This window comes from Kitasatospora sp. MMS16-BH015, from assembly GCF_002943525.1.
Taxonomy (GTDB): Bacteria; Actinomycetota; Actinomycetes; order Streptomycetales; family Streptomycetaceae; genus Kitasatospora.
In genome coordinates, this window is the sequence record NZ_CP025394.1 from 916,210 (window position 1) to 973,880 (window position 57,671).

Consider the following 57,671-nt stretch of genomic DNA (forward strand, 5'->3'; position numbering starts at 1 on the left):
CGGTCTCCCGGCCCGGCCAGGTGGCCGCACGCGCCGCACGGTCGCTGGGCGAGATGCTGACCGGAATCCGGCCGGTCGCGGAGGCCTTCGTCGAGGGCCTGGGGGGGAATGGCCCACACACCGGACGAGGTGTCCCTCGAATTCGGGCTCTCGATGTCCGCCGAGGCCGACCTCGTGATCTCCAGCACCACCGCGCAAGCCCACTTCAAGGTCTCCCTGACCTGGCATCCCCACCCTGCGGCGGAGGCCGCGGAGTGACCGGGGTCGACGCGGCCGCCTTAGCCGTCCCGGAGGCTCTGGAAGCTGCCCTGGTGCGAATCTACGGCCAGTCCGGTGCTCCGGTCGGCGTGGGCTTCCTGATCTCCGACCGGCTGGTCCTGACCTGCGCGCACGTGGTCAGCACCGCCCTTGGCCTACCGATCGCGCAGGTCCCGCCGCCGGACGCCTGGCTCGCCCTGGACGCGCCGATGGCCGGGGGCCCGGAGTCGCCCGAGCGCGAGCGGGGGAGCGTCCGAGTGTGGGGACCGGCCCAGCCCGTCGGCGCCGACCTGGCCGTCCTAGACCTGGAGCATGCACCGGTCGGTACCCGGCCGGCCTGGCTGGTGGACACCCAGGGGCAGCAGCTATGGGGTCACGAGGCGCGGGTCTTCGGGCTTCCGCAAGGCCGGTCCGCGGGGGTGTGGCACCAAGGCGTTCTACGGGCCCGGCAGGCTGACGGCTGGACCCAGATCGATCTTGCCGGGGAGGGCTACCGGGTTTCGCCGGGCTTCAGCGGCAGCGCCGTCTGGGATCAGGAGCTGGGCGGCGTGGTGGGCTTGATGGCCGCGGCCGAGACGGGGAATCCCCCGGTCAGCTACATGCTGCCCGCTTCACTGCTGTTCTCCTGCTGGCCGGAGCTGCGCTCGCATTCCCTGCCGCCGTCGCCGTTTCGCGGGCTTTCCCCGTTTCTGGAAGGTGACGCGGGGTTGTTCTTCGGCCGGGACGGCGACGCAGACACACTGGCGTCGGTCACGGTTGCCGAACGCTGGACGACTGTGGTCGGACCGTCCGGCTGCGGCAAGTCGTCGCTGGCGATGGCGGGGGTGGGCCCGCGTCGGCGCCGGGCCGGTGATTGCACCGTCGTCGTCCGTTTCGCCTGGTACGACTCGCCTCTGCGCGCACTGGCCGCTGCACTGCTGCCGCTGCTGGGAGCCGAACCCGGCGACGAAGCAGAACGGTTCGACCGGATCACCGACCTCGCTGCGCACCTCGGCGCTCACGGGGTCCGCGAGAGTGTCTTCCGGATCCTGGAACGGCATGGGGCCTCCAGACTGCTGGTGATCGTCGACCAATTGGAGGAGCTCCTCACCCACGACGACGACGGCATCGGGCAGCTCGCCGAGGTGCTGTGCGGACCGGCCACTCCGGCCGAGCTCGCGGTACTGGCCACCCTGCGCGCCGACCTGCTCGACACCGCCCTCACCCATCCCGTGCTAGGGCCGGTTGTCAGCCGCCGCGTCCACGCGCTCGAACCGATGCGCCCCGAGCAGCTGAGCGAGGTTGTCTCCAGACCGGTCGACACCGTACCCGGCGTGTTCTACGAGGAAGCCCTCGCTGAGCGCATCCTGGCCGATGCCGGCGCTGATCCCGGTGTCCTGCCGCTGCTCGGCTTCACCCTCGACCTTCTGTGGCGCCGACGAGACGGCTGGCTGATCACCCACCAGAAGTACGCCCGGCTCGGCGGAGTGGCCGGCGCCCTCGGTCGCTATGCGGATGAAGTCTGGGAAGCCGTGGTGCCCGCTAGGGAGGCCGACGTGGCCGAGCGGTTGCTGACCCGCCTCGTGCGGATGCCGCTCGGCGCGGCAGCTCCCGTGCGCAGGGCCGTCCACCGCTCCGAGGTCGACGCTGCGGAGTGGGCCGTCGCCGAACGCCTTGCCCAGCGGAGGCTCCTGGTGATCCAGGGGCGGGGAGGTACCGAGACCGCCGAGCTGGCTCACGAAGCGCTGATCACCGCCTGGGCCCGGACGCGGGACCTGACCACCGCCGACCGCGCTTTCCTGGCCTGGCGTGAGAGTGCGCAGACCGACCTCGACCGCTGGGAGCACGCGAAGCGCCCGGCCGATCTGCTGCCGACCCGTACAGCCCTCGCCGCCGCCCGTCAGTGGCTCCCCGCCCGCTCGGGCGAACTGAGCGCGGCGCTGCGCGACTTCCTCGACCGTGGCAGGCGACGCAACCGCCGCCGACGCGGCACGCTCACCAGTGTGGTAGCCGCCGTGTGCGCCCTCCTGCTGGCCGCTGCCGCCCTCGGGGTGAGTGCCCAGCGCAATCACCGCGACGCCGCGCATAACGCCGCGATCAACCGGGCAAACACCCTGGCCACCGACGCGGCGGCTCTCGCCTCCTCCGACCCCGGCTTGGCCGCCCAACTCGCGGTCGCGGCGTTTCGCTCCGCGCCCACACAGGCCGCCGTCGACCAGCTCTACGCCTCCATAGCCGGACCGCTTGACCAGGTGCTGGCCAGCACCGGCAGCCCTGTCGTGCAAGTGGTTGCACAGGCGCACGGTCCGCTGGTCGCGGCCTCTAGCGAGAGCGGTTCGGTCCGGGTCTGGGACACAGGCCACCTCGACACCCCCCACCTCGTGTCAACACTGCCTTCCACGAAGGGAGGGGCGATCGCCCTGGCACCGCGCGCTCCTCAGCTCGCGGCCTTGTGCCCGGACCAGGACGGTCTGTGCCTGATCTCCCTCAGTGATCCGCAGCACCCGGCCCGGCTCGGCCAACTGCCTACACCCCACCCGTGGCCCAGCGGCGAACTGACACTCACCTCGCTGGCCTTCAACCCGGACGGAACGCTACTGGCCGGCGCCACCGACGCCGGTTCCAGCCTGCTCTGGTCGACGACCGACCCGACACACCCCAGCCTGCTGTCCACCCTGCCCGGCAAGGGCTCCGGCAAGAAGATCGGGGCCGTGGCCTTCTCTCCCGACGGCCGCACCCTGGCCGCCACCAACCAAGACGGCACCACCCAGCTGTGGAACCTCACCACCCCCGCCAAGCCCGCCCCCGCGGCCGCGATCCCGACCGGATACCAGTCACTGGCCTTCAGCCCGGACGGTGCCTGGCTGGCCGGCGCAGGCGACCTGCGGCTGGACCTCTGGAAGACCAGCGACCCGTCCACACCCATCGAGGCGGACCCTCTGCGCACGGTAGGCGATCTGATGAGCGTGAGCTTCAGTCCCAACGGCGGCCGCATCGCTTGGGGAGGCACGGGCATCAACGACTCGAACAGCGCGATGTGCCTGACCAGCGTCCAGTACATCAGCCCGGATAAGAGCTCCCGTTCTGCGCCAAGACCAGCTTCGACAGCCACACCCTCGCGTACACCTCCGGCGGTGCGATCCTCACCGGCGGAACCGACGGAACCGTACGCCTCTGGCGTGACCCCACGCCCCAGGCGGAGGGCATGTCAATATTTGACAGCCGCGACCAGTGGGACATCGGCCCCGACGGCCACCTGGTGGCAGCCCAGATGTCCATGAAACTACATCCCGGCAGCCCAAGCCGGGTGGGACTCTGGACCATCGACGACACCGCCGGTGCGCGGCCCGTAGGCACGATCGATCTCCCGGACACGCTGCAGCAGGTTACGTTCGTCAACGCGATCACCCTGCTGACCGTCGACCACAGCGGCCGCCCACAGCTGTGGAACATCAGCGATCCGAGCCATCCGATAGCCGGCACCGCGCTCACCACAGCCGATTTCACCACCTACCCCACCGGCTTGGGCGACTTCATCATTTCCACAGCGGTCACCGTCGACAAGGACCTGGCCACCGTGCAGGGCGGTGGGAAGCTCCAACTCTGGCGAGTGAACGGGAGCAGCGCCACCGAAGCCGGTTCACTCCCCGCCCCAGACCCGGCAGACGTGGCCGGCCTGCTCAACAACCATCAGGCCGTCGTCGCCGCCAAGGACGGCTTCACGTGGTGGGATGTCACCGACCCGGACCACCCGGTCCATGTGGCCGACACCCCTCTGGGAGGCGGCAACAAGGGCAACGTCCACGGCTCTGGCAGCGTGGTCGCCGCTGTCCTCGGCTTTCCCGCCGTGAAGAACACGCTCTTTCTCCTCAAATTCCCTGACAGCAAATCAGGTACCGCGGTTCAGCTCACCGACAATGCCGGCGGTGAGGTCGCGCTCAGCGACGACCAGCACTTTCTCGCCTCGGACGGCTCCGGCGCGAACACTGTAAATCTCTGGGACGTCCGCGATCCGGCCCATCCCCGGGCAACGGCAGCTGTCACCACCAAGCCCGGTGTCCAGGGCATGGCCTTCAACGCGGGCGACACACTCATGGCGACGTGGAGTGCGGCGGGCGTTCAACTGTGGAGCCTCCGCGACTCTTCGTCGCCCGCCTTGATCGTGAGCATCCCCACGTCGTACTCAGGAACGCCCATCACCACGTTCACGCCGAACTCGGCTTGGCTCGCCGTCGACACCTCCTCATCCATCAGATTCATCGACACCAACCCAAACGCACTGGCCACCCGACTCTGCTCCTACACGGGCAAGGCAATGACCCCCCAACAATGGGCACACGCAACCCAGGGGCTTCCCTACCAACCCGTATGTAATGCGTAGCTCAGTGGTCATGACCTCTGGGGCCCGTGGTCGGGCGGTCTACCCGCGAGCCCGGCAGGCAGACCCCATCAAGCCGCGCCTCAGCGCAACGACGGCCGCGGCCTGGGCTTCTGCCGTCCTCGCTCCGCCCTTTCTGGCTCCTGGAATCCGGTGACAAGCTCGTCGACCGTGACGGACGCGCGTGAAGGTTCGACGCCCCTTGGTGCTGGACCCCGTTCGACGGCGGCCAGCCGAGCACTCCGTCCTGGCCGCCTGCCCGGCTCCCACAACGGTGAGCCGACGCCTGAGAAAGTGTTGGGTAAGCGGGTGGCTACTCGTTCTTGAGGTCGTCGGCGAGGCGGCGGGCTGCTTCGGTCTCGATGGGGCCGCGTGGTTCGACCTCCTCGCCGGCGAGGCGGGCGGCCATCAGGCGGATCATGGCGACCTTGATCATCGCTTCGGCGTGCGCGGTCTTGCGCTCGTAGTCCCGTGCCAACCGTCTGCACCGCCCCAGCCAGGAGAATGTCCGCTCGACCACCCACCTGCGGGGCAGCACCTGGAAGCCTTTCACATCCGCGTTGCGCGGCACCGCCACCACCGTCAGGTCCTCGTGCGCGGCAGCCCAGCCGACCAGACCGGCATCGATCGCGTTGACGTAGCCGCCGTCGACCCAGACCAGCCCGACCCGCGGGAACAGACCACGGATGCCGGCCAGGACCAGCTTCGCGCCCGCCCGCTCCTGGACGGACGCGGAGTGCACGACCGCCTTCAGGACCAGTCCACAGCTGTCCACCAGCAGGTGCCGCTTGCGGCCCCGGACACGCTTGCCCGCGTCGTAGCCGATCGCCTCGCCGCCCTGGTGACTGCGTACGGACTGGGAGTCCGGCACCGCCGCCGACGGCTGCGGATCCCGACCGTCCGCGACCCTCACCCGGTCACGCAACACGTCGTGGACCCGGTCCCACGTCCCGTCGGCGCTCCACGCACGAAACCACCGGTAGGCCGCGTCCCACGGCGCCAGGTCGTGCGGCACCAGCCGCCAGGCACAACCACTGACCAGGACGTACAGAACCGTGTCGACGACCAGGCGGCGAGGGAACTTCAGCGGCCGGCCGCCCCTGCGCGGATCCCGCCCCGGCAGCAGCGGCTCGATCATCGCCCACTGAGCATCCGTCAACGACGAGTCGTACGAAGGCTTGCACGAACAGACACACATACCGGTGATCCTCGCGGGCTCCTCGACCACGAAGATCACCGGCCGCACATCACACCAAGCAGTCGATCAATTACCCAACACTTTCTGAGGCTGTCGCGGGGGCGACAGCCTCAGGCGGCCACCCCGACGAAGTGAACCGGTGGGTGGGAGTCACCCGCCCGGAGCGGATCACAGCCGCCTGACCTGCCTCGGACGTCGGCACCGCGTGTACCTGGTGTCGGTCAGCGTCCCCATGGGGACTCGTGACCACGAGGGTGGGGAATTGCGCCGAAACGAAACCGCAGTTTGTGGGGAATTGCGTGACCGCCGACGCGCTGTCCACCGCACCTCCGTGGACTATCGCGATCGACCCCACCCGGTCACCGGCTGCGACCGGTACTGCAACCCGAACCGGCCCTTCTGCCGATCAACCGAGCAAGATCTCTTCCGGTCTCCGGTTGAGAACTTCGAGTGGACGGCTGTTAAGCAGGTGCTCGACGCAACCGGAGAGATCGCCCCCGTGATCCTCCAGCGCGATCTCGCGGAGTTCCTTCACCAGGTCCTGCCCGTTGATGAGGACCACGGGGTACTGGTCCTCCACCATCTCGAGCTGAGCCGGTTCCGAGTACGAACCGGTGGTCACGTACACCCCGATCCACCCGCGACGGAGTCTGGCGACGACCCTGGCGATCTGCTCGGCGGAGACCAGACTGTCGGGCTTGATGCACTTCGCCTGCCCGAGGACGACGAGCTTCGTGCCGGCCAGCCCGCTGCCCAGGTCCAGCCGGCCTACGAAGTCCGCCCCACCGTCGCCCGACCGTCGGGTGAGCCACCCCTCGGTGTAGCTGTGTCCGGACGCGCGCATCACCCGGGCTGCAACCGCGGACGCCAGGGCCTCGAACGCGTGCTTGTCCCCGTCGAAGCGCCGATACACCGCCTCGAGATCCGTCTCCGCCGTGCTGCCGCTCGCCGGGCGCTGGTCCCGCACCTTGATCACCCTGCTTCGGGCCACCCGGCGGCGCACCCGCGGTAGCACCGAGTGTCCGCGCTTGACCCACTCCCGCCACGCAGTGGGGGCCAGCTCCAGCACCTCGGCGTCGGACCGACTGGCCACGCGTCGGGCCGTGATCCACTCCCAGTCCAGCTTGTCACCCTCTGCGGCGAGATCGATCACCGCAAGGTCGAAGACGTAGTTGGTGAAGGTGGTGCGGGCCCTTCCCGCCCACTGGACCACCCGCTCCGCCCGCTCGATCAGACCGACACCGCAGAACTCGACGTGGCCCTTGACCTTCCCGTTCCGTGACACCGAGCGGAACAGCAGGAGCGGTGCCGCGGCGGCCCGGCCCGCGGCCGTCGGAGCCTGATGTCCGTCGAACACCTCGAGCAGGGCCGCATTGCCGGTGGTACTTCCGAGCGGCTTCGCAGTGTCGAACTTGTGGTCGCCGAAGTAGCGCACATGCCCGTTGTCGAGATCGAACACGTCGTGCCACGGAGTCTGCTCCGAACCGGCCTTCCATGGACTGGACCTGATCATCACGGCGGGCCGCCGCACCCCGGCCGCGGCCGTGATCTTCGCCATCGGATTGATCCCGGCTTCGAGCAACGCACGCTTCTAGCCTGGACTGTCCGTCACAAAGTAGAAGTTGCTGAAGCCGTCGACGGTGGCCGGCCCGCTGTCCTTCGCACTCGTGTACCGAAGCGTCTCGCCCATACCCAGCACGCGCCCCACGGTTCCCCCTCCAGCAAGCGATCACGGACTATGCCGATCCTGCCACCCGGGTCCGAAAGGTCGCCGCTTCACCGGCAGCGTCCGTAGCCTGCGGGCGGGCAGGCGCATCGAGTGTTCGAGCGGATGAGCCGCGCGCCAGAACGACGATCGACCCTCAGTAGTCGAACTGGAGCTTGAGTGCGGACTCCAGATCCTCGCGCTTGATCCCGAGTGCGGCGGCAAGGACGTGCATACCGAGCCTCGGCGGTACCGCGTTGCCGATCTGCTGAGCGATGACGCTACGCACGCCCGGGGCGTCGACGCCCTCGACATCGTCGCCGTTCCGACGTCGCCACGGATAGTCCCGGCTGAAGGTCTGGAGCATCCCGAGCTCGGGCAGAGAGAAGGTTCCGAGGTGCTGCTCTCCCCAAACCAGCTTGTTACGAGAAGCCTTGCCGGTCACGGTCGCCGACGGCTCGTCGTGCCGTCGTCGCCCCCGCGCCCTGGGGTCGCCCCCCGTGCCGTAGTTCGACACCACCTCGAAACAGTCCGTGCGCCCCAGGGCCTCCTGCATGGTCGCCCAGGGAAGGCGGGACGAATCCCCCTGGTGTCGGTGGATCCCCTTGCGGTAACACCGATGGGACGGCTCGGGGAGCTTCGGATCCGCCTGGAACCGAGCGCCGTCACCCGCCCAACGGGCGATCAGGATCGCACGGCGGCGGGTCTGGGGAACCCCGAACTCCTCGGTGTGGAGGACCTCCGGTTCGGCCACCTTGTAGCCCTTGCTCTCCAGGATCTCGCCGAACGCCCGCCAGACCGGAAGCACCGCGGGAACCTGCTCGAGGACGATCACCTGGTAGGGCTTTCCCCCGGCAAGCGCCTCGAGCGCCCACCTCAGCGGCTCCAAGACCAACCCGGTGCGCTCGTCGCTGAGTTGCCCGAGATCTTCCCGGATCGCGGCGAACTCCTCGGCCTGTCGGTCCAGCTGTACCGCGGCGTAGCGCTTCGCGAACTCGAGAACCTGCTCCAGCGCCGCCCGGCCCTCGCCGTTCCCGGCGACGGTGAAGGTCTGGCAGGGCGGTCCGCCGACAAGCACGTCGGCTTCCGGGAACTGCGACGGATTGTACTTTCGTACGTCTCCGGTCTCCGTCGGCAGGCCGGCCGCTCGACGCGTGGTGCAGGCGTCCTCGTCCCACTCGATGCCCATGACCACGGGAATGTCCAACGCCTTCGCCGCCATGTCCAGCCCCCCGGGGCCGGCGAACAAATCGATGATCTTGAAGGGCGTGGACACGCGGTTCCTTGCAGGATGGTAGGAGGGGGAGCGCCGGGTTCCCTCCGGTCTCCCTCGTCACGAACTGGAGCGGCCCCTATCGTAGCCGGCGAGATGGGGTCCTCGGACCAGGTGGCCGACATGCGCGAGCCGGTCGGGGTCCGCCTCGCCCACGCCGAGGGCGTGGGCGAGTGCTCGGCCTACGGCCTCGGCCAGCGGCGGCGGCAGCGCGTGGCCCACCTGGCGGTATTCAGAGGTCTTGCCGCCGGCCAGGGACCAGTCGTCGGGGATCGCCTGGATCGTGGCCGCCTGCCGCACGGTGAGCTTGGGGTGTGCGGCCACCGGGAAACCGACGCTCGGAGGCTCGTCGGCGAGGCTGTTGCCGTCGACCCCCAGCGCAGCCCATGCTCGCTTGCTCCCGGTCGGCCCCAGGTCCGCCCCGCCCCGGTTCTCGGAGCCACCCACCAGTGCCGGTGCCGGGCGGTCGGCTCGCGCGGACCAGGCTTCGGCACCGTCCCACCCGTTGGCGGCCATGGAGTCTCGGAGTACTTCGCCGACGGTGGGAGCCGGATCGCCGGTCGGTTGCGGCCACGAAAAGGCGAGATCGTAGGCGCCGGGGAGCGCGACGAGGAATCCGCTTCTCCGGTTCTGGGGCACTCCGAAATCGACGGCGTCGAGGACCGCCCAGTGAGACCGATAGCCGGCCCGGGCGAGCTCGGACTCGATCCAGGCTCGGTCGGTGGCGAAATCCCTAACGTCGACGATGTCGGCGAGGTTCTCCAACAGGAGGGCCTTGGGTCGGACAAGGGTGACCAGACGTAGAGCGGCCGTGAGCACCTGCCGTGCTTCGGTGTCATCGGTCCGACGCACCGCACCTGCCGACTTGATCCGGGGCAGCCCCCCGGTGAGCAGGTCCACGTGCAGCGCCCCAGGGTGCTTCAAGGGGTCGAAGTCGACGATGTCGAGGCACCGCACGTCCCAGCCGGGACGGTTGAGGCGAATGGTCGCGCAGGCCTTCGGGTTGCGGTCGATCAGCATGACCGGGTCGAACCCGGCGCGCTCGAGGCCGAGGGCCTGGGCACCGGCTCCCGCGCAGATCTCCAACGAGGTGAACCGCCGCATTCCCTCACGCCGAGCCTCGCTCGCGTCATCGCCGGTGGACGACGCACACGCCGAGGGCTGTAGGACCGCTGGTTCGGACGCCGTGTGCGGCAGGGGCTCCGGCTCGCCGTCCTCCCCGGAGCCCGCCTGCTTCAGTGCGGTCACCGACTCCTCTGCCACGGCTCGAAGCTCGGCGTCGAGCGCCCACTCCTCGATGCCGTCGAACAGGACGAACGGGGCGAGACGGAGGAGCCTCTTGAGGAAGTCACGGAGGGCCTCCCGCTCGTTGAGTTTCGCGAGGTCGAGATCCTTCCAGACCCGGAGAATGGCCCTGACCAGGTGCGGGCTTCCACCGAGGGCGGCACGGCGTGCGTAGATCTGGTCGAAGGCGGCCTCGCCGAGGATCTTGAGCGCACCGTACGGTTCCGGGTCGTCGGAGGAGCGTACGAGTTGGGCCCGCCACCACAGTCGGCCGAAGACGTGTCGGGTGAGGTCCGTGCCGAGGACACGGTCCTTGGGCGGCTGGGGGTAGCGCCAGAAGGCGACGTCCGGGAGCACTACGAGTGCGAGGAACGCCCAGACGTCCCGGGAGGCGGCCTCGGCGGGCACCATGCCCGTCTCGGCGTGCAGCAGCGCGGCGAGTCGGAGGTCGAACTCGGCGTTTCGTGCCCGGTCGGATTCGTCGGGGAAGCCGGCGTTCTTGGCGAGGTCAACGACACCGGCACGAAGTTCCCGGAGTCGGTCGGCGGGGACCCGGTCACCGCCGGTCGCCACGTAGACCGCCGACTCGTGGGAAAAGGCGGCAGCGCCGGTCAGCTCGGCGATCGTCAGGCGCCGATATTCCTCGAACAACGGTGCGGCCTGCTCGGCGAGCAGCCGCGGGTAGAGGAAGCTCATCGTCACACCTCGAAGATCTTGACGGCCGCCTGCAGGTCGGAGGCGAACAGTGCGGGCGACTGCCGTTGGCGCAGACGGACGTCGGTGATCGACTGGTCCGGGAACAGCCGGTCGAACAGGCTCTGCAGCGTGGCGCCCAGAGAGCCGTCGGGGAAGTCGGCGTCCTCGGTGAAGTCGTCGTTGCCGAGCGCGTGCTCGATCATGATCCGTGCGGCGTCGGCGTAGACCGCCGAGAGCACGACCCGATCGACCTGACGCGGCTTGCCCGCGTTCTCGAACGCCGCGGTGGTGACCGTGTTCCGCTCGTTGACGAGCAGGAGGAGGGAACCCATGGTGGCGCTCTCCAGACCTCCGCTGATCCGAAGGTGCCAGGCCGCCTCGTCCGGGAAGGAGGTCCGGGAGAAGTCGATCACGGCCATGGGGAACTGCGGCGCGTCGCCCTGGAGGCGGAGCGACTCCCGGTCGCTCCACAGTACGGAGCCGGCCCGGCGGGGTGAGGAGGGACGACCATCGGTCCGGCGCTCGGCCAGGACGAGAGCGGTGTCGAGGAGTAGCAGGCCCCCCAGGTCGGCACCGCGGAGAAAGACGTCGATTTCCGCCGTGATCGTGCCGCCGTCGGCCAGACGCAGGCGACTCGCGGGCCCGCTGAGGTTGGAGCCGGTGGCCGTCCACACGGCGGCGAGGGTGAGGGCCGCGTCGGCCGGAAGGCCCGACTGCGACCGCGCTCGGGCCAGGTCGATCCGAACCGTCCTACGCAGGTGCAGGTCCATGTGATAGTCCCAGTCCGGCAGTGCCTCGGGCATGGGGACCTCGCCGTCCTCGGTCACCAGCGACCACGGCTCGACGGTGACGACGTCCTCGGACGGTATGCGATAGGGGAGGACGCGCCGAGTCACCGGGCCTTCACCGCCTCGACCTTGACGTCGATCTCGGTCATCGTGTCCGGGGCCGGGCGCACGAGGGCGCGCCAGACGGACTCGCCGCCCTCGACCACGCACGCATCGCCGGTGTGCAGGCGGCCGTCGCCGTCCTCCCAGCCCAGGAGCACGGGCATGCTCGCACCGACAGGCGGATCCGTCTCGCGGCCCCCGCTGCCGGGGAGTGTCACGGCCAGATCGATCCGTACCCGCTGCGGTCCGGGCACGGGCAGGCGGAACTCCTGGACGAGCACCGAGTCGTCACCTCGGTCGTCGTAGTACGGATCGCCGACGTACTGCACGCGCGGCCTACGGCGCATCGCGGCTCCCGCACCGTACGGCTGGGCATCGGCAAGCGCCTGTTGCCCGGGTCGGGGGTCTCCCGGCGTTCCCACTCCGTAGGGGCCCGGCGTGGCCGTGTCGGAGGGTGCCTCGTGAGGAACGGATCCCGGGTCGAATCCACTCCTCTCCTCCCCGTCCACCTTCCGTTTGAAGGCACGCACCGCCGTGCTGCCCGGTTTGGAGAAGGCGGTGGCGCCACCAATGCCCCAGGCACCCCCCACCAGCCCGGAGAACCGGGAGCTGGCCGCGCCCAGCGCGACATGGCTGGCACCGGGGCGGGTGACGCCTCCGAGGGAGAGCAGGCCTTCCAACGATTCGTTGATGCGCCGGAAGGTCGTCTGTACGAAGGTGCTCTCGGGTCTGTCGAGCGACTGCGGGTTCCACGCATCGTGCGTCGGCGGCTCGGCCTTTGCGTAGACCTCGTCCATGGCCTCGTCGGCCCGGAAGACGCCGGCGTAGCCCTGATTCGCGCTCGGCGGCTTGGGCCCGCGTCGATAGGTGACCACGAGTTCCGCGGGTCGCATCAGACACACGTGGTGCACGAGGTCCTCGATGTCGAGCATGCGTGAGGCGCGGGTCGGCTCCACGGGCGGCATGATCCTCTTGACCAGCCCCAGGCGCCCGAGATGCCGCTTGGGGCTCTTGCACTCCAGGTCGGTGCCGTCCGGGCCGATCATCGCCTCGTAGGCGGCGACGAACATGTTGAGCGGACGGGTCTCCCTCGGATCCGGTACGGGGAACTCGACGCCGTCGCAGGTGACGGAGAACCGCATCGCCGCAGGCCTGCCGGGGGTGGAGATCATCTTGGGCCAGAGGTGCCACGCGATGGTGTCGGCCAGGTACTCGGCCGCGGCGGCGGGCTCGAGCCCGTCCAGGTTCGGGTCAATGACGACGATGGTCGTCCCGGTCTCCTCCGGCCCGAACGGCCTGAGCCCCAGGCGCTGGGCGGTGGCTTCCGCAACCGGTCCCACCAGCGGCTCTACGACGTCTCCCGAGGTGTCGCCCCACCAGTGCCGACCGGTGTACTCGCGGCCCTCGGACCCGGCGGCCACGTAGCTCTTCCACAGGGTGCAGCCGATGAGCCGGGTCTCGTACCCGCCCTTCGGGGTGCGGCAGCGGGAGTGCACGAGGATCGTTCCGGCCCTGGACACCAGGTAGAAGATGCCCTTGCCGAACCCGTACGTGCCCCCGCCCAGCGCGGTGTCCCGCGGCGCACCTACGTTGCGGATGAACGAGACGAAATCCCGGTCGGGCCCTACGGGATCGTCGGCGCGAGTGGGTCCCCCGAGTCCTCGGGTGCCTCGATCGGAGACGACCAGGACGCGGGCCGCCCCTCGCCTCAGCGTATCTCGCAGCGGGAAGTCCTCCGCTCCGGCGGGCGCACCGTCGAGCAGGAGCTCTCGCCACGCGCCGGAGTGCGCCGGGCCGACCGTCCACATGTCGATCCGATAGTCGACCGGCGCGGGCGAAGGGATGAGGCGAGCGTCCCAACTGTTCTGGGCGGACTCACGCACCAGGATGGTGAGCAGATCGAGTTCCGGCCGTCCGAGTTGGTTGCGGATGCCTTCGGCCGCGGGCCCGCCCAACGGCGGATAGGGCTGGGAGAACCACCGGGGCGCCGTCACTCGGACTCCTGGATCATGTGGTCGATCGTCAGGGCGATCTGGTCGGCCGTCAGGGGGTTCGGAACTTCGCCGGACAGGTCGATGGTGTACTCGACGTCCAGAACCGAGACCGGTACGCCGGCCGCGATGAGTGTCCGGCCTGTCAGCGCGGGGAAACCGCCGTCGACGCCGTACCACCTCTCCTCGGCCACCGCGAAGGTCACGTCGCGGTAGCGCTCCGCGTCGGGCCGGTGGTAACCGGCTCTTGCAAGCAGGTCGAGCAGTGCGGTCTCGTCGTCACAGAGTCGAAGTGCCTCTTCCACCACCTCTGTGAACGCGGTGCCGACACCGTTCGCGCCGGTGCGCTGCAGCCGGAACCAGGCAAGACGGAGCGAGCCGTTCTCCGGCGGTTCGAGCTGGTCGAGCCCGTGGATCCGCGGCCTTCGTCCCTCACTGCTCGTACTCGCCTTCACCTCGACGGCCGTGCTCCCGCCAAGGAAGTCGTGGCAGTGGCCCTCGGGGCCGCGCCAAAGGCGATGTGCGCTCGGGTCCTTGGTCAGCAGCCGGTTGAGCACCGTCAATTCGCCGAAGAGGCCCGCCAACTCCTCCGGCCCCAGCGGAGCCGACTGTGTGAGGAAGAGAGCCTTCCACCGGTCGATTACACGGTAGAGCGCCTTTACGGGGTTCTCGGGCGACTCCCGCACCGCGTCGAGCACGTCGACACACAGTTCCGTGAACAGGTCGTCGAGGTCGTCGCGCAGGCAGGCGAGATCGACATACGTCTGGTAGGTCTCCGCGTCTTCCAGCGGTAGCTTGCGCAGCCGAAGGACGGGCCCGTCCAGACCCGAACGGACCTTGCGGTGCGTGTGTATCGGCACAAGGACGTGGCGGTGCCCGTCATGGTCGACGGCCACCGCCAACGGCCCGCTCTCGACCACGACGGGCAGCTCGGCGACCCGCAGCCGACGGTCCCCCGTCGGCTGCTCGGCCTCCAGCTCCGACCACAACCGCTCGACGAGACCGTGGAGCTCGTCGTCGCTCATGCGTCCTCGTCGTCGAGGACGCTGTAGTCCTCGTCCTCGATCCGAACATTGGACAGGTTCGCGGATACGTAGCTCTCGACCGTGCTGTCACCATGACGCGGCTCGGGGAAGACCAGGCCGACACCGATGACGTGGTCCTCCGCGTTCAGAGGCACACGCAGCCTCTTGGCCGGGAGCGGCTCCGACACCTTGTCGATCGGGTACAGGACGAGCAGACCGGTGTCGGGAAGCTGCCTCCGGCGCTCCTCCATGATGCCCTTCTCGGTCAGTTTCCCGGTGTCGCCGGCCAGGTCCACCGCGGCGTCCCGACGGCTCATCAGCGTCTTGATGTCGGCGAAGTCCGGTACGGGGTTAGGGAGATCGAGACGGGCACGGTTGTTGCGCCCGACGCTCACGCCGGGGGCGAACGCGAAGTCCTCCCCCTTGGGATTACCGACGATCGCAACGTTCCACCGGCCCAACGATCCGGCCTTGGAGACTCGCTTCCGGATGTAGTCGATGATCAGATCGGCGTCGTTCTCCGGGGACTTCTCGTGGAACCGGTAGGTCGACAGGAAGTCGATCACGAGGTCGTGCGGCACGTCACGGAAGACGTACCGGCCCTCTGCCGGGCGCTCTTCCGCCCTGACCGCGTTCGCGACCGAGGCCTTGATCAGAGCGCGCGCGGCGTCCGCGTTCCGACCCAGCCAGCCGGCGTTGGTGTGGAAGTAATGGGTCTGCACCCGCTTCCCGCCGTAGGAGGAAGCCGCCGTGACCGCGTCGCGCATCTTGGCGGCCGCGGTCACCCGCAGGGCCGGGTGCGTGCGCAGGCGGACGGCGAAGGTGAGCGGGGTCTCGTCCTCGGTCATGTAGATGTCGATGTCCCGGCGCATCTCGGTCTCGACGGTGGCCAGGTGTCGGAACCACTCGGCCAACTCATCGGTCATCCAGATCCGCGGCAGGTCAGCGTATCCCTTCCGGAAGCCGAACCAACGGCCCATCTGCAGCAGCGTGTCGTACGCCGACACGGAACGGACGAAGTAGCTGACTGACAGACCGTAAAGCGTCAATCCCCGCGAGAGGGTGTTGCCGCCCACCGCGATCGCCACGACCGGGCCGTTCTCGTAGTCGAGGCGGTCCTCGCTGCTGGAGTTGTCCATGATGACGCGGCAACTCTCGAGAACTCCCGACAGTTCGGGCAGCAGCCGCTCGAACGGCACCTTCGTCTCGCCGAAGTCCTCGGCCGGCACACGCTCGGTCTCCGACTCCCACAGATCACTCAGCCGCGCGAGGAAGTCGGCGTCGCCCGCGGACAGGGAGCGCTCGAACCGGTCACGCAGATGCTCCAACGGCCTCTTGAAGCTGTTGTGAACCGCGGTGTTGACGCTGGTGTGGATCAGCATCGTGTTGTGTGGATCGCCGGTACCACGAACGCGTCGGGCGGCGGTGACCAGCCAGAAGTACTCGACCGCCCGACGAAGGGTGTCGGTGATGAAGGGCTCGAAGCCCTCCACGTCGGCCCGGGTCTCCGGACGCACGGCCGCCACGTCGTCATCGGGGACCGAGCGGATCATGTCGTAGCCGTCGTCGACCTGCTCCGGGTCCTCGCCGTCGAGGGCGTATCGGCCGAAGAGGACCTCGGTGCCGAAGTGCCCCTCCGGCTTGGGGAGGTTGACGACGAAGTCCTTCGGATAGAGGTCCGCCGCACTCGGGTCGATCAGCAGGTTCGCGAACGGCGATGCCGTGTACCCGACGTAGGCGGACCTCGGCAGGGAACTCATGATCCCCAGGATCAGAGGGTTGATCGACTTCGTGGCCACGGTGGCCTGGTCGGCCTCGTCGTCGATGATCAGCGCGGGGCAGTCCTCGAGGTAGTCCGACGCCTTCTCGAGCCACGCGGCCAACTTGCGCAGCACCGTCGCATTCTTCTTCACGACGCACAGCACGTGCGTCCTGTTGTTCCGCCCGAAGTACGACGCAGGGTTCTCCCCCGGCGTGAAGTCCTTGTCGAGCCCGGTCAGCTGGGACCACAGCGAGGGGTTCGGCTCCACCAACTGCTGCACGAGTCGAGCCTGGGTCTGACGCCGGAGCCCGTTGTGGATTCCCGCCAACACGATGAACAGCTTGTAGCCGCGATCGGCCGCCTTGGCGACGACCGATGTGAAGTTGGTGGTCTTGCCGGACTGCACGTAGCCGACGACGAGACCCCGTGTGGAGAAGGCCTTCTGCTTCGGGTGGTTCAACAACGAGACGACGCGGGTGGAGGAGTCGTCGAGACTCCGGATCGCGGGCTCCGGAGGCCAATCGTCCTTGCGAAGCAGGTCCGTGATCGCCGGCCAGCACTTGTCCTTGGGCTGCGGACCCGTGTACCACGTGTCGCGGTTGCCCAGGATCACCGCGTGGGGTTCCTCGAGCTCCCTGATGCGGACCGTCTGCTGCTCATGCCGCTCCCGGATCCGCTCCACGATGTCCGGGCTGATACCGAGGCGCTCCAGTCGCTTGACAGCCTCCGAAGGGGGGAACGAGTCCAGAAGCGCCTTGAACGTGTCGTACATCTCGTCGAATTCATCGGTCATCAGGTTCGACCGCTCTCCGTTCCCGTTCGATCCAGCCAGCTCTGCAGCCGCGCGTCGAGGCCTCGCGACACACGTCTCGTGGAGACTACGCACCCCTCCAGGCGCATCCTCGCCACATCGCAGGTACACGTTAGTGGTCGCACAGAGGTCCGGGTCGTGATTAGCGAGGTTTCGTCAGTGCCGCTCACCGCCGGGTATGTGCGCGCATCTACAGCGAGAAGGAGACCAGCACTTGGGAGACCCGCCCACTCACCGACACGGCATGACCCCGCCAATAACGTCGGTGAGACCGGATGGCAGTGGAGATCGCCTACGAGACGCACTCCACCACCGCCGACAACGAGGCTGGCATCGCCACCGGCCGGCTCGCAGATGAGCTCTCGGAACTGGGCCGCCGCCAGGCTCGGGAACTCGGCGCCCGCCGACCAGGCCACGGCTTCGCGGCCGCTTTCGTCTCTGACCCGCACCGCGCCGTCCAGACGGCCCGGATCGCGTTCCGCGACGGCCCACCCCTCTCGATCAGGACAAGCGGCTGCACGACTGCAACCACGGTGATCCCAACGGAAGCCCACTCCCCCACGTCTCCGCTCAACCAGCCCGGCACATCGACGAACGGTTCCCCGGCGGCCAGGGTTACCGCCAGGTCGTCGGGGCCACCAACGCCTTCCGCCACGACCTCGTTTCCGGGTGGGAGGGCAGCAGAATCCTGGCAATCGCCCGCTCGGCCTTCCGGTGGCACCCTTCCCCCCGGACGGCCGTCGAACGACATGCTCGACACACCGCCCGCCTGGCGCCCGGACTGGCCGGATACGCTGCTGGCCGACTGGACCGACTCAGCCGGTTGCACCTGGACGGAGCCGCTCCAAGACTGGATCGTGCCGGCCGCGCTTTCCTCCCGTTCCGGCAGCGGCCCCGTGATGGGCTGCTGCAACGACCCCGAGGCCCGTATCGTCGGTGCCGGAACGCATTCTCGGCAGTGGGGACAGGCGAGTGGCAGTGAAGCGCGAGGGCGGGCCGTCGAATAGATCCGTCCCCGATCGTTCGTGGCGTCGCAAGCCCGGGCTTGACAGGGCACAGCAGTCTCGGGAGCAGAACCGGGCCGCCGGCGGTGCGGAGCGCAGGCTGGTGGATGCTGGCGAAGGGCTTCTCCAGCCAGCGACCGTAGTGCTGAACGCATCCCCCCGAACCGGACGGGTCAGGGCCGTTCTTCGCTGGTATGTCGACGGCCGATCGACCACGGCGGTGCTGGGCGACGTCGACCGCCCCACCCGAGCGGGAAACCTACGCGAAGGGTGGCGGCTGGCCGAAGAGGCCGGCTTGCTCTCGAGCGCGCCGGTCCCGGAGAGCTCATGGGCGTCGTCTCCCGCGACGCGGAAGTCGATGCGCGCGAACAGGGCCAAAGACACCAAGCCCGAGCTGCGACTTCGGTCGCTACTGCACCGCGACGGGCTCCGGTACCGCGTCTCGGTACGCCCGGTACCAACCCTCCGTCGCACAGCGGACGTGGTGTTCACGAAGGCGAAGGTGGCGGTCTTCGTGGACGGCTGCTACTGGCACGGCTGCCCGGAACACGGAAGCCTACCGGCAACCAACCGCGGCTTCTGGACGGAGAAGATCAAGGGCAACAAGGCCAGAGACGCGGAGACGGTCCGTCTACTGGAACAGGCCGGTTGGAAGGTCCTTCGAATCTGGGAACACGTCCCTCCGGAGGAGGGGGCTCGCCTCGTAGCCGAGACGGTGTCCGCGGCCCGCCAGGAGGCCCGCGCGGCGCGGGGATCAGAGAAGGCGGCCGTTGAGTAGGTCGTCAAGGGCGTCGGCCTCTCGACGCAGAACGATTCTGCCGTCACCGTCACTGTAGGCAAGTAGCTGTGCACCGATCGAAATCCCGGCTTCGGCGAGGACGCTCAGGGGGAGTTCAATCAGACCACCCTCTCGAACAACGACTTCAGCAGGTTCCCGAATCATGACGCCCAGTCTGTCACGGTCATAAAGCCCGACAGCCGCTACGACGTCGGCAAGCTCGGTGGTTGCCGTCTACCGCGGCATCAGTCGACCGCCGCCCGAAGCCGGAAGGACCCGCCCACCTGCGCGGCCTGGCCGTGGACGGTGATGACGCTCCCTGAAACTGGCTCTGACCGGAGTTCCGGATGCTGTTGGTGATCTTCATGAGTGACGGGTTCGAGTCCCGCCACTCAGTTGTTGGCACAGTTGCTGGAGGCGGGTGGTCGAACCTGTTCGATGGCCCGCCGCTCCACCATCGTCACGGTGCTGGCTGAGAAAGTGTTGGGTAATTGATCGACTGCTTGGTGTGATGTGCGGCCGGTGATCTTCGTGGTCGAGGAGCCCGCGAGGATCACCGGTATGTGTGTCTGTTCGTGCAAGCCTTCGTACGACTCGTCGTTGACGGATGCTCAGTGGGCGATGATCGAGCCGCTGCTGCCGGGGCGGGATCCGCGCAGGGGCGGCCGGCCGCTGAAGTTCCCTCGCCGCCTGGTCGTCGACACGGTTCTGTACGTCCTGGTCAGTGGTTGTGCCTGGCGGCTGGTGCCGCACGACCTGGCGCCGTGGGACGCGGCCTACCGGTGGTTTCGTGCGTGGAGCGCCGACGGGACGTGGGACCGGGTCCACGACGTGTTGCGTGACCGGGTGAGGGTCGCGGACGGTCGGGATCCGCAGCCGTCGGCGGCGGTGCCGGACTCCCAGTCCGTACGCAGTCACCAGGGCGGCGAGGCGATCGGCTACGACGCGGGCAAGCGTGTCCGGGGCCGCAAGCGGCACCTGCTGGTGGACAGCTGTGGACTGGTCCTGAAGGCGGTCGTGCACTCCGCGTCCGTCCAGGAGCGGGCGGGCGCGAAGCTGGTCCTGGCCGGCATCCGTGGTCTGTTCCCGCGGGTCGGGCTGGTCTGGGTCGACGGCGGCTACGTCAACGCGATCGATGCCGGTCTGGTCGGCTGGGCTGCCGCGCACGAGGACCTGACGGTGGTGGCGGTGCCGCGCAACGCGGATGTGAAAGGCTTCCAGGTGCTGCCCCGCAGGTGGGTGGTCGAGCGGACATTCTCCTGGCTGGGGCGGTGCAGACGGTTGGCACGGGACTACGAGCGCAAGACCGCGCACGCCGAAGCGATGATCAAGGTCGCCATGATCCGCCTGATGGCCGCCCGCCTCGCCGGCGAGGAGGTCGAACCACGCGGCCCCATCGAGACCGAAGCAGCCCGCCGCCTCGCCGATGACCTCAAGAACGAGTAGTCACCCGCTTACCCAACACTTTCTGAGGCGGATGATGTTGGTCCCGGCCGCGGTGAGGACATGCTGGACGTGGGTCTTCGCGGCGCCGCGGTAACGGCAGTTGCGCAGGCCGTTGGCGTGGACGGTCTCGGAGACGGTGGCTTCGCAGCCTGCCCGCATCGCGGGTCCCCTGCTCTTTCCTGACACGGTTCTGGATCTCCTGCAGGGGCTGCGGCAGCAGCAGGAGGTGGCGACCCTTGCCGTCGACGTTCCCGGTGCACCTGGGGCGGTCGTCGCAGGCCCGGCAGACGGCCCGGGGGAAGAGCACGGACAGGCGCGGCTGGCCGTCGGCGAGTGTCGCCTTCCAAGGTGGGCTGGTAGCGCCGTTGGGGCAAGTGAGCGTCCGTTCTTCCCAGTTGGGGAGGAAGTCTTCCTTGTTGAAGCCCGGCAGGGCTCGTGTCCTGGGCGGGAGCCGGACCGGGCCGACCAGGTCGATCCCGTACTCGGTCCTGGCCCGGTGGATGGTGGCCGGGCTGGTGTAGCCGCCGTCGACCAGGTGCTCGGCAGGCGCCAAGTCGCGTGCGGCGAGGTCGGAGTGGATCTGTTCCAGGGTGTCGATGTCCTGCTCGGGTGCCGGGGTGGTGGCGACGTGCACGATCACGTTCGGCAGGCCGGTGTCGCAGGTCTCGGCCTGGTGGTCCTTGTAGCCGACCCACTCGGCCTTGCCGGGTTTGTGGCTGAAGCGGGCCTGCGGGTCGTGGGGAGAAACGATCTCCACCGACGACCACGGAACCCGGGCCGAGGCGGGGTCGGGCCGCCCGTCGGAGGCTTCTGCGGCCATCGACCGCCGAGGACTGTGGCGCCGGCTCAACCGGTCGCGGGTCTGCTTGGGCCCGCGCCAGCCCAATCGTCCTTCCTCGTCGTACCAGTACTGCTGGACCCAGACCTGCCGCAGGACCTCCATCTGCGGCAATGCCCGCAGCCGGGCCGGGGCACCTGCCCGAGGACGGCTCGCAGCAGCCGCATTCCGTCCTCGCCGACCGTCAGGGCGTACCGCTCCCGCTCCTTACTGGGCGTTTCGTCTCCAAGTGCACTGATTGATACCGGTATGCGATGTGCCTGACTGGCTGTTCCGCCGGTACGCCATGTGCTGCTGTTCTGGGAGTGCTGCCTGCATACGAATGCCCGCCGGAACTGCGCAGTACGTCCTGTCTCATCCCAAAAAGCCGGGCTGGAGCACGTTCGTCCCGCGGTTCCGACGGCCTCTGGCCAGAAGCGAGGTTCCGCAGTATGCCGTCATCATGACGGATCGTCGACCGTATCCCAGCGACCTGTCCGACGCCCGCTGGGCCTTGGTCGAACCCACCCTCTCCGCCTGGCGCCGCGCCAGGACCGAACGTGCCCTGGCGTTCGGCCGGCCACCCGAGCACGAACTGCGGGATCTACTGGACGCGATCCTCTACGTCGACCGCACCGGCATCCCCTGGCGCTACCTCCCGCACGACTACCCGCCCTGGGAGACCGTCTACGCCTACTTCGCCCGGTGGCAGAAGGAAGGCGTGTTCGAGCAGCTCAACGGCCTTCTCCGACGTCTGGTCCGCGCCGCCGAAGGCCGTGATCCGGAGCCGACGGCGTGCATCATCGACTCCCAGAGCGTGAAGACCTCCACGAACGTTCCCGCCGCCACGCAGGGCATCGACGTCGGGAAGAAGATCGCGGGCAGGAAGCGCAACATCGTCACCGACACGATCGGCCTGCTGCTGATGGTGCTGGTCACCGCCGCGAGCGTGCAGGACGGTACTGCCGGCCGGCAACTGCTGACCGTGGTCGCCACCAACCACCCCACAGTCCACAAGGCCTGGGCCGATATGGGCTACAAGAACGCCGTCGTCGAGCACGGAGCAACCTTGGGCATCGACGTCGAGATCGTCCGCCGTGACCCCGCCACCAGGGGATTCGTCGTCCAGCCCCGACGCTGGGTCGTCGAACGCACCCTGGGCTGGCTCATGAACCACCGCCGCCTGGCCCGCGATTACGAAGCCCTCCCCGCTCGCTCCGAAGCCATGATCCACGTCGCAATGATCAACCTCATGACCCGCCGACTCACCGGCGAGAGCACCCCGACCTGGCGAGGAACGTGAGCCTCGGAACCAGGGACAAAACGCTCAGTTACTGGGCGTTTCGTCTCCAAGTGCACTGATTGATACCGGTATGCGATGTGCCTGACTGGCTGTTCCGCCGGTACGCCATGTGCTGCTGTTCTGGGAGTGCTGCCTGCATACGAATGCCCGCCGGAACTGCGCAGTACGTCCTGTCTCATCCCAAAAAGCCGGGCTGGAGCACGTTCGTCCCGCGGTTCCGACGGCCTCTGGCCAGAAGCGAGGTTCCGCAGTATGCCGTCATCATGACGGATCGTCGACCGTATCCCAGCGACCTGTCCGACGCCCGCTGGGCCTTGGTCGAACCCACCCTCTCCGCCTGGCGCCGCGCCAGGACCGAACGTGCCCTGGCGTTCGGCCGGCCACCCGAGCACGAACTGCGGGATCTACTGGACGCGATCCTCTACGTCGACCGCACCGGCATCCCCTGGCGCTACCTCCCGCACGACTACCCGCCCTGGGAGACCGTCTACGCCTACTTCGCCCGGTGGCAGAAGGAAGGCGTGTTCGAGCAGCTCAACGGCCTTCTCCGACGTCTGGTCCGCGCCGCCGAAGGCCGTGATCCGGAGCCGACGGCGTGCATCATCGACTCCCAGAGCGTGAAGACCTCCACGAACGTTCCCGCCGCCACGCAGGGCATCGACGTCGGGAAGAAGATCGCGGGCAGGAAGCGCAACATCGTCACCGACACGATCGGCCTGCTGCTGATGGTGCTGGTCACCGCCGCGAGCGTGCAGGACGGTACTGCCGGCCGGCAACTGCTGACCGTGGTCGCCACCAACCACCCCACAGTCCACAAGGCCTGGGCCGATATGGGCTACAAGAACGCCGTCGTCGAGCACGGAGCAACCTTGGGCATCGACGTCGAGATCGTCCGCCGTGACCCCGCCACCAGGGGATTCGTCGTCCAGCCCCGACGCTGGGTCGTCGAACGCACCCTGGGCTGGCTCATGAACCACCGCCGCCTGGCCCGCGATTACGAAGCCCTCCCCGCTCGCTCCGAAGCCATGATCCACGTCGCAATGATCAACCTCATGACCCGCCGACTCACCGGCGAGAGCACCCCGACCTGGCGAGGAACGTGAGCCTCGGAACCAGGGACAAAACGCTCAGTTAGTCTCCCTGGGCAGCCGGTCATAGCGCACCGGCCGCCCGTAACGGCGGGCCCACTCGTCCGCGAGCAGGATGGACAGCCATTCCCCGTCAGCGCGTGCCAGCTCTTCGAGGGCAGCGCGCAGGCTCTCGCCGACCAGCTCGATGCGGTCCAGGCTCCGCACCGCCGCCAGGACGTGGGTGGAGTCGGTGCGCTGACGCCCGCGGCGCTTGACCAGGCCCGCGTCGACCAGCCGGTCCACCATCACCGTCAGCAGCCGGTCCGCTCGGTCGCCCTCGGCCATCCGGTCGCGGAACTCACTGAGCACCGAGAAATCGAACCCGGGATCGTCCAACTCCAGCCCCAAGCAGTAACTTCCAGTCCAGACGGCACCGGACCGCTTCTGCGGCCTGCCGGTCCGTCAGGTTCTCGGCGTACTGCAGTACGGACACCAACGCGAGCCGCGCCGGCGACAGCCCAGGCCGCCCGTCGACCGGGTACCACTCGGCAAAGTCCTCATCGACGAACAGCCCGTCCAGGCGGTCCCGCACCCACATCGCCGCAGTCCCCCGAGGATTGCTCGCCCGCGCCATCCGCACGGTCAACGGCGGAATCTCTCGCCCCGGCCACGAGCCCGTCGCCACCGTAACCAGCCCCCTTCAACCTGCTCGGACCTCCCGTTCAGGACAGCAGGTGGACAAGGCCAGTGACGGGCAAAGCCCTCAGCCTCACTCTCGCCAGTGAAGATCACCAACAGCATCCGCAAACGCGGTCAGAGCCAAATCGCGGATTCTCATCAACGGCAAGAGCCTGCGCGGCGCGGCCAGGGCGAAGAGCCGCAGGATCCACCTGCTCGCCGCGGTGGAACACACCACCGGCCTGGTCCTGGCCCAGCTGGACGTCGCCGAGAAGACGAACGAGATCACCTGCTTCCAGCCGCTGCTGGACACGATCGCCGACCTCGCCGGGACCGTGGTCACCAGCGACGCGCTGCACACCCAGCGAGAGCACGCCGCCGACCTCCTGGGCCAAGGCGCCCACTACATCGTGATCGTCTAGGGCAACCAGAAGCACCTGCGCAAGCAGCTCAAGTCGCTCCCCTGGAAGCAGATCCCGCTCCAGGGCCGCACCGGGAGCAAGGGCCACGGCCGCTCCGAGATCCGCCGGATCAAGGCAGCCGCTTTGAACAGTCTGCTGTTCCCCGGCGCCCGGCAGGCCATCCAGATCAAACGCCACCGCACCTGCCGCAAGACCGGCAGGACCACCGTCAAGACGATCCACGCCGTCACCAGCCTGACCACCGAGCAGGCCACGCCTGCCGGGCTCGCCCGGCTGGTCCGCGACCACTGGGGCATCGCGGCCCTGCACCACATCCGCGACACCACCTTCGCCGAGGACGCTTCCCAACTGCGGACCGGCAACGCACCCTGTGCGATGGCCACCTGGCGCAACCTCGCCGTCGGTTCCATGAAGCTGACCGGTATCACCAACATCGCCGCAGGACTGCGGCGCAACGCTCGCGACCCCCGACGACCACTCGCCCTCCTCGGCCTCGTGTGATCAAACCGGACGTCATCCGACTACGCCGAAGCCCTGCTGGCCTACCCGGTTCAGCGTGACGACGACGTGGCCCTCAAAGAGGTGAAGGCTGCGCTAGCCAGACACTAAGGTAGGAGGCTCCGTAGCTTGCAAGGACAGCATGAGACACGAGGTGTGAGCTGGTGGCTAACTTTCGCACGTCCGCGCGCACCGTCGACATGCTTGGCAGGCAACAGATCGCGGGGATCCCGACCGCAATCAATGAGCTCTTCAAGAACTCTTATGATGCGTATGCCACCACAGTGGTCGTGGATTGGCTGAGGGACCGTGAATTTTTGGTGGTTCGGGACGATGGCATCGGGATGAGTCATCGAGATTTCTTGGAACGCTGGCTGACCATCGGCACTGACAGCAAGACAGCTGGCGGGAGACTTGAGGCCCTCCCGATCCCGCCGGATGCCCGTCGACGACCAGTGATGGGGGAAAAGGGAATCGGTCGCCTGGCGATTGCAGCGCTAGGAGCCCAGACCCTCGTTCTCTCTCGGCGCCGTGAGGATCCTGGCCAGACCAGTGGCGAGGCCCCTGTGGTTGCGGCACTGATTCCATGGAAACTGTTTGAGATGCCCGGGATCACCCTGGATGACATCGAAATCCCAGTACTCAAAGTGGCGCCCCCAGACGCGCTCTCGAACGAGACGATCAATCGCCTAACTTCAGCCCTGGGTGACACGCTTCATCGTCTGCACGGCATGGCTGATCAAGAATTCCTGGATGTCATCCAAGCCGATCTCACGCGTCTTCGCGAGTTCGACTTGAGCTCACTGCGTCGACTTCCCGGTCCACAGATTGGCGCTCCGGGCAGCCATGGAACAGTCTTCATCGTGAGCCCAACCGATGAATCTCTCCCCATTGAAGTTGATGGAGATAGAGGTCGACCACCGGGAGAGCAGGCCAGCCAGCTGGTCAAATTGCTCACAGGCTTTTCGGACACGATGTCCCGAGGACACCGAGAGCCTGAGATGCGCACATCCTTCGTCGTGCGTCGAGATTCGGGTGAGGCAATTGACCTGATCGACGGTGACGAGTTCTTCACGGATCGCGACTTCCGAGAATCTGACCATGAGTTCGTGGGAGAGTTCGATGAGTATGGAACTTTCCGCGGCGAAGTCTCGATCTATCAGCAGAACCCAGTCGAGCATGTAGTGCCATGGCCGGCTGGCAAAGGATCACAGACGCAGTGCGGCCCGTTCAAGATCCGCTTCGGTTATGTCCATGCCGAACTTCGCCACTCCAGCCTTTCTCCCGACGTGCACGCGCAGATTAACCGAAAGCTGAACAAGGTGGCAGGCCTCTACGTCTATCGCGATGGGGTTCGAATTCTGCCCTATGGCAGCAGTGACATTGACTACCTTGGCATCGAAGAGCGCAGAAGCCGGAATGCCGGATACTACTTCTTCTCGTATCGTCGAATGTTTGGCGCGATTGAAATTTCGGCCACCGCCAACGCCAGGCTGCAGGAAAAAGCTGGGCGCGAAGGGTTTCGCGAGAACGTAGCCTACCGTCAATTCCAAGCGATCTTGATCAACTTTATTACGCAGCTTGCTGCGGACTTTTTCAGGTCAAGCTCAGATATGGGGCAAGAATTTCTTTCCAAGAGGGACGTGCTGGAGCGCACTGAGCAGATTCGGCGTAAGCGCGACAAGGTGGCCGGATCAGAGCGCGAAGCGTTTCGCCATGCGCTGCAGAAGGTGTTGGGTGAGTTCGCCGAAAACGAGCCTCAAAATCGGGCGCTTGACATCGTTCGTTCCGTAGGGCTCCAACTGTCGGATCTTGATCCATCGAGCCCGTCGACGCTGGATGAGGCCCTGGCTATTGAAAAGTCCGCCGAGTTGGAATTTCGAAAGATCGGCGAACGCTACACCGTCGAACGCCCGCGAGGTATTGGGTTGGATCGGGAAACCAGTAGGGACTGGTCCACCTATGAGCGCGAGCTTCAGTTTTTTGAGCGTGGTTTCCTGGCGTCGGCCGCTTCGGATGTCCGTGGAAAAGTTGCCGCAACGACGAGCGCAGCGGTCCCCTTGAATGTGCTGAACCAACGGGTCCGTCAGCAAGGCCAGAGGATGCTCGACGGCAACTTGAACGTGTGGATCCAGGGCGTGCAGGAGCTTCCACGGGACGCCGATGCTGTCGCACTCCAAGTGTTGGAAAGAGTTCGAGCGGCTGTAAATTCGGCGTCACGTCGGGCCAAGGATCTGGCAGACGAAATGAGCGCAGTCGCAGACAGCTTGGATCAGGTTGAGATCTTCGAGTTGCGTCAGCGAATGCTCGATGAACTGGATGCTGAACTTGATCGCCAGCAAAAGTCTCTCGCCCCAATTCGCGCGTACCTTAGCAGCTTCGAGGCATTGCTCAGCGGAAACGATGAGTTGGGCGATCAAATGGAAGCTGTAGAGGAAGAGGTGCTCGCGCTTCGAAATCAGGTCGACACGGACCTGGAGTTGACGCAGCTGGGTCGAGCCATCGAGCTAATCAATCACGAGTTCGCTTCGAGCATCAAGGCGGTCCGCCGCAACCTTCGGGCGCTGAGGCCGTGGGGAAATCGCAACCCTAAGCTTGGAGAGATCGAACGGGAGCTGGCTGCTGCATTCGAGCATCTTGACAACTACTTGGCCCTCTTCACTCCGCTACAGAGAAGGCTGTATCGGAAGCCGACACAAATCAGAGGCGCGCAGATTGAGCAGTTCTTGATGGATCTGTTTGGTGAGCGCCTCCGCCGGCATGACGTTGTCCTCACTGCGACAGATGCCTTCTCTCGGTTTGCGTTCTCCGGATATCCATCAACGTTTTATCCAGTTTTTGTCAACTTGGTGGATAATGCCATCTTCTGGCTATCGGACAGGCCGCAGCCACGGATCATCGAATTGGACGAGACCGCCGGAACATTGAAGGTCTCAGATAATGGTCCGGGTATCTCCATGCGTGACCGCGAAGCTGTCTTCGAGCACGGCTTCTCTCGCAAGCCCGGCGGGCGGGGCCTTGGTCTCAAGATCAGCAAGGATGTATTGCAGCGTTCGGGGTGGTCTTTGCGCGTTGATCCCACAGGGGGGCTCCCGTGGCCGCCTAGTGGCCTGCATGACGCGGTTGGGCCGGGTGGGGGGAGAGGTGCAGAATTCCTGATCATTCCTCCCGGCGACGAAGAAGATTAGTGGGCGACGTTAAGGTGGGGACACCAATGACTTTCAGTAAGGAATCCGAGCAAGTAGCACTGCAGTACCTGCAAACGGTCGTGGTGATCGACGATGGCCTCCTGCTCGGCGTTGAGGACGCATCTGGCGAAGCGGAGGTTGTGGATCCCGTCGACCCTCTGGAAGTTGATCCCGCGGAGGGCGAGGGAGAGACGAAGACTCAAGGGTCGGCCGGCCAGGACCTTGATGGCGCTCCCGACGATTTGCTGCGGGGTGAACAGCTAATTCGCGGCTTTGCGGAGAAGGGTCTGGTTTGCGGCCTCCTGAAGCCGTCCAGTGGTCAAGAGTTGGAAGATATCAAGTCCGGGCAGTACCAGCGCCTTTTTGCTCGTGCGGACGTCATGGTCTTGGACTGGTCTCTTGCTAGAGATGAAGGTGCCACAACCCGCAAGTTGATCTTGGACTTGGTGGGGAAGTCAGAAGAAAGAGTCAAGCGCCTGCGCTTGATCTGCATCTATACAAATAGTCCGAACTTGGCGAGCATCCAGGAAAGTATTGCCTTGGATCTCAGGGCGGATGGGATCAATAGCTTCGTCGGCGGCGAAATGGAGCGCGACTGGTTTGTGCAGGGCGGCGACTTTCGAATTGCAATCCTTGGCAAGACTGGAGTCAGTCGACTGCCGCATTTTTCGGAGGCCGAGGTCCCGGAGGGAGAACTGCCGAGCAGAATCGTTACTGAATTCACTCGGCTCGCCCATGGACTTATGCCAGCCCTGGCGCTGAACAGCTTGGCCATCTTGCGCGACAACGCACCTATGCTCCTACAGCGCTTTAACGGCAATTTGGATCCGGCCTTTGTAAGCCACGAGCTGCTCACAGGGCAAGGTAGGCGCTTTGCGGTTCAGCTTATTTCCCGGGAGATTCAGTCGATCCTCGAAGCTGCCGATGCGGGTTCCGTTCTTTCTCACCAAAACGTCAAGGCATGGGCGGCCACCAAACTTGAAGCGGTATCGTCCGACGAACTTGAAGTGAAGATGGGCAATAGTCGGCGAAAGTTCAAGAAACTGGATGTATTGACAGCGATTTCGCAAGAGGAATTTTCTCTTCAAACTTTTCGTGAACTTAAGACCACGGATGGACTCAAGCTTGGCGCGGCGAAGCTCGCCTCGCTCAGCTCGCTCTTTTCGCCGGATCCGGATGCTCTTGACTCAGACGAGCAGTTGGGGCTTCTCTCTTGTTTGAGTCGTGATCTTCACGGCAGGTACGACGGCACTCGGATGCCGACGCTTCAGCTTGGTTCCATCGTTGCGCAGCGTGAGCAGGATTCTTCGGGCGAAGTTCGGTATTGGCTTTGCTTGCAGGCGCTTTGTGATTCAGAGCGCGTGACCGGACCCAGAGGGTTTCCTCTGATTCCACTTCGTCCGGCTAGCAATGGAGCCGAATTTGACTTCCTGATTATGGACCATAGTGGCGTCAGGGTGCAGCTTTCCGGCTCATCGCGCCCATTTGAGATGAAGGTAGTCGAGTTCTCCCCGGAGCAGGGTGATGATGTTATTCGGGCTACGCGGCGAGATGGCGAACTTGTCTTCCAGGACTGCGGGCATGGAAGCTGGTACTGGGTCGCAGAGCTGAGGCCCGAGCATGCGCTTCGAGTTTCTCATCAGATGGCGAGCCAGATCAGCCGAATTGGCCTTGATGAATCCGAATGGCTCCGACTGAGCGGAAATAATAAGAAGAGCTGATCGGCTAATCTTTCCCATGGGGCCTGAATATCCCTCAGCTGGCAAGAATTGGCGACGTTGTCGGCAATGCTTTGCGAGCATCTGCCTCGGTGCGGCCGTAGAGGGCTGCTCTGGGGGACATGCGGATTTCGGGTAATCGACGGAAGCGCCCAGCCCGTGCGAGTAATCCATGTCAGGCACGGGCCAGGGCTTCGACAAAGTCGCCTGGCGTCTGGTTCGTGACGGTCCGTCGGTGATCCGAGTGGAAGACCGTGCCTGCCTGCGCATCATCGCCGATATCGCCCGCTCTTGACCAGCTTCGCGGGGCGCCGTTGCTGCCCTGCGAGGCGCCGCGCCTGCTGGAACGTCTCACCGAGGTGCCGGACCCGCGTGATCCGCGCGGAGTGAGCCACCCGCTGGCCGTCGTCCTCGCCCTAGCCGCATGCGCGGTCCTGGTCGGGGCTGCCTCCCAGGTCGGCGTCCGCCCCGATCCGATACTCCCTGCCCGGCAACGGCCCTCCGCAGCCAACTGCGACGGTTCTGCGACCAGGGCTGGAGATTCGCTGAAGGAGCGGTCACGTTCACGGGCGCATCCAGCATCACGATCGTTCGCTACCGATACCGCGGAGCACGCATCCCGGCTCCGTCCCTGGACCATCGAATCGGTAGCCCTCACAGGCTGACCGGCGGGCTAGACACGTGGAGAGCCGGATGCGGTGAAGTCGCATGTCCGGTTCGGACGGGCGGCTCAGGGAAACGGATCAGCGGTTACGCTGCCACCGCGCCCTGTGCCGACCGCACAGGGTCACGACAGGTCGCCAGCCGCGCTGCGCTGGCGTCCAGTGCAGCGCCGGTGCCTGACGGCCCGTCGGCCAGTAACCATGGCCGTCTGTGACGGGCGCAAATGCCTCCCCCAACATCCCGCACGCTCTGGCTGCAGGGGCTGCGGCTCGTTGGGCTTCCCGCAGGCGACCTGGAAACCGGACCGTGCGATGTCAATGCCAGCTGGAGCGACTGTTCTCGGGCCCGTAGGGGCTCCAACCGTTGAGGAAGGGCTTGAGTTCTTGCAGTTCGACCTTGCCGGGCCTGGGCATCGTGGGCAGGGTGTCGAGCGGGTCGATGGTGCGTACGTACTCGCGGGCCCAGGCGAGCCAGGTCCTTGCGGAGGCTCGGTCAGCCGCATCGTCGACGGCTTGGGAGGAGGCGAGCCGTTCCTCCAGGGCGTCGCAGTAGGTGCGCAGTTCAGTGCTCTCGCGCCACTGGTGTGCCTGCTGGCGCAACTGCTTGGCGTACTGCTCCTGGAGGGCTTGCTCCTTGGCCGCCGCCATCGCGGTCTCCCAGCCGACTCGGCGCTCCGCTTTCGCACGCTCCTCGTCGATGGCGCCCTGTCGGTCGTCAACGGCGCGCTGCTGGAGCTCTTCGAGGATAGTCGGCAGGAGCTCCTCCAGGCTCCAGCTCTTGCGGTCGTGCCAGGTGCACTGCCGCGTCGCCCGGTAGTGAGGGAGCTCGAGGGAGAGGCGCTCGGCTTTCTCCGGGTCGGTGGCCTGGGGAGCTTCCTGCTGGATGGTGACCGTGTAGGCGAAGCCGTCGATCACGATGTCGAGTTCGCCCTCGCGGCGAGAGTAACTCGATGGATGGCTGCGGCCGTTGTAGTAGTACGCGCGGCTGCGATGGCGTTCGGCCACGGGCTTCTCGCGCACCTGGTGGCCGCGCCGAACGGCTTCTGCTGCAAGGGCCTCGAACAGCAGTAGCGCCACGGCCCGGCCCCGGATCGCCGAGGAACTCGGCATCACGCCGAAGGAACTGGCGGGCATGCACCGCAGGTTCGAGGTCATCCCGGGCGCCCAGGCCCAGGTGGACTGGGGTGACGAGGGAAAGATCCTCGACCATATGGGCATCCCGAAGGTCTATTCCTTCCACATGACGCTGTCGTACTCGCGTGACCCGTTCTGCTGCTTCACCACCAGCCAGGACCTGCAGACGTTCTTCGACTGCCACCGCCGGGCCTTCGCCCACTTCGGCGGGGCGCCGATGACGATCGTCTACGACCGCACCAAGACCGTCGTCCGCCGGCACGTCGCCCCCGGCGAAGCAGTACCGCTGCATCCGGAGGCGGTCGGCTTCGCCGGCCACTACGACTTCGACATCGACGTGCTGGCCGCCTACCGGCCCCAGGGCAAGGGCAGGGTCGAGCGGCAGGTGCTGATCGTCCGTGACCACGTCCTGTCCGGCCGCTCCTTCTCCTCCGTCGAGGAGATCGACGCCGCGTTCGCCGCCTGGGTGCCGCAACGACGCGCCCAGATCCACAAGACGCACCGGGAGGTCATCGCCGAGCGGGCGGCCCGCGACCACGCGGCCCTCAAAGCCCTGCCGCCGACCCCCTACCTGGTGGCCGAACGACAGCTGCGGCACGTCGGCAAGGACTGCCTGGTCGCCTTCGACGGCAACCTCTACTCGGTGCCCGCCCGCCGGGTCAGCCCCCGGCAGCTGGTCGAGATCCGGGCTACGAAGTCCCAGGTCATGCTTCACTCCACCTCCGCGGACAGCGACGGCGGCACGCTGCTGGCCGCGCACTCCCGGGCGGTCGGCCGTGGTGCCCGCATCGTCGACGAGAGGCACTGGGACGGGCTCCCCACCGGGCAGGGACGCCGGACCACAACCGGCGACCTCCCCCTCCAGCCCCGCCATGAACGGCCCCTCGGCCAGGAAGCCGGCCCGTTGCAGGCCCTGCTGCACCGGGCCGCAGCGACGCGGGTCGAGGTCGGCCGCCGTCCGCTGTCGGTCTATGACGAACTGACCGGTACCCGCCCCTTCACCACGAACCGAGCGACGAAGGAATCCTCTTGAGCGAGCTGACCGGCAACCGCATCCGCACCACGGCCGGCAAGCTCGGCCTGTCCCATCTGGCAGAGACCATCAACGAGTTCACCCGCCGAGCGGACGAGGCGAAGATGGGGTACGTGGACTTCCTCGACCTGGTGCTGTCCGAGGAACTGGCCGTCCGCGACGACCGCCGCTTCCGCCAGGGCCTTCGGCTGTCCCGGCTGCCGCACCACAAGACGCTGGACGAGTACGACTTCTCGTTCCAGCCCGACCTCGACCCGCGCAAGGTCAAGGACCTGGTCACCCTGTCCTTCGTCGAGACCAAGGCGAACGCCGCCCTGCTGGGGCCGCCCGGGGTCGGCAAGACGCATATCGCCGTCGCTCTCGCGGTCGCGGCCTGCCGGGCCGGCTACTCGATCTACTTCACCAGCCTCGACGACATGGTCCGCAACCTCAAGGCCGCCGAGGCGGCAGGACGGCTGACCAACAAGCTCGGCACCTACCTGCGGCCGAGCGTTCTCGTGGTCGACGAGGTGGGCTACCAGCCGCTGGAACGAGCGGAGGCGAACCTGGTGTTCCAGGTCATCTCCAAGCGTTACGAGAAGGGCTCGATCATCCTGACCTCCAACAAGACCTTCAGTGAGTGGGGCCAGGTCTTCGGCGACGAAGTTCTCGCCACCGCCATCCTCGACCGGCTCCTCCACCACTGCGAAGTGATCGCCATCAACGGTCCCAGCTACCGGCTCAAGAACCGCCTCAAGGCCATCGCACGAGAGACCGAAGTGGCCTAGCTAGTGCTGCTCCGCGGAAGTTCGTGGAGGGTGTTGATCAGGCGGCTTTGAGCGGGGTGCCTTCGTAGGTCCACCGGTAGGGCCTTGCGGTGTCGTTGTGCCCGATTACGTAGGCCTGCAGCTTATCGATCAGGTCGTCGCGGCTGGAGAAATCGCCGTGCCGCACGACCCGGCGGGTCAGGGCGGAGAAGAACAGTTCGACCTGGTTGAGCCACGAGGCGTGCGGCGGGGTCCACCGGACGTGCCAGCGCGGGCGGGCCGCCAGCCACGCTCTGGTGTGTCTGGCCGTGTGAGAGGAACCGTTGTCGAGCACGACGTGGATCTCCTTGCCTGGGGCGATCGCCCGGTCGAGTTGCTCCAGGAACGCGGTGAAGGTCACCGCGTCGTTACGGGTGATCACCTCGGTGAGCACCTCACCGGTGCAAACATCGAGCGCGGCCACGAGGGAAGCCGTGCCGTGGCGCCGGTACTCGAACTCCTGCCTGACCGGCTCGCCGGGCCGCGCGGGACGCCCAGGACAGCGGCGCGAGCGGGCGGCGATCGCGGTCTTCTCGTCGATCGAGAGCACCACCGCTCCCTCGGGCGGATCCAGGTAGAGGGCGCACACCTCGGCGGCCCGCTGCCAGAAGTCCGGGGTGTCCCGCCGGGTGAGCCAGCCTCGCACCTTGTGCGGCTTCAGGTCTAGGCCGGCCAGGATCCGGCCGACCTGGGAGGCGGAAACCGGCGCGAAGCACGTGCCGGCCACCCGCCGGGCGATGGCCCGGTGCGACCAGGTCGACTCCGGATACGGCGGCGCGCTGGTCGCGGTGGCCACGATCGCCACGCGGACCTCGGGCCCGTACGATCGCGGCCGGCCCGAGCGTTCGGCGTCCCGCAGGCCGCCCAGACCCAGGGCTGCGAACCGCCCCCGCCACTTGCGCACCGTGTTCACGCTGACGTCCAGCTCCCGGGCGATCGCGCCGTTGGCGAGTCCGTCCGCCGCCGCGAGTACGATCCGGGCCCGCAGCACCACCCGCACCTCGGACTTCGCCGAAGCCACCGTCCTCACCAGCCGCTCACGGGCCTTGGCCTCCAGCACCACCGCAACCGCCGTCCCCGCCCGTCGCCCACCATGCACGGCCAACGATCATGGCGGGCCGCCGCCGCACCCGGCAGGATGGGCCCGTGCCGAAGAATCCGCCGGAATCTATGCAGCACCACCTACGCCAGCGCCTGAACCGCCACGCCCGCGAACGCTGGCCGCACGTGGACGCCATCGGGGTCCGCTTTCGCGCCGGATTCGCCTACCTGGCAGCCGAGTTGCCCGGTGGACAGAGCCTGCCGCTGTGTCGCCTGCGCTTCACCGGCGTGCTGCACACCTGGGGCTTCGCCCTCTACCTGGCCAGCAGCGACAGCTACAAGGACAACATCCTGCCCAGCGAACTACCGGCCGGCTCCCCCGAGGAAGCCCTCGACTGCGCGGGCGACCTCTACCTCAGCGGACTGGCTATCTGATCAACACCCCTCCACGAACTTCCGCGGAGCAGCACTAGAGCTGGTGTTGCGGCGGTTGAGCCACGACATCTCCAACTCCGACAGCGGAGGGTCAGGCGTAGGGCCGACATTGTTGTAGACGGCCACGGGATCGTCGGGCGCCGACCACGAGCCGACCGCCCACAGTCGATACACGTGCTCACCGCCCCCCTCCAGCGGCACGGTGATGCTCGCGGGCGCCGGAGGGCCGGGAACGCACCGGCCGACGTCATCTCCGTAAGGCCCGCCCCCGAAGACGGCATGCATCCAGCCGTGCGGTGGCGCCCCGCTCAGATCGAACACGTCGTCCATCGCCCACCACCTCCCAGTCGCGAAGATCGTAGTGCAGACGGTGAAGACCACCGCGATCGCCCGGACAGTGCCGCATCAGATGGGGACGTTCAACCGTACGCAGCTGAGGAGCTAGGGCACGTATTCGGTTGTGATCACGGGGCGGTTTTGGTGAGGTCTTTGATCCAGATCATCGCGCCGCGGAGGTGGAGGCCGGCGAGGTAGCTGCCGGGGGTCTTGTCGTATCGCGTGGCGATGCCTCGCCAGGCCTTCAGCTTGTTGATCAGGCGCTCGACGGTGTTCCGCTCCCTGTAGAGGTCGGTGTCGTGGCTGACGGGCCGGCCGCCCTTGCTGCCTTTCTTCTTCCGGTTGGCGGCCTGGTCCTTCTTCTCGGGGATGACCGCCTTGATACGGCGACCGCGCAGGTGGGCGCGGTTGGCGCGGGAGGAGTAGGCCTTGTCCCCGGCGACCGCGTCGGGCCGGGTGCGGGGGCGGCCGACGGGCCCGCGGACCCGCACCTTCTCCAGGACGGGGATGAACTGCGGGCTGTCGGCGGCCTGCCCCTCGGTCAGAATGAACGCCAGCGGGCGGCACCTGCGCTCGCCGGCGACGTGGACCTTGCTGGTCTGTCCGCCTCTGGAGCGTCCGAGCAGGGCGGCCTTCAGGCGGAGCCTTCGCCTGCGTCGGACGCGTCGGAGCTCGTCCCGTTCCGGGTCGTGTGCGGTGTCCTGTCCGTCTTGTCCCTGCGGGCCGCCCCTTTTTGCCGGGCCTTCTCCGCCTCCTCGGCGGCCTTCTCCAGGTCGGCGAGCGTGTCGGGGTCAAGGTGCATCCCGGCGGCGTCGTGGTGGGCCCGGATGGTGGTGGAATCCACGCTGACCAGCGAGAGGTCCACCTCGCCCCGTCTGGCGGCTTCCGTGATCGCGCCCTCCAGCAGGGCCTCGAACACCCTGGCGTCCCTCCACTGCCGGAAGCGGTTGTGGACGGTCGACCAGGCGCCGAACTCGCTCGGCATCTCCCGCCACTGGCCGCCCGTCCGAAACCGCCAGATCACGCCCTCGAACTGGCGGCGCAGCCGCTCGGGGTACGGGCCGTACTCGCCGATCGGCAGGTACGGCTCGATGAACTCCCACTCGGCATCGGTCAGTTGCACACGCGTCACACAACACGATCTACCGGATCAGGCACGAGCGCGAGGGCGAAACCCACAAAGTGATCACAACCCGATACGTGCCCTAAGGCCGTACGCCGACAGACGTAGACGAAATCGCGGTCGGACAGGTCCCGGTCCTGGAAGGCGGCGTGGTCCTCGCTCCACTGCTTTGTCAGCCGGGTGACGGTGGCCGGGGAGAGGCCGGCCGTACCGCCGAGGAACTGCTCCAGCGCCGGAACGAAGTCGCCGGATGACAGGCCATGCAGGTAGAGCAGCGGCAGCACCTCGGAGATCTTCGGGAACTTGCGGCACCACGGCGCCAGGATCTTCGAGGAGAACCGCTTGCGCTCGCCGGTCTCGTGGTCGACGCGCCGGTCGTTCACCCGCGGGGCCCTCACCTCGACCGGTCCGGCGGCGGTGACCACTGTCCGGGGCCGGTGGTGGCCGTTGCGGACCACCAGGCGGTGCCCGCGCCCGTCGGTCTCGGCCGCCAACTCGGCTATGTACTGGTTGACTTCCGCCTCCAGCGCGGCGGCCAGCATCCGCCGAGCTCCCTCCCGGACGATCTCGTCGATCAGGGAGCCGGACTGCGTGGAGCCGTCGTCGGTGACTACGCTGAGCACGGGCGTGCCTTCCCGACCCGCGCTGCAACGCGGGCCTACTCGGAGACCATCAAAGGATCATTCGGGAAGGTACGCCTTCCGCGTGCCTGTCGGCACTGATCCACAGGTCTCCAGCATTGCTCGTGTCATCGCGAAGGGCAGCGACCACTCGGTTCGGTGCGCGGAGCTGACTGGGAACCGGCACCGGGGCGAGGTCGGGCTGGGGCCCCTGGCGACGGCTTTCCGTGGCACCGTCAACGAGGCGGATCTCGAAGTCCCTGCCAGCGTTCCAGTGCCGTTGCGTCTCGATCCGCTTCCCTACGGGGAGGAGTTGGTGCCGCTTGGCGTACTCGATGAGGCGGCGCCAGGTTGCTATCGCCTCGTCCGACGGTGCGGTGACGATGACCTTGTTCTCGGCGACGAGGCGTGCCACCAGCTCGGTCGCTTCCGCCTTTCGGCGGGCGGGCAGCCGGATCTGGGAGGGGCCACTGCGCGCCGGGTTCTTGGGCTTCACTGTTGGCGGCTTGGGTGCAGCGGCTGCAGCGCCCTGGGTCGCGGAACCGGACGCTTTTTGCGGGGCTGCGGGGTGGGAGTCCGCCAGCCGGGCGGGGTGGTCCGGGTGCTGGCCGTGTTCGAGGTAGTAGCGGCCAGCGTCGGTGATCTGGGCTACCCAGCGACCGCCTCGGCGGTCGATGGCGACCAGTCCGAGGTTGCGCAGCGCGTAGCCGGTGGTGCGCGACTTCGAGTCGCTGGGCGAGTCGAGTGCGTCTCCGGACGCGATCCGTTGGAGCAGAGCGAGCTGGCCGGGGTTCAGCGGGTCCCAACGATGCATGACAGCTGCTTACACTCCTCCTGCACGGCTGTGCAACGCACGGCCCGGCGGCGCCCAGGGGCTCGATAGTTCAACGCCGCGCCTTTCTCAGCGGCGGCCGGTTCTGGTCCTGCCGGCGCTGGGGCGGTAGGCGTCCTTGACGATCTGCTCGAGGTCTTCTTCGCTGAACATGCGGTGACTGCCGATCTGCCGGTACGGGACGCGGCCCCGGACGGACTCCGTTCGCAGCCAGGATGCCGCGACGCCGAGGCGCTCGGCCGCCTCCGCCATGGAGTAGAGCAGAGGTCCTGCCCGCTTGCCGGTCGCAGCGGGGCTGGCGCTTTTGTCAGGTTTCGTCACGGGGAGGCCGAGCACGGCCGCGTCGGCCGCGGCGAGCAGCACGCCGAGGCCGCGCAGTCGGGCGACGTCTCCGACGCCGTCGTTGGGTCCGGGGAGACCCAGGGCACGGCGCCCTTGGGTCGCCGGATCGGGCGAGGGGAGCAGCAGGGCGGCGAGGCGGTAGTCCTCCTCGGTGAGCGTGGCCCCCGCGTCGAGTTCACGGCTCAGGCGCAGCCGCTCGCTCTGCAGGGCACGCTTGTCCATCGTCCAGAACCGTTCGCGCAGTTCTTCCCAGCTCGGGTGGGCCTGCACTACGGCCAGGGCGTCGGCTGCCGCGTCCGACCCAGGGTGCCCGCCGGCCTTGCGGTGGAGGGCGCACAGCGTCCCGCCCACCTCAATGGGGAGTTTGCAGGGAAAGCCGAAGAACGACGTCACCGGTGCCGGGCAGCGCGGCCTGTCCAGGGCAAAGGTAGCGTGCGACCCGTTACGGATCCGCTCGATCTGATCGGCCGCGTTCCGGATCATGTGCTTGGGGACGCCCCACTCTTTGGCCGCGTCACGAGGGGTGAGATGGTCGAGTGCCCGGATCCGTTCCATAGGCGTGCCCTTGCCATCCACCGCGCGCTCCCCTCGTCTGCAGTCGCCGAGAAAGTATCTTGGTGGCACTCGGCACAGGACAGTGTCATCTGACCGAGCTTGACGGAGAACTGTGATGATATTGACCGCTATCGATTGAATCTGACCGGCTGTCGGCGCCGGGCGCCCCGTCTCACTGCGTCCACAGTCAGCCGCCAAGGAGGCTACGGTCGACCGCTATCGCTCAGATCGGCAGTCGCAGGTCACGTCCCACGAAGTTCCAGCACCGCAGACCCCCACTCCAGGTTGGCCAGTGGTTCAAGTCCCCCCTCCGTATTGAACCCCTACACTCGCCTGGCCCGCTGTCAGCCAGACCTGCCCTCTTGCGGCACCGTTGAGAGTCTCCTCTCACAGTCGGGTCAGGGCACTGTCGCACCGCCGGCGGCGGAACACCCCGCAGGGCCTTCGACTCTGAGCCCGCGCGAACGCCGCGTTCAGCAGACGCCTTCCGCGTACGCGATTGCGGCCAGCGCGTCCTCCGCAGGTGCGGACGGCCCGAACTGGGCACGCGAGTTGATGGGCGTGTTCTTCGCCTTGGTAGGAGCGGGGTCAACCCACAGTGCAAGCCCGTACTCGATCATCAGGGCGCCCCGCCGTTCGTCCGAGAGACCGGACCACACCTCGGCAAGAGATCGTCCGGTGCGGTGCTCCTCCCAGTGGGGCTCGACCTGAGGGACCGTCTGAAGAACCTTCCGGCGCTCTACCAGGCGGGCCATCCGTTCCCGATAGTCGTCCTCGTCGTCGTCGAAGAGGCCTATGTCCCGGTCGTCACGTAGGCGCCTGATCGCAGCCCGAACCTCCGACAGCTCGCGGGAGGTATCACTTCCGGGGACCCATCGCCGTTCCACCTCCGGCAAGATGCCGTAGACGACGGGGAACTGCTCTCGCACCCAGTCCGCTACCAGGTCCGCCGGAACATAGACCGACGGGCTGTGCGCTGCAGTCTCCCGGCCTCTGCACGTGAACGCCCGCAATCCCGTCCCCGAGACCCATTGCTTGAGATTTCCGCCGCACACCGAGCACTTCAGGCAACCGGACAGCCAGTGCGAGGCGGCCGGTGCCTTGCGTGGGCCCTGCTCGAGTTCGGCCAGACATGTTTGCAGAGCGTCCCACTCATCACGGCTGAAGACTGGGTCCCAGACGAGCACGGGAAGCCCGTCGCCATTCGTCTGAACTTTGCCACCGGGAAGCAGGCGACAGCCGAGCATCGTGGGTGAAGCGAGAATCCGCTTCAGCGAGACTCCTCGCCACTGTGCGGCCTCAGCCTTCGCCAACCCCTTGAGTACGGCGCCACGCTGTCGGCTCGTCGGTTCTTTACGGTCGTTCAGCCGCCGGGCACACTCCGCCATGGTCGCTCCTTCGAGAACCCAGAGCAGCACCTCCCGAAGTACCCCGACCGCGTGAGTGTCCCGCACCAGCACCCGACCCTTGCCGCTCGGGTGGTCGGCCACAGTGAGGCCGTAAGGGATACGCCCGCCGTGGAAGCGGTTCTCCTCCTTCGCCTTCCGCATCGAGTCTGCGACCCGCGCCTTGATCATCTCGCGTTCCAACTCAGCGAAGACTGCGATCATCTGAGCCATCGCTCGACCGGTCGGGCCCGTCATGTCGATGGGCTCGGTCGCCGACACCAAGGCGACTCCGTGCTTGTCCAACTCCTTGACGATCTCGGCGAAGCCCAGGAAGGACCGGGCGATCCGGTCGATCTTCCAGACCATCACCGCGTCCATCCCTGAGAGTTGCTGGAGCAGCTCCTTCATCGCGGGGCGGTCCATCGGCGGGAGTGCCCCGGAGACACCCTCGTCGACGAAGGCGCCAACCACTCGCCCGCCGCGGCGCTTCACTTCCGCCCGGGCGGCTTCGTCCCGACGCTCGATCGACGTGCTCGCCTCGGTGGCTCGCGAGAGCCGCTCGTACAACCCGTACCTGTCCAACGTTCGAACCCCCAGCCTCACGTGACTGTCAATTAGAATTCTACGTCAGGTCGTACGCGGGCTTGAGGTCGTTCAGGAAGCGCATGAAAAGGGCTCTCTGGCTGGGAGAGAGGTACACCTCGGGCGCGGTTGCGGCGGTGCCGCGGGGCGCTCTCGGGCGCCCCGCACCCAACCGTCAATCCTTACGGATACCCGGGTCGAAAGCCAGTTCACGCCCCAAGCTTGAAGATCCACACAACGGCCCCGCGATCACCGCCGTTCAGTCCTGTAGGAATATCCAAACGACCGGCGCCTCTGGTCGATTCCCGGTCGATTCCCGGTCTTCCGTCCTCGACCGACGGCTCGCTCCGGATGATGGGAGGACCACGGCGATCTGGGGGCGGCCATGAGTGAGGACGGCAGCGGGGGAGTCCGCGCACTGCGGATGTGGGCGCGGGACGCCATCGAGCGCGCCGACCGGGTGATCCCGTTCACCGAGGTCGAATGGTTCAGCAGGATGCAGGCCTTCGCCGAGCCCGGCTTCATCGACCGAACGATCGAGGAGTTGACCCACCTCGAACCGCTGCTGCCGGCCCCGGACGACCCGCGCAACGCCGTGCTGACCCGCCTGGGTGTGCTGCTCGCCCTGCGCTACGCCGGCCCGGAGGGCGGCTCGGCCGAAGACCGCACGCGCGGGCTGGCCTACCTCGGGCAGGTGCGGTCGGCCGAGCCCCGAGCCACCGACTGGGAGCGGCAGGGGGCCGCCTTCGGCCTGCTGGCGCTGCGCAACCCCCGCCCCGAGCTGGGCCGGCGCGACGGCCGGCCGGCCGATCACGCGGCGCTGATGGACTGGTACATCAAGGACGGCGGTGCCTTCCAGGCCGACGACCTCCCGGAACTCTTCGCCGACGCGAGGGCCCTCCCGTTGCCCACCGAGCTCCGGCAGCAGCTCGACCAGGCTGGCGCCGGGGCGGCCCTGCTGTCGCACCTGCTGCGTCCGGGCGGCCCGACCGCGACCGCCGAGGAGGTCATCGATGCCTTCCCGGCCGACTTCCCCCTCCTCTCCGAGCTGCGCGCGATGCTGAACCTGCGAGACCGGCTGAACCACAGGGAGCCGGCCACGGAGACGTCCACGACGCCGGAGCCGACCACGGAGCCGGACGCCGGCCCGGCCCGGGGCCGGGCCCGCGTCCTGTCCCACCTGGAGTCCGTCCTGCCCGGCGCGCTCAGCGCGGACCTGCTCCGCGAGATGCAGGAGGAACTCGCCCGGGGTGCGGCCGATCCCGCGCTCGATCCGGAGGACCGGGCGACGGATGCCGTCGTCGCCCTCCTGCCCGATGCGATGAACGCCCTGCGCGGGAACGACCCGGCGCTGCTCCACTCGGTCCTCGGTCGGCTGGCCGAGGTCGCCGACATACTGCCGGAAGGGCACCGGCTGGCCCCTGTGCTGACCTTCCTACGGGCGGCCTACCTCGGCGTCGCGGACCGGATCGGCGGGAACCGCCAGGACGCCGAACTCGGCGCACGCCTGCTCGAAGCCGTCGAGGAGAGGTTCACGGAGGGCGGCGTCTCGCCCGTCCTCACCCCCATCGTCCGCTTGCTGTCCCTCGAATCCCGGTTCAGCCGGGCGGAGCAGGCAGCGGATCCGGCCGCGCTGGACGGGGTCATCGACGAGCTGCTGAGCTTGCGGGAGAGCGTGGCGACGGACCCGGACCTCCACTACCTGACCGTCGTGGAGCTGGCCCTCGCCCAGCTGGCGCGCGGCGACCTGCTGGGCGACGCCGAGGAACGACACCGGGCGCTGGCGCTCCTCGAGGAGGCCGAGCGGCAGGCCGGCAACCTGCACCCGGTCCTGCAGGAGGCGGCGGCGCAGCTGGCCGGCGTCCGGAAGCTCGGCCGGGGGCCGGACGAAGACCCCGCGCTGATCGACGAGGTGCTGTCCGTCCCGCGCCCCAGGGCGACCGGCGCCGGTGATTGGGAGCTCCAGCAGGCCACCGCCCGGCTCGCCCGGCACACCCGCACCGGCGACCGCGCCGACCTCGACGCCGCCATCGCCGCGCTCGAAGGGCTCCGCGAACGCACCCGGGAGGGCCGGGGCACCACCATCGCGGTGGAGACCTACTGGCGCCTCGCGGAGGCCTACGCCGACCGCGCCGACCTCACGGAGGACCCGGAGGACCAGCGGGCCGCCGTCGCCAGCGCCGTGGAGTCGCTGCGCGCGCACAGCGCCGACGTCCTCCTGGAGGCCGGCGCCGAGGACGGCCTGCTCGCCGCCCGCCGGGCCAGCGAGCGGGGTCTGCTGGTCGCCCGCTGGGCGGCGGTGTCCGATCTCCTGCCGGAGGCGGTCGAGGCCCTGGAGCTCGGCCGGGCGATGGTGCTCCAGGCCGCCGCGGACACTGCCGACCTGCCCGAGCGGCTCGCGGCCCGCGGCGCCCAGGAGCTCGCGGAGGCCTGGCGGGCGGCCGCCGCCGGGGCTCCGGCCGGAGCCGGGCTCCCCAGCGACCTGCGCCGCCGCGCGCTGGAGGCCCTGGGCTACCGCCAGGGGGTGTCCGGCACCCCGACCCTCGACGAGCTCTGCGCCGCGCTCGACACCGCCGACACCGACCTGCTGGTCTACCTGGTGCCCGGCGACGGGGAGCAGCCGGGGCTGGGGATCGTGCTCGGGCCGGCCTTCGGTGTGCAGGCGTTCCTGGCCCCCGCCCTGTCCGATGCGCAGAGCGGCCCGCTGCACGCGTACCTGGACGCGGCGGCGGCCCGCTCCGGGCAGCAGGACGCCGAAGCCGACCGCGCCTGGCAGGAGGCCCTCGCCGGCCTGTGCGACTGGGCCTGGCTCGGGGTGATGGGCCCGCTCCACGAGCTGGGCACGACGCTCCGGGCGGCCGACCCCGCCGACCCCGCCCCGCCCCGGGTCGTGCTGGTGCCGTGCGGCAGGCTGGGCGTGGTGCCCTGGCACGCCGCCCGGGTGTACGAGGGGGGCAGGTACCGCTACGCGTGCGAGCGGCTCCTGCTGAGCTACGCCGCCTCCGGGCGCCAGCTGCTCCGCGCGGTGGAGCGCCGCCCGATCCCGGTCGAATCCGCCCCGGTACTGCTCGCCGACCCCCGGCTCGACCTGCTCCACGCGGAGCGCGAGGTGGCCGCCCTGCACGCCGACTGCTACCCGAACGCCCGGCTGTTCGGCGAGTACTACGACCCGCCGGCCCCACCCAGCGCTGCCGGTACTCCGGCCGAAGTCCTGGCGCTGCTGACGACCGGCCAGAAGGCGGTCTCCCTCCTGCACGTGGCCTCGCACGGGTCGGCCGGGCCGCGCCCGACCGAGTCGGCACTCGTCCTGGCGCGCCCGGTCGGCACCGCCCCGGGACCGACCGTGGCCTCCGCACCGGACGCCGGGCTGCTGACGGTGGCGCAGCTCCTCGACGGCGAGGGCCTCACGGCCCGGCCCGCCGGGCCGCTCGTGGTGCTGAGCGCCTGCGAGACCGACCTGAGCACCCGTGACCACGACGAGGCACTGACCCTGACCACGGCCTTCCTGGCCCGGGGCGCCCGGAACGTGGTGGGGTCGCGGTGGACCACCGCCGACGGCGCCTCGGCGGTGATGATGGCGGTCTTCCACCACCACCTGACGGTGGCCCGGCTCGATCCGGCCCATGCCCTCCAGGCGACCCAGCGCTGGATGCTGGACCCGAAGCGCCGGCTGCCCACCGAGGTGCGCGGCCTGCCCGCGTCCTACGGGCAACTGCCGGGCCTGCACCGGCCGGAGGTCTGGGCCGCCTTCATCCACCAGGGCCACCCGGGCCCGGCGCCGGTCAGTCTCCTGTCACCCCCAGACTGAACCGCAGCTTGGGCTTCGCCACCGCCCCGAGCCGCTCGTAGAACCGCACCGCCCCCTCGTTCCACTCCGGCGTCTGCCACTGCACCTCACCGAAGCCGAGCGCCCGGGCCTCGGCCACCACCGCCTCGACCAGCCGCGCCCCGACACCCCCGCCGCGCACGCCCGCGCGGACGTACAGGCAGTCCAGGTGCAGGTACTCCCGCCCCTCCCAGGTGGAGAGCTCCGGCGCGCAGCTCGCGTACCCGACCAGCCCGCCGTCCAGCTCGGCCACCAGCACCCGCAGCCGGGCCGGCCCCGGCCCGAACAGCAGCCCGTGCAGCCGCTCCGCGAGGTCTGCGGCGGGCGCGCCGGCCCGCTCGTACGCCGCGTGCTCGGCCGCCAGCACGGCCACCGCCGCCAACTCCTCGGGCCGCACCGGCCGTACCGACACCGCCCCACCGTCCTGAATGATCATCACCCCATCATGCCGCGCCGCCGCTCTGCGCTGTGATCGCCCCTGTGATCCGCCTCTCACCGAACCGGACCCCCCCCCACCAGCGGGTTCCGGCTAGCGTCGGGGCATGCCTGCCAAGATCACCGTTGCCGAGCGCGAGCGCCTCCGGGCGGCCTTCGCGGACCCGGGCGAATTCGCCACCTCGCCGCTCTACCGGGCGCTCTGCCAGGTGGTGGCCACGGACGACGCGCTGCTGGAGCTGGCCGGCCGGGGGCGCCCGGGCCAGTACCCGACCTTCCTCTTCCTCGGCGCCGTGCACCAGCTGCTGCTGGAGGGCACCGAGCACCCGCTCGCCGGCTACTTCCCCTCGGTCACCACGGACCCGGCGCCGGCCGCCGAGGCCGGGCCGGCCCTCCGGGACTTCTGCGCCGTGCACGAGGGCCGCCTCGCCGAGCTGATCTCCACCCGGCTCGTGCAGACCAACCAGGTGCAGCGCGCGCTGGGCCTGCGGATCGGCCTGGCCACCGTCGCGGAGCGCACCGCGCAGCCGGTGCACCTGATCGAGGTCGGCACCAGCGCCGGGCTCAACCTGCGCTTCGACCGCTACGGCTACCACCTGGGCGGCCGCAGCTACGGCGACCCGGGCTCGCCCGTCCAGCTCCGCGCCGAGCTGCACGGCACCGGCAAGCTCCCCGACCTGGACGCCCTCCCGGCACTGGCGAGCGTGCTCGGCGTGGACCTGGCCCCCGTCGACCTGACCGACCCGGCGGCCCGGGCCTGGCTGCGGGCGCTGATCTGGCCCGAGCACCACGACCAGCGGGCGCTGCTCACCGCCTCCCTCGACCTGGTGGCCGCCGACCCGCCGGCGGTGCTGGCCGGCGACGCGATCGACCTGCTGCCCGGGCTGGCCCGCACCCTGCCGCCGGGCGAGCCCCGGGTGGTCTACCACTCGGCCACCCGGATGCACGTGCCGGAGGCGCGGCTGGCCGCCTTCGACGCCGCGATCGCCGCGCTCGGCGAGACCGGCCCGCTCTGGTGGCTCCAGGTGGAGGACGCCCCCGACCCGGACCCGCGCCCTGCGCCGGTCCTGCGCCACGGCGCCGCCCTCCGCCTGCGCACCCCCGAGGGCACGGCCGAGACCCTCGCCGTGGTCGAGGGCCACCTCCGCTGGGTCGAGACAATCAGCTGACGCCCCCGCGCGCCCGCACCGCCGGGCGCGCCCCGCACCACCGCGAAGGAGCACGACCATGCAGGACACCCGGGTGGACGAGTACCTGGCCCGGATCGGCGCCGCCCGCCCGGCCCGCCCCGACCTCGACGGGCTGCGCCGGCTCCAGGAGGCGCACCTGCTGGCCGTCCCGTTCGAGAACCTGAGCATCCACCTGGGCGAGCCCGTCTCCCTGGACGAGGACGCGCTGCTCGCCAAGATCGTCGACCGCCGCCGGGGCGGGTTCTGCTACGAGCTCAACGGCGCCTTCGCCGCCCTGCTCACCGCCCTCGGCTACCGGGTCGACCTGCTCAGCGCCCGGGTGTTCGGCGCGGCCGGGCTCACCACGCCCTTCGACCACCTCGCCCTGCGGGTCCAGCTCGACGGGCCCTGGCTGGTCGACGTCGGCTTCGGCCGCTTCGCCCGGCAGCCGCTGCGCCTGGACACCCGCGAACCCCAGCCCGACCCGGCCGGCACCTTCACCGTCGAGGCGACCCCCGAGGGCGACCTGGACGTGACCATGGCCGGCGAGGCCCAGTACCGGCTCGACCAACGCCCTTACGCCCTCACCGACTTCGCCCCCACCTGCTGGTACCAGACCACCTCGCCGGCCTCGCACTTCACCGTCTCCTCCACCTGCTCCCGCCCCACCCCCGCCGGCGGCCGCGTCACCCTGGCCGGCACCCGCCTGATCACCACCACCCCGGACGGCACCCGCACCGAAGCCGACCTCACTCCCGCCGAGGCCCTCACCGCCTACCGCGACCACTTCGGCATCACCCTCGACCGCCTGCCCGGCCTGCCCGGCCGGCCCTGAGCGCCTCCCCGCTCAGCCGAGCTGGCCGGCGGGGCGCACCACGAGGTGGCTGAGGTCCACGCCCTCGGGCTGGTTGACGGCGTAGAGGATCGTCGCGGCGACCTGCTCGGGGGTCAGGGTCTGGGCCGGGTCGGGGCAGCCGCCGCGCTCGTCCCAGAACGGGGTGTCCACCACGCCCGGGGCGACCAGGGTCACGCCGATGCCGTCCTTGGCCACCAGCAGGCGGACGTTCTCGACCAGGGCGTGCGCGGCCCACTTGGTGACCGAGTACATGTTGCCGGGCGTGTTCCTGATGCCCGCGATCGAACCGACCACCACGATCCGGCCCTTGGACCGGCGCAGGTGCGGCAGCGTCTGCTGCACCAGCAGGGCCGGGCCGAGCACGTTGGTGAGCACCATGGCGCGCATGGCCTCGGCCTCGTGGTCCTCCAGGGTGCCGGGCAGGGAGAACCCGGCGTTGGCGATCACCGTGTCCAACCGGCCCCAGGAGTCGACGACCCGGCCCACGGCGGCGGCGACGTGGTGCTCGTCGGCGGCGTCCCCGCCGATGGTCAGCAGCCGCTCCCCCGCACCGGCGGAGGCCGCGAAGGCGGCCAGCCGGTCGGCGTCGCGGCCGGTGACCGCCACCCGGTGCCCCTGCTCGAGCAGGCCGCGGGCGGTGGCCGCCCCGATGCCGCTCGAACCGCCGGTGATCAATGTGACAGGTCCCATGGGATGCCCCTCCGCACCGATGGCGGCACCGGCGCCCCGCCGGACCTCCGGCCCCGGTGACCGTGCGCCGCCAGTGATCAACTTCTGTCGCGGGCCGAGATGCTACTCCCCCGACGGACGCGTGCGGTCCACGGCTCACCGTGCCGGACCGGCCCGGCAGGGTCCGGAGGCGACCGATGGGGTGTGCGCGATGCCGCTCGAAGGCGAGTACCAGCCGAGTCCGATGCAGTGGATCCGCGAGCAGGTCGAGCTGTACGAGAGCTCGGGCGGCACACAGGGCACCACGCTCCGGGACACCGGGCTGCCGGTGGTGATGGTCACCGTGCGCGGCGCGCGCAGCGGCCGGCTGCACAAGGTCCCGCTGATGCGGGTAGAGCACGGGGGCTGCTACGCGGCGGTGGCCTCGAAGGGCGGCTTCCCGCGCCACCCGGACTGGTACTTCAACCTCCGGGCCCACCCGGAGGTGGACCTCCAGGACGGCCCCGCGCTCCGGGCCATGACCGCCCGCGAGCTGGCCGGCGAGGAGCGGGCCCGGTGGTGGGAGCGGGCGGTGGCCGCCTACCCGCCGTACGCCGAGTACCAGGCGAAGACGGCCCGGGTGATCCCGGTCTTCCTGCTGGAACCCGAGCGCTGAGTACTCCGGATCCCCGAGGGCTTGGAACTTCTCACAGAATGATCGAGGACGCTGCCGGGTGGAGGACTTGGGGTCAGAAGAGGTCCGCCAGCCGCTTGCCGATGTCCCATGCCTCGTCGACGGTGCAGGCAGCCAGATCAGTGGCTTGTTCCGCGGCGGCTTCGGCGAGCTGGGTTGTGGCGTAGAAGTTGACGCGGTTGCAGAAGACCTCGCGGATGTCGGCGCCGGTAGCCGGGGCGATGGTGACGGCGGCGGTGGCGGGAGCCGGGCCGCGGACGCCGTCCGGCGTGACGGTGAGGGTGCCAGGCCGAGGAAGGCTTCGTGGATGTCGTCGCGGATCTCCCAGCGGATACGCAGGCGGCGGAACCAGTGCAGATGGGCAAAGGCTCGCTCGACAACCCAACGTTGAGTGCCCAGTCCAGAGCCGTGCTTCGTGCCGCGTCTGGCGATCACTGGCTTCACGCCGAGGGCACGGACGAGGCGTCGGTACTTGTCGTGGCCGTAGCCACGGTCACCGAGCACCACGTCGGGCCGGTGCCGGGGCCGCCCTCGCTCGCCTCGCACCGGCGGAACCCCGTCAAGCAGCGGGATGAGCTGGGTGACATCGCTACGGTTGCCGCCGGTCAGCGTGACCGCGAGCGGGATACCGGTGGCATCAGTGATCAAATGATGCTTACTGCCTGCCCTGCCCCGGTCCACAGGGCTTCGTCCCGCTTTGGAGCCCCCTTTAACGCCCGGATGCGGGAGCCGTCGACCGCCACCCGGGGGAAGTCCGGCGCACCCGCACTGCGGAGCCTGGCCAGCAGGACCGCGTGGAGCCGGGGGCCACACACCGGCCTCGCTCCATTCGGCCAGGCGACGCCAGCACGTCATCCCGGAGCCGAAGCCGAGCTCCTGCAGCAGCGGCTCGACCACCGCTCACGGGCGTTCGTCCCAGTGGCGAGTCGCCCATGCCTGCCGGATCAGACTACGCACAGTGATGATTATGTCGGCGCGGTCGGAGAATGCCTCGATGACGGCGGCGTGCCGCTCGTAGCGGCGAGCGAGAAGACTGCTCCGGCAACCAGGATTACGAGGTGTGCTCGTAATCCTGAAGAAGAGAATCCTCGGTGGACGATGTCCGCAGCTGATCCGGCAGATGCTCAAGGCCGAGTATGCGGAGGACCGGCGGGCGAACGCCACGCTCAGCGGTGCACCACAGGGAGGCCTGGCCTCTATCTGGCCCACCGCGCTCACTGCTTCCTGACGGACCGCCCTCCCGCCCTGCCCGTCCTCAGTTGACCTCCCGCACTCTCGCAGCAGTCCGCTCGGCGAGCTCGCGGATGCCGTTCGCGGCGTTCTCCGAGAGCTCGCCGAGTATGGCGTCGGCGGCCGTGAGGAGGACACGAGCTTCCTCGGGGCGGCCCGCGGCGGCCAAGGCGAGGGTGAGCCGGTAATGCTCCTCGGCGATGAAGCGGCCGAGGTTGACCTGCTGCCAGCAGCGCAGTGAGCCGTCGCCCGGGGCGGCCAGGGCGTCACGCACGGCGGCCAGGCTGTCCGCCGCCTGCGACAACCGGCCCGCCTCCCGCTCCAGGCGGGCCAAGGTGCGCCGAGCCGAGGCCTGGTCCCATGCCGTCTCCTGGAGGGCTGCGTACAGGTGCTGGGCACGCAGCGCCTGGGGAAGATCGCCGAGCTCCTCGAAGTCCCGGGCGAGCCCGCTCAGCGGAGCCGTCGTCAGGGTGCGGGGCGCCTCGGGGCGGCGGAGTCTGCTCTGGTCCAGGAAGATGTCGTCGAGTTCGCGGATCAGCGCCACCCGCGCGAGGTCCGTCATCCCCTGATCCCGCGCCAGGTCGGTCCATGTGGAGACCGGCTCGCCCATCGGGTCCGTCCCGAACATCGACTCGTCGAGCGCCCGCGCCCACTGTTTCAAGTCGTCCGCGCTCGCACCCGGTTCCGGTATACCGCCCAGGCCGCACGCCGTATCGAAGTCCGTCTCCCGGACCTCAAGCAGCAGCGGCAGATCTGCGGTGTCCCCGCGCAGCCCCACCAGCACGGCCGCGAGCCGCAGTTCGTCCGTCATCGATGACCGTGTCTCGTGCCGCAGCAGATGCCGAAGCAGCTCCAGATCTCCCTCAGCGCGGTCGAACTGCGCGGCCCGCAGGGTGATCCGGCGCCGCACCGGGTCCTCGGCGACTTCACGCCATGCCGTGCGGTCGCCCTCCCGCAGCCGGGCGAGATCGGCGCGGCCCGCCGCGAGCACTGGCTCCCACAGCGGGGGACCGGCCGGGCCTATCCGGTCGTACGCGCACCCCTCATCCGCGTTGAGCAGTACGAATTCAGGCTCGGTGCGCAGCAGCGCGGCACGCAGCCTGCCCACCAGCTCGACCGGGGAGCGTTTCGGGAAGCCCAGCGCCGCACGGAGCTCGGCACGCTCCTCGTCGATTCCGTAGTACTCACGGATCTCGTCCTCGGTCTCCGCGACGCACGCCAGGATCTTCTCCTCACCGTCGTCTGGCGACAGACGTGTGTAGCCGCGCCAGCCGGGCAAGCCGATCACGAGCTCCAGGGCCTCGTCGACGCTCGAGCCGATGATCCCCGCAGCACCCTCGGAGTCGGCGTAGAGCACCGAGCCGTCCGCGCACACGAAGTACGTACCGCCGGTATCGTCCCCGGCTACCGTCTCCAGCGACCCGCCCGAGGCGAGGCGGACCTCCTCGACATGGCCGTGGGCGGCACGGTCCAGGTCGAAGTCGAAGGGGAAGGCGGCCAGTTCGGCCAGGCGGCGGTCCTGCCGCAGCAGCCATAGCGCGTGATCGGTCATGTCACAGAACGTAACACCGTCCACCGACAGTGATAGTCGTAACCGGGTCTCCGGTGGTTGTGGCTCTGCCACTGACTGATGCCCTGCTGGGCTGTCCTCCGGTTGTTCTGTCCAGCTGCCGGGCCCCGCTTTTCAACGGCCCTGGCCGGGTGGAGCATGACCTCACAGCGGCGGTCGCCTTCGTCACCGCCCACGGCACCGTGGCCGCGATCGGGGTGGAAGGCACCTCCTCCTACGGCTCGGGCTTCACCCGCACCGCCCGCCAAGCCGGACTGGCGGTGGTCGAGGTAGACCGACCGGACTGGGCCGAACGCCGTCGGGGCGGCAAGTCCGACCCCATCGACGCCTACGCCGCCGCCCGGGCCGCCCTTTCCGGCCGGGCCTCCAGCGCCCAAGGACGACACGATCACCGGCATCCGGGCCCTCGGCGCCCCCGAGGACATCCGCGCGAAGCACAGCACTCTGCGGGGCGACAAACGCACTGAGGCCCTCGCCCGCCTGGGCCCCGCCCGCAATGGCGTCCGCATCGCGGTGCTGACCGCGCTCAAGACCCTCGCCAAACGCGTCCAGGCCCTCACCGCCGCACCGCCGCCCTTGACTCCCTGGTCACAGAGCTCAACCCCGGCCTGCGCGCCGCCTACGGCGTCGGCCTCGACTCCGCCGCCCAGCTGCTGATCACCGCGGGCGGTAACCCCGACAGGCTTAGAACCGAGGCGTCCTTCGCGGCCCTGTGCGGCGTCGCCCCCGTCCCCGCCTCCAGCGGCAGGACCAACCCGCCACCGCCTGTCCCGCGGCGGCGACCGCGCCGCCAACGCCGCCCTCTACCGGATAGCCCTGTGCCGGATGTCCAGCGACCCGCGCACCCGCGACTACGTCGCCCGCCAGACCGCGGCCGGCCGAACGAAGAAGGAGATCATCCGCCTCCTCAAGCGCGCCCTCGTCCGGGAGATCTTCCGCTGCCCCACCACGACCGTCGCGGTCCCCGAGACCGCCGACCTCCGCCCGGCACGCCAGGCCAAGAACATCCCCCTCGCCGCCGTCGCCCACCACTTCGGCGTCTGGCCCGCCGTCATCTCCACATCGAACGCGGCACCCGCCGCGACGACTTCCTCGCAGCCGCCTACTGCGACTGGCTCACCGCCGATCAACGACCGGCCTCGACATAACCGGGATGCCTCACCGGCGGAGATTGAGGAACACTCTGCGGGTGATCGTGATGCAGCCCGTCCTCGAGATTTACGCCCCTGACGACTTCGCACTCTGGCCCATCGCCGCGTGGAAGCAGTTCGAGTACCTGACACTCAACGGTGGACTCGACCCCGCCGAGGTCGGGATCGCGATCATGCGCATCGCCGAGTGCAACGACCTTGACCCCGATCCCGAGAACGGCGATGACCGGCCGCCCCGGCCGGCTGACCCGACCGAGTCTTTCCTCCACGGACTGCTGACCTTCGACAGCCTTCACGTCACCGGTGGCCTGCGAGTTACCGACACCTCCACCGGGATCACCTTCGTGCCCGGCTGCTGCGGCGGGCTGGAAGACTGGCGCGACTGGTCCTCGGTCACCGACGGCACCGGCGCTGCCATGTTCGGCCACGACCCCGTCGCTCTTGCCGAGCGCGACGGCGACACCGTTCGGCTGACCGTCGACCGCGAGCAGAGCGACAGCCCCGTGATCGAGTTGCCCGTCACCGACCTCCGCCACCTGCTGGCCGGCGCAGAACGCGACCTCACCGACTTCCACCAACTCGCAGCCAACTGGATCGCCCAACACCTCCCCGATCAGGCCATCCGCGTCACCGCCGCCGTCGCCGACGCTCTTGATCTGCTCCAACCGAACGCGGCGCCATAGAAACCACCCAAGCAACGGCCCACATCAACGCTTACACGCCCTGTCGCCCATGCCTGTCGAATCGGGCTACGTACGGTGATGATCGTGTCGGCGGGGTCGAAGAAGGCGTCGATGACGGTGGTACGCCACTCGTAGCAGCGGGCGGGCCGGTAGAAGGCGTTCTGACAGGCGCGGGTGCGTTCGACATGCCAACGCTGACTGGCCTGGACGGGCGCATTCTCCCCCTTGTGCGCGACGCGTCCGCGCAGGCAGCGTTCGCTGAGTAGCGCGCGGGTCTTGTCCGACTCGTAGCCGGCGTCCAGGTGCACGGTGATGTCGTCGGGCACCGGCCCCAGGTCCTCCAGACGGTCCAGGGTCGGAGCGAGCAACGGGGAGTCGTGGCGGTTTGCACCGGCCAGGACACGGCCCAGTGGAATGCCGTACCCGTCCGTCGTGCCCGAGCGTTTGCGCCCTGTCTGCCGCGGTCGACCGGTGGGCGGCCGGCGACCTCGCCGCGTCCGGGCGCCTTGGTGATGGAGCCGTCCACGGCGATCTGATCGAGGACCAGGCCGACGGTCCGGTCGTAGGAGTCCAGTGCGATCTGCTTGAGCCGGGCGAACACGCCGAGTCGGATCCACTCGTCGCGGCGGCTGCGGATCGTGGCAGCCGAGTGGGTCATGGCGGCGATCGCCTCGCAGCAGGACCACGAATTGATCCCAGAGCGGTTCGATGAGCCACGATGGAAGCGCGGGCACAGGCCTCCCAGGCGATCGCCTATCAGCGCGACCTTCTTAGGTAGGGCTTATCCCGGCGGGGTAGGTGGCAGGGTGGAGGTGAGTGACCATGAGGCACTTCCACCAGTTCGGCCCCCACCACGGCGGGTGGGTCTGGGTGCTGTCGGGCATCACGATGATCCTGCTCTGCCTGGTGCTGATCGCGGTGCTGGTCACCCTGGTGCGGTTCTGGTCGCACCGGTCCGGCCCCGGCGCCCAGCGCCACTACGGCGGCCCCAAGGGCCCCGGCTGGCAGCAGCACGGCGGCGCACCCGGCTGGCAGCCGCCCGCCCCGCCGCAGGACCCGGCCAAGCTGCTCGCGGACCGGCTCGCCCGGGGCGAGATCGACCCGGAGGACTACCGTCAGCGGCTCGCCGCGCTCCAGCAACCGCCGCCGGGCGCACCGGGTCTGTAAGGGATCTCTCACCGTCACCCGACCGAGGGAGGTTTGGCCCGCCGCCCGGCACTCCGTACAGTTCGTCTTTGGACCAGGCACGGTGCCGGGCCGGGCGGACGAGGAAGCAGCGGCGAGCATGACGGAGCAGGACACCCCGGAGGAGCAGATCGAGTATGGCCCGGGCATCGCGCCCGAGCGGCTGGAGCTCTTCCTCGCCGTGCTCGCCGAGCTGGACGAGCTGGAGGTCGACCACCCGGACGCGATCAAGGTCCGGATGGCCGTGGGCGGCATCTTCCGCACGCTCAAGCAGCGCCGCCGCCAGGAGACCCGGGCCCGCAAGACGGCCAACGACCGCGCCGTCACGGCGGCCACGGCCACCGGCGCCCCCGGCCGGATCGACGACGAGACCGCCGGGGCCTTCGGCCTGACCACCGCCACCACCACCGAGATCGCCGGGATCCTGGAGCGGCCCCGCTCCTGCTACACCTGCAAGACCCGGTACGTGCAGGTGGACGCGTTCTACCACCAGCTCTGCCCGCCCTGCGCCAAGGACAACCGCAGCCGCCGGGACGCCTCCGTCGACCTCAGCGGACGCCGCGCGCTGCTCACCGGCGGCCGGGCCAAGATCGGGATGTACATCGCGCTGCGGCTGCTGCGCGACGGCGCCCACACCACCATCACCACCCGCTTCCCCAAGGACGCGATCCGCCGCTTCAAGGCGATGCCGGACAGCGCCGAGTGGCTGCACCGCCTGAAGATCGTCGGCATCGACCTGCGCGACCCGGCCCAGGTGGTCGCGCTCGCCGACTCGGTGGCCGCCGAGGGCCCGCTGGACATCCTGATCAACAACGCCGCGCAGACCGTGCGCCGCTCGCCGCAGGCGTACAGCGAGCTGGTCGCGGGCGAGCAGGCCCCGCTGCCCGCCGGCGAGCTGCCCGTCTCCGAGGTGTTCGGCAGCTTCGGCAGCGGCAGCGTCGAGCGCCCGATGCTGCCCGGCCAGCCCTCCGGCACCCACGAGGCGCTGACCGCCGACGACGTGGCCGCGCTCGCCCTGGTCACCGGCTCGGCCTCGCCGGCCCGGATCGAGGCCGGCACCGCGATCGACGCCGGCGGCCTGGTGCCCGACCTGCACGACACCAACACCTGGGTGCAGACCGTCGGCGAGGTCGACCCGGTCGAGCTGCTGGAGGTGCAGCTCTGCAACGTCACCGCGCCGTTCGTGCTGGTCAGCCGCCTGCGCCCGGCGATGGCGGCCTCCACGGCCCGCCGCAAGTACGTGGTGAACGTCTCCGCGATGGAGGGCCAGTTCAGCCGCGCGTACAAGGGCGCCGGCCACCCGCACACCAACATGGCCAAGGCCGCGCTCAACATGCTCACCCGCACCTCCGCCAAGGAGATGCTGGAGACCGACGGCATCCTGATGACCGCCGTGGACACCGGCTGGATCACCGACGAGCGCCCGCACCCGGACAAGATGCGCCTCGCCGAGGAGGGCTTCCACGCCCCGCTCGACCTGGTCGACGGCGCGGCCCGGGTCTACGACCCGATCGTCCAGGGCGAGTTGGGCCAGGACCTCTACGGCTGCTTCCTCAAGGACTTCAAGCCCTCCGCCTGGTAGCACCCCCGCTGGTAGCCTCCGGTGACAACTGCTCACCGGAGGCCACCACCATGCCCACTCCCCCGCTGCTCGGTGCCGGCGTGATCGTCCCGAGCACCGACGGCCGCCACGTCCTGATCGGCCGTCGCACCACCCCCGGCGAGCCACCCACCTGGAGCCTGCCCGGCGGCAAGGTCGACCAGCCCGGCGAGTCCTTCGAGCAGGCCGCCGCCCGCGAGCTGGCCGAGGAGACCGGCCTCCAGCTGCCCGCCGCGGAGATGCGGGTGCTCGCCATGCTGCTCGACCACGCCACCGGCCGGGCCCGGCTCACCGCCGCCGTGCTGGCCCCGCCCTCCGACGCCCCGGCGCGGAATCTGGAGCCGCACAACTGCGCGGGGTGGGAGCGCGTCCCGGTCGGCGCGCTGCCCACCCCGATGTTCCTGCCCTCCGGCCTGGTGCTGGCCTCCTGGCTCCCGTCCGCGCCCTTCCCGCTGGACGGCGCCTTCCGCTACCCGGTCGGCTGAGCCCGACCCGCCGACCCCCCGGCCGAGCCCGACCAGCCGACCCCGCCCGGCCGAGCCCGACCCGCTGCCGTTGCCCGGCCGAGCCCGGTCACTCCACCCGCGCCGCGCTCCGCCCCGCCGCGAACCGGCCCGCCGCCGTGATGCTCGCCGCAGCCGCCGCCCCGGCCTGCTCGTCCGGCTGCTCCCCCTCCGCGCCCCGGCGGTGGCGCAGCGTCAGTTCACGGCTGCCGTCGGGCCGGGCGGTGAGCCGGTAGTCCCAGCCCTGTGCGGCCCCGGGCGGGCTGGCCAGCCGGACGGAGACCTCGCTCGGCCGGGTGCCCGGCTTCAGGTAGGTGGACTGCTCGATGCTGCGGATCTGCTCCACCGGATCGCCGCTCAGCTCGAACTCCTGCCGCAGCGGCAGGTCCGGGCCCTCGCCGGAGACGGTCAAGTGGAGCCGCCCGACCGTGGGCAGCCCGCTCTGGAGCAGTGGGCGGGCCGCGTCCGAGGCAGTGGCCATCGCGGCGGTGACCAGCTCGTTGGCCGGGCCGTGGTCCGTCCACGCCTCGCGGTGCACCTGGTACGGATCCTGCTCGGGCCAGCCGTCCTGCGCCCCGGCGACCAGGTCGTCCAGGGTGACCGGCCCCTCGGCCTGCTTGCGCTCCACGTAGTCGAGCACCTGGCGCACCTCCTCGCCCTTGAGCGGGGTGCCCGCCGGCTTGCCGAGCAGGTCGCCCAGCAGGGCGGAGGTGGCGGTCGAGGAGCCGCCGGAGAGTTCGACCAGTCGGTGCGCCGCCTGGATGTGGGCCTCACCGGCCGCCGTCCCGGCGGTGAACCCGCTGCCGTAGGCCGCCCGGCCGACCCGGGCGGTGCCCATCAGCTGCTCGCGCTCGGCGGGCGTGGCGGTGGCCTGGTCGAACGGGTGGCCGCCCCCGCTCACCACCTGGTGGACGTCCTCCAGTAGCCCGGCCCCCTCGCCGGAGCGCAGCTCACCGCTGTGGTGGTCCTCGGTGAAGGCCAGGTAGTGGTCACCCGGCAGGTCCACCGCAGTGGTCTCGGACAGCGGGATGTCCACCGTGAAGGGCACCACGCCCTTCTCCTTGACCGGGTTGCGGTTGCC

The 57,671-nt window shown here is 68.9% G+C and carries 45 protein-coding genes and 7 pseudogenes (1 of these 52 running past the window's edge); 26 read left to right on the top strand and 26 right to left on the bottom strand.

Annotation, left to right across the window (positions count from 1 at the left end; all coding sequences use genetic code 11):
* The first annotated feature begins 129 nt into the window (after window positions 1–129).
* From CFP65_RS40480 to CFP65_RS04025, 3 genes are read left to right on the top strand one after another with little or no spacing between them, the layout of a single operon-like run.
* Entirely contained in the window at window positions 130–258 is a 129-nt protein-coding gene (locus CFP65_RS40480; RefSeq protein ID WP_254552214.1) for a CU044_2847 family protein, read from the top strand.
* A complete protein-coding gene (locus tag CFP65_RS04020) occupies window positions 255–3,518 on the top strand; it encodes a trypsin-like peptidase domain-containing protein (protein ID WP_158702014.1) in 3,264 nt (1,087 codons plus the stop codon). Before CFP65_RS40480 ends, CFP65_RS04020 begins: the two co-directional genes overlap by 4 nt.
* On the top strand, window positions 3,443–4,618 hold the full coding sequence (locus tag CFP65_RS04025) for a WD40 repeat domain-containing protein (protein WP_158702015.1): 1,176 nt from the start codon (window positions 3,443–3,445) through the stop codon (window positions 4,616–4,618). Before CFP65_RS04020 ends, CFP65_RS04025 begins: the two co-directional genes overlap by 76 nt.
* A 310-nt stretch (window positions 4,619–4,928) precedes the next feature.
* Here the strand turns inward: CFP65_RS04025 and CFP65_RS04030 are convergent, their stop codons facing one another.
* The 8 genes from CFP65_RS04030 to CFP65_RS04065 form a co-directional block, all read right to left on the bottom strand.
* Complete coding sequence (locus tag CFP65_RS04030) at window positions 4,929–5,813, bottom strand: IS5 family transposase (RefSeq protein WP_104820641.1); 885 nt, start codon at window positions 5,811–5,813, stop codon at window positions 4,929–4,931.
* A 406-nt stretch (window positions 5,814–6,219) separates the two neighbouring features.
* Window positions 6,220–7,395, bottom strand: a complete 1,176-nt coding sequence (locus CFP65_RS04035) for a restriction endonuclease (RefSeq protein WP_371682358.1) — start codon at window positions 7,393–7,395, stop codon at window positions 6,220–6,222.
* A 280-nt stretch (window positions 7,396–7,675) separates the two neighbouring features.
* Window positions 7,676–8,794 (bottom strand): DNA cytosine methyltransferase, encoded by a 1,119-nt coding sequence (locus CFP65_RS04040; RefSeq protein WP_254552215.1) that lies wholly within the window; start codon window positions 8,792–8,794, stop codon window positions 7,676–7,678.
* A gap of 57 nt (window positions 8,795–8,851) precedes the next feature.
* On the bottom strand, window positions 8,852–10,771 hold the full coding sequence (locus CFP65_RS42380) for a DUF6339 family protein (protein WP_371682359.1): 1,920 nt from the start codon (window positions 10,769–10,771) through the stop codon (window positions 8,852–8,854).
* 2 nt (window positions 10,772–10,773) lie between these two features.
* Complete coding sequence (locus CFP65_RS40100; protein ID WP_217368135.1) at window positions 10,774–11,667, bottom strand: hypothetical protein; 894 nt, start codon at window positions 11,665–11,667, stop codon at window positions 10,774–10,776.
* Entirely contained in the window at window positions 11,664–13,655 is a 1,992-nt protein-coding gene (locus CFP65_RS04055) for a hypothetical protein (protein WP_104814781.1), read from the bottom strand. The genes CFP65_RS40100 and CFP65_RS04055 overlap by 4 nt, the downstream gene beginning before the upstream one ends.
* Window positions 13,652–14,677, bottom strand: a complete 1,026-nt coding sequence (locus tag CFP65_RS04060) for a PD-(D/E)XK motif protein (protein ID WP_104814782.1) — start codon at window positions 14,675–14,677, stop codon at window positions 13,652–13,654. The genes CFP65_RS04055 and CFP65_RS04060 overlap by 4 nt, the downstream gene beginning before the upstream one ends.
* Window positions 14,674–17,232, bottom strand: coding sequence for a Z1 domain-containing protein (locus CFP65_RS04065; RefSeq protein ID WP_104814783.1), 2,559 nt, complete (start codon window positions 17,230–17,232; stop codon window positions 14,674–14,676). The genes CFP65_RS04060 and CFP65_RS04065 overlap by 4 nt, the downstream gene beginning before the upstream one ends.
* A gap of 293 nt (window positions 17,233–17,525) precedes the next feature.
* Here CFP65_RS04065 and CFP65_RS04070 point away from each other — a divergent pair, with 293 nt between their 5' ends.
* From CFP65_RS04070 to CFP65_RS04085, 3 genes are all read left to right on the top strand, one after another.
* A complete protein-coding gene (locus tag CFP65_RS04070) occupies window positions 17,526–18,257 on the top strand; it encodes a phosphoglycerate mutase family protein (RefSeq protein ID WP_104814784.1) in 732 nt (243 codons plus the stop codon).
* Window positions 18,258–18,357: 100 nt separating this feature from the next.
* The gene (locus CFP65_RS40105) at window positions 18,358–19,032 is read left to right on the top strand and encodes a very short patch repair endonuclease (RefSeq protein ID WP_104814785.1); all 675 of its coding nucleotides are present in this window, start codon (window positions 18,358–18,360) and stop codon (window positions 19,030–19,032) included.
* A 561-nt stretch (window positions 19,033–19,593) separates the two neighbouring features.
* Window positions 19,594–20,478 carry an IS5 family transposase gene (locus CFP65_RS04085; protein WP_104820641.1) on the top strand — a complete coding sequence of 295 codons (885 nt, stop codon included), beginning with the start codon at window positions 19,594–19,596 and terminating at the stop codon, window positions 20,476–20,478.
* Here CFP65_RS04085 and CFP65_RS04090 read toward each other — a convergent pair.
* Window positions 20,479–21,421 (bottom strand): annotated as a pseudogene (locus CFP65_RS04090) (transposase). It lies immediately after the preceding gene.
* 337 nt (window positions 21,422–21,758) lie between these two features.
* Here CFP65_RS04090 and CFP65_RS04095 point away from each other — a divergent pair.
* Window positions 21,759–22,598, top strand: coding sequence for an IS5 family transposase (locus CFP65_RS04095; protein WP_104814788.1), 840 nt, complete (start codon window positions 21,759–21,761; stop codon window positions 22,596–22,598).
* A gap of 263 nt (window positions 22,599–22,861) precedes the next feature.
* Complete coding sequence (locus CFP65_RS04100) at window positions 22,862–23,701, top strand: IS5 family transposase (RefSeq protein WP_104814788.1); 840 nt, start codon at window positions 22,862–22,864, stop codon at window positions 23,699–23,701.
* Window positions 23,702–23,725: 24 nt separating this feature from the next.
* On the opposite strand, the gene CFP65_RS40110 is transcribed toward CFP65_RS04100, so the two are convergent.
* Both CFP65_RS40110 and CFP65_RS40115 read right to left on the bottom strand, forming a co-directional pair.
* Window positions 23,726–24,037 (bottom strand): hypothetical protein, encoded by a 312-nt coding sequence (locus tag CFP65_RS40110; protein WP_217368136.1) that lies wholly within the window; start codon window positions 24,035–24,037, stop codon window positions 23,726–23,728.
* The gene (locus tag CFP65_RS40115; RefSeq protein WP_371682515.1) at window positions 24,027–24,302 is read right to left on the bottom strand and encodes a transposase; all 276 of its coding nucleotides are present in this window, start codon (window positions 24,300–24,302) and stop codon (window positions 24,027–24,029) included. The genes CFP65_RS40110 and CFP65_RS40115 overlap by 11 nt, the downstream gene beginning before the upstream one ends.
* Window positions 24,303–24,489: 187 nt before the next feature.
* Between CFP65_RS40115 and CFP65_RS40490 the strand changes: the two are divergent.
* From CFP65_RS40490 to CFP65_RS40120, 5 genes and pseudogenes are all read left to right on the top strand, one after another.
* A pseudogene (locus tag CFP65_RS40490) lies at window positions 24,490–24,768 on the top strand (ISAs1 family transposase); the annotation flags it as partial.
* A 123-nt stretch (window positions 24,769–24,891) separates the two neighbouring features.
* On the top strand, window positions 24,892–25,269 hold the full coding sequence (locus CFP65_RS40495) for a hypothetical protein (protein WP_254552216.1): 378 nt from the start codon (window positions 24,892–24,894) through the stop codon (window positions 25,267–25,269).
* A 161-nt stretch (window positions 25,270–25,430) separates the two neighbouring features.
* Complete coding sequence (locus CFP65_RS04115; protein WP_104814789.1) at window positions 25,431–28,454, top strand: ATP-binding protein; 3,024 nt, start codon at window positions 25,431–25,433, stop codon at window positions 28,452–28,454.
* A 26-nt stretch (window positions 28,455–28,480) separates the two neighbouring features.
* Complete coding sequence (locus CFP65_RS38675; protein WP_158702017.1) at window positions 28,481–30,175, top strand: response regulator receiver domain; 1,695 nt, start codon at window positions 28,481–28,483, stop codon at window positions 30,173–30,175.
* Between the two features lie 251 nt (window positions 30,176–30,426).
* The gene (locus CFP65_RS40120; RefSeq protein WP_256387262.1) at window positions 30,427–30,837 is read left to right on the top strand and encodes a transposase family protein; all 411 of its coding nucleotides are present in this window, start codon (window positions 30,427–30,429) and stop codon (window positions 30,835–30,837) included.
* Between the two features lie 312 nt (window positions 30,838–31,149).
* Here the strand turns inward: CFP65_RS40120 and CFP65_RS04130 are convergent, their stop codons facing one another.
* On the bottom strand, window positions 31,150–31,968 hold the full coding sequence (locus tag CFP65_RS04130; RefSeq protein ID WP_104814791.1) for a hypothetical protein: 819 nt from the start codon (window positions 31,966–31,968) through the stop codon (window positions 31,150–31,152).
* On the opposite strand from CFP65_RS04130, the pseudogene istA reads away from it, so the two are divergent.
* Together istA and istB are read left to right on the top strand one after the other, a co-directional pair.
* Window positions 31,913–33,001: pseudogene (istA, locus tag CFP65_RS04135) on the top strand (IS21 family transposase); the annotation flags it as partial. The gene CFP65_RS04130 and the pseudogene istA overlap by 56 nt on opposite strands.
* Window positions 32,998–33,768 (top strand): IS21-like element helper ATPase IstB, encoded by a 771-nt coding sequence (gene istB, locus CFP65_RS04140; protein WP_104814792.1) that lies wholly within the window; start codon window positions 32,998–33,000, stop codon window positions 33,766–33,768. The pseudogene istA and the gene istB, both read left to right, overlap by 4 nt.
* A gap of 37 nt (window positions 33,769–33,805) precedes the next feature.
* On the opposite strand, the gene CFP65_RS04145 is transcribed toward istB, so the two are convergent.
* Window positions 33,806–34,885 (bottom strand): IS630 family transposase, encoded by a 1,080-nt coding sequence (locus CFP65_RS04145; RefSeq protein WP_158702018.1) that lies wholly within the window; start codon window positions 34,883–34,885, stop codon window positions 33,806–33,808.
* A gap of 71 nt (window positions 34,886–34,956) precedes the next feature.
* Between CFP65_RS04145 and CFP65_RS04150 the strand changes: the two genes are divergently transcribed.
* Window positions 34,957–35,262, top strand: a complete 306-nt coding sequence (locus CFP65_RS04150) for a hypothetical protein (protein WP_254552218.1) — start codon at window positions 34,957–34,959, stop codon at window positions 35,260–35,262.
* On the opposite strand, the gene CFP65_RS04155 is transcribed toward CFP65_RS04150, so the two are convergent.
* From CFP65_RS04155 to CFP65_RS04180, 6 genes and pseudogenes are all read right to left on the bottom strand, one after another.
* Window positions 35,263–35,592, bottom strand: a complete 330-nt coding sequence (locus CFP65_RS04155; protein ID WP_158702019.1) for a hypothetical protein — start codon at window positions 35,590–35,592, stop codon at window positions 35,263–35,265.
* A 134-nt stretch (window positions 35,593–35,726) separates the two neighbouring features.
* Window positions 35,727–36,730 (bottom strand): annotated as a pseudogene (locus CFP65_RS04160) (IS5 family transposase).
* A 92-nt stretch (window positions 36,731–36,822) separates the two neighbouring features.
* Window positions 36,823–37,344, bottom strand: a pseudogene (locus CFP65_RS04165) (transposase); the annotation flags it as partial.
* 49 nt (window positions 37,345–37,393) lie between these two features.
* A complete protein-coding gene (locus CFP65_RS04170; RefSeq protein ID WP_104814796.1) occupies window positions 37,394–38,155 on the bottom strand; it encodes a hypothetical protein in 762 nt (253 codons plus the stop codon).
* Window positions 38,156–38,242: 87 nt separating this feature from the next.
* Window positions 38,243–39,091, bottom strand: coding sequence for a helix-turn-helix domain-containing protein (locus tag CFP65_RS04175; protein ID WP_104814797.1), 849 nt, complete (start codon window positions 39,089–39,091; stop codon window positions 38,243–38,245).
* 452 nt (window positions 39,092–39,543) lie between these two features.
* Entirely contained in the window at window positions 39,544–41,061 is a 1,518-nt protein-coding gene (locus CFP65_RS04180; protein WP_104814798.1) for a recombinase family protein, read from the bottom strand.
* A 364-nt stretch (window positions 41,062–41,425) separates the two neighbouring features.
* Between CFP65_RS04180 and CFP65_RS04185 the strand changes: the two genes are divergently transcribed.
* Complete coding sequence (locus tag CFP65_RS04185) at window positions 41,426–44,848, top strand: CHAT domain-containing protein (RefSeq protein ID WP_158702021.1); 3,423 nt, start codon at window positions 41,426–41,428, stop codon at window positions 44,846–44,848.
* On the opposite strand, the gene CFP65_RS04190 is transcribed toward CFP65_RS04185, so the two are convergent.
* The gene (locus CFP65_RS04190; RefSeq protein ID WP_104814800.1) at window positions 44,823–45,302 is read right to left on the bottom strand and encodes a GNAT family N-acetyltransferase; all 480 of its coding nucleotides are present in this window, start codon (window positions 45,300–45,302) and stop codon (window positions 44,823–44,825) included. The genes CFP65_RS04185 and CFP65_RS04190 overlap by 26 nt on opposite strands.
* Before the next feature lie 106 nt (window positions 45,303–45,408).
* Here CFP65_RS04190 and CFP65_RS04195 point away from each other — a divergent pair, with 106 nt between their 5' ends.
* Window positions 45,409–46,470, top strand: coding sequence for a DUF2332 domain-containing protein (locus tag CFP65_RS04195; protein WP_104814801.1), 1,062 nt, complete (start codon window positions 45,409–45,411; stop codon window positions 46,468–46,470).
* Window positions 46,471–46,528: 58 nt separating this feature from the next.
* Window positions 46,529–47,305, top strand: coding sequence for an arylamine N-acetyltransferase (locus tag CFP65_RS04200; protein ID WP_104814802.1), 777 nt, complete (start codon window positions 46,529–46,531; stop codon window positions 47,303–47,305).
* 12 nt (window positions 47,306–47,317) lie between these two features.
* On the opposite strand, the gene CFP65_RS04205 is transcribed toward CFP65_RS04200, so the two are convergent.
* Window positions 47,318–48,016 (bottom strand): SDR family oxidoreductase, encoded by a 699-nt coding sequence (locus CFP65_RS04205; protein ID WP_104814803.1) that lies wholly within the window; start codon window positions 48,014–48,016, stop codon window positions 47,318–47,320.
* Between the two features lie 190 nt (window positions 48,017–48,206).
* On the opposite strand from CFP65_RS04205, the gene CFP65_RS04210 reads away from it, so the two are divergent.
* Window positions 48,207–48,650 carry a nitroreductase family deazaflavin-dependent oxidoreductase gene (locus CFP65_RS04210; RefSeq protein ID WP_104814804.1) on the top strand — a complete coding sequence of 148 codons (444 nt, stop codon included), beginning with the start codon at window positions 48,207–48,209 and terminating at the stop codon, window positions 48,648–48,650.
* A gap of 73 nt (window positions 48,651–48,723) precedes the next feature.
* Here the strand turns inward: CFP65_RS04210 and merB are convergent, their stop codons facing one another.
* The 3 genes and pseudogenes from merB to CFP65_RS04230 all read right to left on the bottom strand — a co-directional run bounded on the left by merB (window position 48,724) and on the right by CFP65_RS04230 (window position 51,450).
* Window positions 48,724–49,053 (bottom strand): organomercurial lyase, encoded by a 330-nt coding sequence (gene merB, locus CFP65_RS42385; RefSeq protein WP_104814805.1) that lies wholly within the window; start codon window positions 49,051–49,053, stop codon window positions 48,724–48,726.
* Window positions 48,966–49,523 (bottom strand): annotated as a pseudogene (locus CFP65_RS04220) (IS5 family transposase); the annotation flags it as partial. The gene merB and the pseudogene CFP65_RS04220, both read right to left, overlap by 88 nt.
* Window positions 49,524–49,923: 400 nt before the next feature.
* Window positions 49,924–51,450, bottom strand: coding sequence for a hypothetical protein (locus CFP65_RS04230; protein ID WP_104820645.1), 1,527 nt, complete (start codon window positions 51,448–51,450; stop codon window positions 49,924–49,926).
* Window positions 51,451–52,076: 626 nt separating this feature from the next.
* On the opposite strand from CFP65_RS04230, the pseudogene CFP65_RS42390 reads away from it, so the two are divergent.
* The 3 genes and pseudogenes from CFP65_RS42390 to CFP65_RS04245 all read left to right on the top strand — a co-directional run.
* A pseudogene (locus tag CFP65_RS42390) lies at window positions 52,077–52,211 on the top strand (transposase); the annotation flags it as partial.
* Window positions 52,212–52,293: 82 nt separating this feature from the next.
* A complete protein-coding gene (locus tag CFP65_RS42395) occupies window positions 52,294–52,698 on the top strand; it encodes a hypothetical protein (protein WP_158702022.1) in 405 nt (134 codons plus the stop codon).
* Window positions 52,667–53,302, top strand: coding sequence for a hypothetical protein (locus tag CFP65_RS04245; protein ID WP_217368255.1), 636 nt, complete (start codon window positions 52,667–52,669; stop codon window positions 53,300–53,302). Before CFP65_RS42395 ends, CFP65_RS04245 begins: the two co-directional genes overlap by 32 nt.
* Here CFP65_RS04245 and CFP65_RS04250 read toward each other — a convergent pair.
* On the bottom strand, window positions 53,233–54,036 hold the full coding sequence (locus CFP65_RS04250; RefSeq protein WP_371682360.1) for a transposase: 804 nt from the start codon (window positions 54,034–54,036) through the stop codon (window positions 53,233–53,235). The two genes, CFP65_RS04245 and CFP65_RS04250, sit on opposite strands and share 70 nt — an antisense overlap.
* An 88-nt stretch (window positions 54,037–54,124) precedes the next feature.
* On the opposite strand from CFP65_RS04250, the gene CFP65_RS04255 reads away from it, so the two are divergent.
* The 3 genes from CFP65_RS04255 to CFP65_RS04265 all read left to right on the top strand — a co-directional run bounded on the left by CFP65_RS04255 (window position 54,125) and on the right by CFP65_RS04265 (window position 56,572).
* Window positions 54,125–54,469, top strand: a complete 345-nt coding sequence (locus CFP65_RS04255; protein ID WP_104814808.1) for an SHOCT domain-containing protein — start codon at window positions 54,125–54,127, stop codon at window positions 54,467–54,469.
* 118 nt (window positions 54,470–54,587) lie between these two features.
* Entirely contained in the window at window positions 54,588–56,069 is a 1,482-nt protein-coding gene (locus CFP65_RS04260) for an SDR family oxidoreductase (protein WP_104814809.1), read from the top strand.
* A gap of 50 nt (window positions 56,070–56,119) precedes the next feature.
* Entirely contained in the window at window positions 56,120–56,572 is a 453-nt protein-coding gene (locus CFP65_RS04265; RefSeq protein ID WP_104814810.1) for an NUDIX hydrolase, read from the top strand.
* An 88-nt stretch (window positions 56,573–56,660) separates the two neighbouring features.
* Here the strand turns inward: CFP65_RS04265 and CFP65_RS04270 are convergent, their stop codons facing one another.
* Window positions 56,661–57,671: the 3' portion of a hypothetical protein gene (locus CFP65_RS04270; protein WP_104814811.1), read on the bottom strand. The gene runs 8,550 nt beyond the window's last position; only the last 1,011 of its 9,561 coding nucleotides appear in the window; the start codon falls outside the window, past its right edge; the stop codon is at window positions 56,661–56,663.

Excerpts from the sequence above, each read along its gene's own strand:
- CFP65_RS04205 (WP_104814803.1), bottom strand. The coding sequence starts at position 48,016 with ATGGGACCTGTCACATTGATCACCGGCGGTTCGAGCGGCATCGGGGCG.
- CFP65_RS04195 (WP_104814801.1), top strand. The coding sequence starts at position 45,409 with ATGCCTGCCAAGATCACCGTTGCCGAGCGCGAGCGCCTCCGGGCGGCC.
- CFP65_RS04030 (WP_104820641.1), bottom strand. The coding sequence starts at position 5,813 with ATGTGTGTCTGTTCGTGCAAGCCTTCGTACGACTCGTCGTTGACGGAT.
- CFP65_RS04150 (WP_254552218.1), top strand. The coding sequence starts at position 34,957 with ATGCAGCACCACCTACGCCAGCGCCTGAACCGCCACGCCCGCGAACGC.
- CFP65_RS42380 (WP_371682359.1), bottom strand. The coding sequence starts at position 10,771 with ATGAGCTTCCTCTACCCGCGGCTGCTCGCCGAGCAGGCCGCACCGTTG.
- CFP65_RS40115 (WP_371682515.1), bottom strand. The coding sequence starts at position 24,302 with ATGGCGCGGGCGAGCAATCCTCGGGGGACTGCGGCGATGTGGGTGCGG.
- CFP65_RS04210 (WP_104814804.1), top strand. The coding sequence starts at position 48,207 with ATGCCGCTCGAAGGCGAGTACCAGCCGAGTCCGATGCAGTGGATCCGC.
- CFP65_RS42395 (WP_158702022.1), top strand. The coding sequence starts at position 52,294 with ATGTCCAGCGACCCGCGCACCCGCGACTACGTCGCCCGCCAGACCGCG.
- CFP65_RS04060 (WP_104814782.1), bottom strand. The coding sequence starts at position 14,677 with ATGAGCGACGACGAGCTCCACGGTCTCGTCGAGCGGTTGTGGTCGGAG.
- CFP65_RS04190 (WP_104814800.1), bottom strand. The coding sequence starts at position 45,302 with ATGATCATTCAGGACGGTGGGGCGGTGTCGGTACGGCCGGTGCGGCCC.
- CFP65_RS04155 (WP_158702019.1), bottom strand. The coding sequence starts at position 35,592 with ATGGACGACGTGTTCGATCTGAGCGGGGCGCCACCGCACGGCTGGATG.
- CFP65_RS04025 (WP_158702015.1), top strand. The coding sequence starts at position 3,443 with ATGTCAATATTTGACAGCCGCGACCAGTGGGACATCGGCCCCGACGGC.
- CFP65_RS04230 (WP_104820645.1), bottom strand. The coding sequence starts at position 51,450 with ATGACCGATCACGCGCTATGGCTGCTGCGGCAGGACCGCCGCCTGGCC.
- CFP65_RS04130 (WP_104814791.1), bottom strand. The coding sequence starts at position 31,968 with ATGCCCGCCAGTTCCTTCGGCGTGATGCCGAGTTCCTCGGCGATCCGG.
- CFP65_RS04200 (WP_104814802.1), top strand. The coding sequence starts at position 46,529 with ATGCAGGACACCCGGGTGGACGAGTACCTGGCCCGGATCGGCGCCGCC.
- CFP65_RS04065 (WP_104814783.1), bottom strand. The coding sequence starts at position 17,232 with ATGACCGATGAATTCGACGAGATGTACGACACGTTCAAGGCGCTTCTG.
- CFP65_RS04265 (WP_104814810.1), top strand. The coding sequence starts at position 56,120 with ATGCCCACTCCCCCGCTGCTCGGTGCCGGCGTGATCGTCCCGAGCACC.
- CFP65_RS04100 (WP_104814788.1), top strand. The coding sequence starts at position 22,862 with ATGACGGATCGTCGACCGTATCCCAGCGACCTGTCCGACGCCCGCTGG.
- CFP65_RS04185 (WP_158702021.1), top strand. The coding sequence starts at position 41,426 with ATGAGTGAGGACGGCAGCGGGGGAGTCCGCGCACTGCGGATGTGGGCG.
- CFP65_RS04095 (WP_104814788.1), top strand. The coding sequence starts at position 21,759 with ATGACGGATCGTCGACCGTATCCCAGCGACCTGTCCGACGCCCGCTGG.
- CFP65_RS38675 (WP_158702017.1), top strand. The coding sequence starts at position 28,481 with ATGACTTTCAGTAAGGAATCCGAGCAAGTAGCACTGCAGTACCTGCAA.
- CFP65_RS04170 (WP_104814796.1), bottom strand. The coding sequence starts at position 38,155 with ATGCATCGTTGGGACCCGCTGAACCCCGGCCAGCTCGCTCTGCTCCAA.
- CFP65_RS04070 (WP_104814784.1), top strand. The coding sequence starts at position 17,526 with ATGGCAGTGGAGATCGCCTACGAGACGCACTCCACCACCGCCGACAAC.
- CFP65_RS04085 (WP_104820641.1), top strand. The coding sequence starts at position 19,594 with ATGTGTGTCTGTTCGTGCAAGCCTTCGTACGACTCGTCGTTGACGGAT.
- CFP65_RS04255 (WP_104814808.1), top strand. The coding sequence starts at position 54,125 with ATGAGGCACTTCCACCAGTTCGGCCCCCACCACGGCGGGTGGGTCTGG.
- CFP65_RS04260 (WP_104814809.1), top strand. The coding sequence starts at position 54,588 with ATGACGGAGCAGGACACCCCGGAGGAGCAGATCGAGTATGGCCCGGGC.
- CFP65_RS04245 (WP_217368255.1), top strand. The coding sequence starts at position 52,667 with ATGCAGCCCGTCCTCGAGATTTACGCCCCTGACGACTTCGCACTCTGG.